The 56,340-nt window shown below is 69.5% G+C and carries 49 protein-coding genes and 1 pseudogene (1 of these 50 only partly in view); 22 read left to right on the top strand and 28 right to left on the bottom strand.

Annotation, left to right across the window (positions count from 1 at the left end):
* Positions 1–591, top strand: the 3' portion of a protein-coding gene (locus P7A99_RS20810; protein WP_277795662.1) for a helix-turn-helix transcriptional regulator. 30 nt of this gene lie to the left of the window's left edge; the window shows 591 of its 621 coding nt (coding positions 31–621); the start codon falls outside the window, past its left edge; it ends in the stop codon at positions 589–591.
* A 74-nt stretch (positions 592–665) separates the two neighbouring features.
* Positions 666–1,415, top strand: coding sequence for an SDR family oxidoreductase (locus tag P7A99_RS20805; RefSeq protein ID WP_277795661.1), 750 nt, complete (start codon positions 666–668; stop codon positions 1,413–1,415).
* 63 nt (positions 1,416–1,478) lie between these two features.
* On the opposite strand, the gene P7A99_RS20800 is transcribed toward P7A99_RS20805, so the two are convergent.
* Both P7A99_RS20800 and P7A99_RS20795 read right to left on the bottom strand, forming a co-directional pair.
* Positions 1,479–3,881 carry a TonB-dependent receptor gene (locus P7A99_RS20800; protein ID WP_277795660.1) on the bottom strand — a complete coding sequence of 801 codons (2,403 nt, stop codon included), beginning with the start codon at positions 3,879–3,881 and terminating at the stop codon, positions 1,479–1,481.
* 347 nt (positions 3,882–4,228) lie between these two features.
* A complete protein-coding gene (locus P7A99_RS20795) occupies positions 4,229–5,728 on the bottom strand; it encodes a S10 family peptidase (protein ID WP_277795659.1) in 1,500 nt (499 codons plus the stop codon).
* 372 nt (positions 5,729–6,100) lie between these two features.
* On the opposite strand from P7A99_RS20795, the gene lpdA reads away from it, so the two are divergent.
* On the top strand, positions 6,101–7,504 hold the full coding sequence (gene lpdA / locus P7A99_RS20790; RefSeq protein WP_277795658.1) for a dihydrolipoyl dehydrogenase: 1,404 nt from the start codon (positions 6,101–6,103) through the stop codon (positions 7,502–7,504).
* A gap of 82 nt (positions 7,505–7,586) precedes the next feature.
* Complete coding sequence (locus P7A99_RS20785; RefSeq protein WP_277795657.1) at positions 7,587–7,907, top strand: hypothetical protein; 321 nt, start codon at positions 7,587–7,589, stop codon at positions 7,905–7,907.
* On the opposite strand, the gene P7A99_RS20780 is transcribed toward P7A99_RS20785, so the two are convergent.
* Positions 7,891–8,499, bottom strand: coding sequence for a class I SAM-dependent methyltransferase (locus tag P7A99_RS20780; RefSeq protein WP_277795656.1), 609 nt, complete (start codon positions 8,497–8,499; stop codon positions 7,891–7,893). The two genes, P7A99_RS20785 and P7A99_RS20780, sit on opposite strands and share 17 nt — an antisense overlap.
* The gene (locus P7A99_RS20775; protein WP_277795655.1) at positions 8,496–8,930 is read right to left on the bottom strand and encodes a DUF488 domain-containing protein; all 435 of its coding nucleotides are present in this window, start codon (positions 8,928–8,930) and stop codon (positions 8,496–8,498) included. The genes P7A99_RS20780 and P7A99_RS20775 overlap by 4 nt, the downstream gene beginning before the upstream one ends.
* 76 nt (positions 8,931–9,006) lie before the next feature.
* On the opposite strand from P7A99_RS20775, the gene P7A99_RS20770 reads away from it, so the two are divergent.
* A complete protein-coding gene (locus P7A99_RS20770) occupies positions 9,007–9,912 on the top strand; it encodes an alpha/beta fold hydrolase (protein ID WP_277795654.1) in 906 nt (301 codons plus the stop codon).
* 184 nt (positions 9,913–10,096) lie between these two features.
* Here the strand turns inward: P7A99_RS20770 and P7A99_RS20765 are convergent, their stop codons facing one another.
* Positions 10,097–12,211: a M13 family metallopeptidase gene (locus P7A99_RS20765; protein WP_277795653.1), complete on the bottom strand. Its 2,115-nt coding sequence runs from the start codon at positions 12,209–12,211 to the stop codon at positions 10,097–10,099.
* A gap of 131 nt (positions 12,212–12,342) precedes the next feature.
* A complete protein-coding gene (locus tag P7A99_RS20760; RefSeq protein ID WP_277795652.1) occupies positions 12,343–12,828 on the bottom strand; it encodes a copper chaperone PCu(A)C in 486 nt (161 codons plus the stop codon).
* 304 nt (positions 12,829–13,132) lie between these two features.
* On the opposite strand from P7A99_RS20760, the gene P7A99_RS20755 reads away from it, so the two are divergent.
* The gene (locus P7A99_RS20755; protein ID WP_277795651.1) at positions 13,133–14,701 is read left to right on the top strand and encodes an MDR family MFS transporter; all 1,569 of its coding nucleotides are present in this window, start codon (positions 13,133–13,135) and stop codon (positions 14,699–14,701) included.
* 263 nt (positions 14,702–14,964) lie between these two features.
* Here the strand turns inward: P7A99_RS20755 and P7A99_RS20750 are convergent, their stop codons facing one another.
* The gene (locus P7A99_RS20750) at positions 14,965–17,127 is read right to left on the bottom strand and encodes a primosomal protein N' (protein ID WP_277795650.1); all 2,163 of its coding nucleotides are present in this window, start codon (positions 17,125–17,127) and stop codon (positions 14,965–14,967) included.
* Positions 17,128–17,263: 136 nt separating this feature from the next.
* Here P7A99_RS20750 and P7A99_RS20745 point away from each other — a divergent pair, with 136 nt between their 5' ends.
* Both P7A99_RS20745 and P7A99_RS20740 read left to right on the top strand, forming a co-directional pair.
* Positions 17,264–17,944 carry a DUF484 family protein gene (locus P7A99_RS20745; protein WP_277795649.1) on the top strand — a complete coding sequence of 227 codons (681 nt, stop codon included), beginning with the start codon at positions 17,264–17,266 and terminating at the stop codon, positions 17,942–17,944.
* A 142-nt stretch (positions 17,945–18,086) separates the two neighbouring features.
* On the top strand, positions 18,087–19,001 hold the full coding sequence (locus P7A99_RS20740) for a tyrosine recombinase XerC (RefSeq protein ID WP_277795648.1): 915 nt from the start codon (positions 18,087–18,089) through the stop codon (positions 18,999–19,001).
* A 194-nt stretch (positions 19,002–19,195) separates the two neighbouring features.
* Here the strand turns inward: P7A99_RS20740 and P7A99_RS20735 are convergent, their stop codons facing one another.
* Positions 19,196–21,151 (bottom strand): sulfatase-like hydrolase/transferase, encoded by a 1,956-nt coding sequence (locus P7A99_RS20735; RefSeq protein ID WP_277795647.1) that lies wholly within the window; start codon positions 21,149–21,151, stop codon positions 19,196–19,198.
* A 277-nt stretch (positions 21,152–21,428) separates the two neighbouring features.
* Here P7A99_RS20735 and P7A99_RS20730 point away from each other — a divergent pair, with 277 nt between their 5' ends.
* The gene (locus P7A99_RS20730; RefSeq protein ID WP_277795646.1) at positions 21,429–23,435 is read left to right on the top strand and encodes a methyl-accepting chemotaxis protein; all 2,007 of its coding nucleotides are present in this window, start codon (positions 21,429–21,431) and stop codon (positions 23,433–23,435) included.
* A gap of 113 nt (positions 23,436–23,548) precedes the next feature.
* Here the strand turns inward: P7A99_RS20730 and P7A99_RS20725 are convergent, their stop codons facing one another.
* On the bottom strand, positions 23,549–24,337 hold the full coding sequence (locus P7A99_RS20725; protein ID WP_277795645.1) for an SH3 domain-containing protein: 789 nt from the start codon (positions 24,335–24,337) through the stop codon (positions 23,549–23,551).
* Positions 24,338–24,418: 81 nt separating this feature from the next.
* On the opposite strand from P7A99_RS20725, the gene P7A99_RS20720 reads away from it, so the two are divergent.
* On the top strand, positions 24,419–25,276 hold the full coding sequence (locus tag P7A99_RS20720; RefSeq protein WP_277795644.1) for an enoyl-CoA hydratase-related protein: 858 nt from the start codon (positions 24,419–24,421) through the stop codon (positions 25,274–25,276).
* A 143-nt stretch (positions 25,277–25,419) separates the two neighbouring features.
* Here the strand turns inward: P7A99_RS20720 and P7A99_RS20715 are convergent, their stop codons facing one another.
* The 6 genes and pseudogenes from P7A99_RS20715 to P7A99_RS20695 form a co-directional block, all read right to left on the bottom strand.
* The gene (locus P7A99_RS20715; protein ID WP_277795643.1) at positions 25,420–26,520 is read right to left on the bottom strand and encodes an SGNH/GDSL hydrolase family protein; all 1,101 of its coding nucleotides are present in this window, start codon (positions 26,518–26,520) and stop codon (positions 25,420–25,422) included.
* A 119-nt stretch (positions 26,521–26,639) separates the two neighbouring features.
* Positions 26,640–26,726: pseudogene (locus P7A99_RS25265) on the bottom strand (hypothetical protein); the annotation flags it as partial.
* A 72-nt stretch (positions 26,727–26,798) separates the two neighbouring features.
* Positions 26,799–28,046, bottom strand: a complete 1,248-nt coding sequence (locus P7A99_RS20710) for a pentapeptide repeat-containing protein (protein ID WP_277795642.1) — start codon at positions 28,044–28,046, stop codon at positions 26,799–26,801.
* An 80-nt stretch (positions 28,047–28,126) separates the two neighbouring features.
* Positions 28,127–29,086 (bottom strand): magnesium transporter CorA family protein, encoded by a 960-nt coding sequence (locus P7A99_RS20705; protein WP_277795641.1) that lies wholly within the window; start codon positions 29,084–29,086, stop codon positions 28,127–28,129.
* Between the two features lie 83 nt (positions 29,087–29,169).
* Positions 29,170–29,856 (bottom strand): CHAP domain-containing protein, encoded by a 687-nt coding sequence (locus P7A99_RS20700; RefSeq protein ID WP_277795640.1) that lies wholly within the window; start codon positions 29,854–29,856, stop codon positions 29,170–29,172.
* A 69-nt stretch (positions 29,857–29,925) separates the two neighbouring features.
* Positions 29,926–31,023, bottom strand: a complete 1,098-nt coding sequence (locus tag P7A99_RS20695) for an acyltransferase family protein (RefSeq protein ID WP_277795639.1) — start codon at positions 31,021–31,023, stop codon at positions 29,926–29,928.
* 117 nt (positions 31,024–31,140) lie between these two features.
* Here P7A99_RS20695 and P7A99_RS20690 point away from each other — a divergent pair, with 117 nt between their 5' ends.
* Positions 31,141–31,932: a TerC family protein gene (locus P7A99_RS20690; RefSeq protein WP_277795638.1), complete on the top strand. Its 792-nt coding sequence runs from the start codon at positions 31,141–31,143 to the stop codon at positions 31,930–31,932.
* A gap of 174 nt (positions 31,933–32,106) precedes the next feature.
* Here P7A99_RS20690 and ybaL read toward each other — a convergent pair whose 3' ends face one another.
* Positions 32,107–33,753, bottom strand: coding sequence for a YbaL family putative K(+) efflux transporter (gene ybaL, locus P7A99_RS20685; protein WP_277795637.1), 1,647 nt, complete (start codon positions 33,751–33,753; stop codon positions 32,107–32,109).
* 71 nt (positions 33,754–33,824) lie between these two features.
* On the opposite strand from ybaL, the gene P7A99_RS20680 reads away from it, so the two are divergent.
* The 6 genes from P7A99_RS20680 to P7A99_RS20655 all read left to right on the top strand — a co-directional run bounded on the left by P7A99_RS20680 (position 33,825) and on the right by P7A99_RS20655 (position 41,549).
* The gene (locus P7A99_RS20680) at positions 33,825–34,085 is read left to right on the top strand and encodes a helix-turn-helix domain-containing protein (RefSeq protein WP_277795636.1); all 261 of its coding nucleotides are present in this window, start codon (positions 33,825–33,827) and stop codon (positions 34,083–34,085) included.
* 32 nt (positions 34,086–34,117) lie between these two features.
* A complete protein-coding gene (locus P7A99_RS20675) occupies positions 34,118–35,896 on the top strand; it encodes a cation:proton antiporter (RefSeq protein WP_277795635.1) in 1,779 nt (592 codons plus the stop codon).
* 349 nt (positions 35,897–36,245) lie between these two features.
* The gene (locus P7A99_RS20670; protein WP_277795634.1) at positions 36,246–37,457 is read left to right on the top strand and encodes an OmpA family protein; all 1,212 of its coding nucleotides are present in this window, start codon (positions 36,246–36,248) and stop codon (positions 37,455–37,457) included.
* 645 nt (positions 37,458–38,102) lie between these two features.
* On the top strand, positions 38,103–39,977 hold the full coding sequence (locus P7A99_RS20665; protein ID WP_277795682.1) for a ribonucleoside-diphosphate reductase subunit alpha: 1,875 nt from the start codon (positions 38,103–38,105) through the stop codon (positions 39,975–39,977).
* Between the two features lie 171 nt (positions 39,978–40,148).
* Entirely contained in the window at positions 40,149–41,126 is a 978-nt protein-coding gene (locus P7A99_RS20660; protein WP_277795633.1) for a lipid A-modifier LpxR family protein, read from the top strand.
* A gap of 96 nt (positions 41,127–41,222) precedes the next feature.
* A complete protein-coding gene (locus P7A99_RS20655; protein ID WP_277795632.1) occupies positions 41,223–41,549 on the top strand; it encodes a hypothetical protein in 327 nt (108 codons plus the stop codon).
* A gap of 212 nt (positions 41,550–41,761) precedes the next feature.
* Here P7A99_RS20655 and P7A99_RS20650 read toward each other — a convergent pair whose 3' ends face one another.
* Positions 41,762–42,163 (bottom strand): winged helix-turn-helix transcriptional regulator, encoded by a 402-nt coding sequence (locus tag P7A99_RS20650; RefSeq protein WP_277795631.1) that lies wholly within the window; start codon positions 42,161–42,163, stop codon positions 41,762–41,764.
* 104 nt (positions 42,164–42,267) lie between these two features.
* Between P7A99_RS20650 and P7A99_RS20645 the strand changes: the two genes are divergently transcribed.
* Positions 42,268–43,002 (top strand): SDR family NAD(P)-dependent oxidoreductase, encoded by a 735-nt coding sequence (locus tag P7A99_RS20645; protein WP_277795630.1) that lies wholly within the window; start codon positions 42,268–42,270, stop codon positions 43,000–43,002.
* A gap of 6 nt (positions 43,003–43,008) precedes the next feature.
* Here P7A99_RS20645 and P7A99_RS20640 read toward each other — a convergent pair whose 3' ends face one another.
* Positions 43,009–43,464 (bottom strand): copper-binding protein, encoded by a 456-nt coding sequence (locus P7A99_RS20640; RefSeq protein WP_277795629.1) that lies wholly within the window; start codon positions 43,462–43,464, stop codon positions 43,009–43,011.
* 153 nt (positions 43,465–43,617) lie between these two features.
* Here P7A99_RS20640 and P7A99_RS20635 point away from each other — a divergent pair, with 153 nt between their 5' ends.
* Positions 43,618–44,232: a hypothetical protein gene (locus P7A99_RS20635; protein ID WP_277795628.1), complete on the top strand. Its 615-nt coding sequence runs from the start codon at positions 43,618–43,620 to the stop codon at positions 44,230–44,232.
* Here P7A99_RS20635 and P7A99_RS20630 read toward each other — a convergent pair.
* The 4 genes from P7A99_RS20630 to P7A99_RS20615 form a co-directional block, all read right to left on the bottom strand.
* A complete protein-coding gene (locus tag P7A99_RS20630; protein WP_277795627.1) occupies positions 44,204–45,463 on the bottom strand; it encodes a patatin-like phospholipase family protein in 1,260 nt (419 codons plus the stop codon). The genes P7A99_RS20635 and P7A99_RS20630 overlap by 29 nt on opposite strands.
* A gap of 8 nt (positions 45,464–45,471) precedes the next feature.
* A complete protein-coding gene (gene trhA, locus P7A99_RS20625) occupies positions 45,472–46,137 on the bottom strand; it encodes a PAQR family membrane homeostasis protein TrhA (protein ID WP_277795626.1) in 666 nt (221 codons plus the stop codon).
* 86 nt (positions 46,138–46,223) lie between these two features.
* Positions 46,224–46,991: a sulfite exporter TauE/SafE family protein gene (locus P7A99_RS20620; RefSeq protein WP_277795625.1), complete on the bottom strand. Its 768-nt coding sequence runs from the start codon at positions 46,989–46,991 to the stop codon at positions 46,224–46,226.
* Positions 46,992–47,195: 204 nt separating this feature from the next.
* Positions 47,196–48,362, bottom strand: coding sequence for an MFS transporter (locus P7A99_RS20615; protein WP_277795624.1), 1,167 nt, complete (start codon positions 48,360–48,362; stop codon positions 47,196–47,198).
* Between the two features lie 99 nt (positions 48,363–48,461).
* Between P7A99_RS20615 and P7A99_RS20610 the strand changes: the two genes are divergently transcribed.
* On the top strand, positions 48,462–49,412 hold the full coding sequence (locus P7A99_RS20610) for a LysR family transcriptional regulator (RefSeq protein WP_277795623.1): 951 nt from the start codon (positions 48,462–48,464) through the stop codon (positions 49,410–49,412).
* Positions 49,413–49,699: 287 nt separating this feature from the next.
* On the opposite strand, the gene P7A99_RS20605 is transcribed toward P7A99_RS20610, so the two are convergent.
* The 3 genes from P7A99_RS20605 to P7A99_RS20595 form a co-directional block, all read right to left on the bottom strand.
* A complete protein-coding gene (locus P7A99_RS20605) occupies positions 49,700–50,308 on the bottom strand; it encodes a hypothetical protein (protein WP_277795622.1) in 609 nt (202 codons plus the stop codon).
* Between the two features lie 220 nt (positions 50,309–50,528).
* Entirely contained in the window at positions 50,529–51,575 is a 1,047-nt protein-coding gene (locus tag P7A99_RS20600; RefSeq protein ID WP_277795621.1) for an aspartate-semialdehyde dehydrogenase, read from the bottom strand.
* 384 nt (positions 51,576–51,959) lie between these two features.
* A complete protein-coding gene (locus P7A99_RS20595; protein ID WP_277795620.1) occupies positions 51,960–52,631 on the bottom strand; it encodes a glutathione S-transferase family protein in 672 nt (223 codons plus the stop codon).
* Between the two features lie 132 nt (positions 52,632–52,763).
* On the opposite strand from P7A99_RS20595, the gene P7A99_RS20590 reads away from it, so the two are divergent.
* Together P7A99_RS20590 and P7A99_RS20585 are read left to right on the top strand one after the other, a co-directional pair.
* Entirely contained in the window at positions 52,764–53,801 is a 1,038-nt protein-coding gene (locus tag P7A99_RS20590) for a ribonucleotide-diphosphate reductase subunit beta (protein WP_277795619.1), read from the top strand.
* A gap of 74 nt (positions 53,802–53,875) precedes the next feature.
* Positions 53,876–54,742: a 2-dehydropantoate 2-reductase gene (locus tag P7A99_RS20585; RefSeq protein WP_277795618.1), complete on the top strand. Its 867-nt coding sequence runs from the start codon at positions 53,876–53,878 to the stop codon at positions 54,740–54,742.
* 190 nt (positions 54,743–54,932) lie between these two features.
* On the opposite strand, the gene P7A99_RS20580 is transcribed toward P7A99_RS20585, so the two are convergent.
* The 3 genes from P7A99_RS20580 to P7A99_RS20570 form a co-directional block, all read right to left on the bottom strand.
* Positions 54,933–55,313, bottom strand: coding sequence for a YidB family protein (locus tag P7A99_RS20580; RefSeq protein WP_116569170.1), 381 nt, complete (start codon positions 55,311–55,313; stop codon positions 54,933–54,935).
* A gap of 153 nt (positions 55,314–55,466) precedes the next feature.
* Positions 55,467–55,871 (bottom strand): DUF6491 family protein, encoded by a 405-nt coding sequence (locus P7A99_RS20575; protein WP_277795617.1) that lies wholly within the window; start codon positions 55,869–55,871, stop codon positions 55,467–55,469.
* Positions 55,872–56,221: 350 nt separating this feature from the next.
* Positions 56,222–56,340: hypothetical protein (locus P7A99_RS20570; RefSeq protein ID WP_277795681.1), on the bottom strand; the 119-nt coding region annotated here is incomplete at its 5' end.

The raw sequence follows: 56,340 nt of genomic DNA, 5'->3' as shown, positions 1-56,340 counted from the left end.
GCCGCCCAGATCGGTGAAACCTCGCGCAGCTTCGCCCCCCGCGAGCCCGAAGACATCCAGGCCAGCGCCCTGCCCAAGCGCATCGCCGACCTGCTGCGAGACGCCCAGCGCACTGCCCGCGAGGATCGCGGCGAAGCCGAGCGCCGGATCCAGGAAGCCATGGCCCTGGTCCAGCGCGAGGGCCTGCGCCTCTTGGAAGCCGCCGCCCCAGGCGAGCTGGACCGCGGGGGGCTGGCCCCCTGGCAGATGCGCCGCATCGACGCCCACCTCTCGGCCAATCTCGACGGTTCGGTGCGGGTGACCGACCTAGCGGCGATCGCCAAGCTCAGCGTCAGCCACTTCTCGCGCGCCTTCGCCGCCAGCTACGGCATGGCCCCGCGCGACCACATCCTCAATCTGCGCCTGGAGCAGGCCCGGGCCATGATGCTGGACTCGGCCGAGCCGCTGGGCCGCATCGCCATTGCCTGCGGCTTTTCTGACCAGGCCCATCTGTCGAACCGCTTCCGCCGCGCCTTCGACATCAGCCCCAACGCCTGGCGCCGCCAGAACCTGCGCGGCGCGGCCGCCTCGGCCGATCCGGCCTACGCCTGAGCCGACAGCAGGATCCGGGTGGCCGCGTCCGGCCGCCGGCTCCTAGACCTTGGCCTCCCAATCAGGAGGCAAGCATGTCGATGTTGAACAGCAAGGTCGCGATCGTCACCGGCGCGTCGTCGGGGATCGGCCGGGCCACCGCCCTGCGGCTGGCCGCCGAGGGGGCGGCGGTGGTGATCAACGCCCGGGGCGGCCACGCCCTGGAGGTCGTCGCCGAGGAGATCCGCAGTCACGGCGGGCAGGTGCATGCGGTCACGGGCGACGTCGTCGACCCCGCCACCCATGAGGCTCTGGTCGCCGCCGCCGTCGAGCGGTTCGGCGGGCTGGACATCGCCATAAACAACGCCGGCGCCGTGGGCCCCTATGCCCCGCTCGCCGACATCGCGCTCGACGACTGGAACGCCGTGCTGGCCGCCAACCTGACCTCGGCCTTCCTCGGCGCGCGCGCCCAGGTTCCCGTCATGCTGGCGCGCGGCGGCGGCAGCCTCGTCTTCGTCTCGACCTTCGTGGGCACCAGCGTCGGCATCCCCGGCATGGCCGCCTACGGCGCCTCCAAGGCCGGGCTGATGGGGCTAGTGAAGGGGCTGACCGCCGACTACGCCGCGCGGGGGATCCGCGCCAACGCCCTGCTGCCCGGCGGAACCGACACGCCGATGGGCGGCGACGCGGCGCAGAAGGAATGGGCCGCGGGCCTGCATGCCCTCAAGCGCATCGCCGATCCCGACGAGATCGCCAGCGCCGCCCTGTTCCTGGCGAGCCCCATGGCCAGCTTCGTCGCCGGCTCGGCCCTCTATGCCGACGGCGGCAACGCGGCGGTGAAGTAGGCGCCAAAGAAATGGGGCGGCCCCGCGAGAGGCCGCCCCCGATCTTCGCTTCGAGCCTGGCGCCTAGTAGCTGGCGCGCAGGGTGAAGGCGACCGCGCGGGCGTCGCCCGGGGTGCCGACCACGAGGCCCGAATTGCCCGAGACCACGGTGATGTTCTGCAGGTACTCGGCGTCGAAGGCGTTGCGCACCGACACGAAGGCCTCCCAGCCCGCTTCCGACTGGAAGCCGGCGCGCAGGTTGACGATCTCGTAGGCCTTGATGCGCGTGTACTGCGAGTCCGAGCTGTCGGCGTAGTAGGCCGAGCGGAAGCTGGCGTCGACGCCGGCATAGGCCTCGCCGGTCAGGCGGCCGAGGCTCGTCTTGGTGCGGTACTCGGCGCCGGCCGAACCGGCCCACTTCGACAGGCCCGGCAGTTCCTTGCCCGACAGGTCGCAGGCGGCGGTGGAGGTGCCGATCTTCTCCAGCGGGCAGGGGCCGTTCTTGAAGCTGGCGTACTTGCCGTCGGTGTAGGCCAGGTTGCCGTAGAACTTGAAGCCGCCGATCGAGCGGGTCGAGGCGTCCAGCTCGACGCCGCGCACTTCCACCTTCTCCACATTGGCCAGGTAGCCGCGCAGGGCGCCGGGGCCGCTGTCGACGACGTTGGCCTGGAAGTCCTTCACGTCGGTGGCGAAGGCGGCGACGTTGGCGGTGACCAGACGGTCGAACCACTGGGTCTTGAGGCCGACGTCGACGGTGGTGACCTTTTCGGGACGGATCACCGCGGCGGCCAGCGACGGCGTGCCGGCGCTGGTCAGCGGCAGGGCCGTCATGTTGATGCCGCCCGACTTGTTGCCGCTTGAGACAGTGGCGTAGGCGTTGACGTCCTTGGTCAGCGCATAGACCACGGCGATCTGGCCCGACCAGGCGCCGTCGTCGGTCTTGGCGGTGAAGTTCTGCGGTCGGGCGATGCCCAGGCGACGGTTGATCAGGGTGGTGTCGGTGGTCACCGAGCCGCCCGTCGTGGTCTGGACGTAGGTCCCGTCCTTCTTTTCCTGGGTGTAGCGCACGCCGGGCGTGACGCTCAGGCGATCATTGACCTTCCAGGTCAACTGGCCGAAGGCGGCGTAGCTGGTGGTGTCGATCGTACTGTCGTTGAACACCGTGTAGCCCTCGAGCAGCGAGGCCGGGGTGTTGGTGGCGGGCAGCAGCCAGTACGACGCGTCCGAGCCGTACTCGGTGACGCCGTGGGTCGTGACGTTCTGGTCGAAGTAATAGAGGCCGGCCGTCCAGTCGATCGGGCCGCCGCCGTTGTTGGACAGGCGGAATTCCTGGCTGAACTGCTTCTGGTGCGAGGGGTTGTTGGAGCGGCGGGTGACGTCCAGCGCGGTGTAGTCGCGGTCGTTGCGCGGTTCCCAGTCCCACTCGCGGTGGGCGGTGACCGAGGTCAGGGTGACCGGGCCGAAGTCGTAGTCGGCGACCGCCGACAGGCCGTTGACCCACTGGTCGGCCTGGATCGGGTCGTCGATGTCGGAGATGCGGTCGTAGGGGTTCTTGCTGGCGACGGTGTAGTTCTTGCCGGCGGCCAGGGCCGCGTACTGCTGAGCGGCGGGCTTCAGGGTCGTGCCGACCGTGACATAGACCTGGGTGCAGCACTCGGGCTGCTGGACGGCGTAGTCGCCGTAGAGCCTGACCGTCAGCTGCTCGTTCGGGGTGAACTTCAGCTGGCCGCGGTAACCCGTGCTTGAGCGGGCGTTCTGGTAGCTGTTGCTCTTGGGATTGTAGAGGTCGCCGTCGCGCCAGGTGCCCACGAACGACAGGCGGGCGGCCAGCTTGTCCTTGATGATCGGGCCTGCGGCCGTGGCCTTGAACTGGCGGAAGTTGAGGCTGCCGTAGCTGGCTTCCAGGTCGGCCTCGAACTCCTGCGTCGCGTCGCGGGTGGTGATGTTCAGCGCGCCGGCGGTGGTGTTCTTGCCAAACAGCGTGCCCTGCGGGCCGCGCAGCACCTCGATCTGCTGGATGTCGATGAAGTCGAGCGTCGCCGCGCCTGGGCGCGAATTGTAGACCTGGTCCACATAGATGCCGACGCCCTGCTCAAGGCCGTCATTGGCCAGGCCGTAGCTGGCGCCCAGGCCCCGGATGGTCAGGGCGGTGTTGCGCGGGTTGGGCGACAGCACCTGCAGCGTCGGGACCAGCTGGGTCAGGGCGACGATGCTGTTGACGCCGGTCTGGGTCAGGGTCTCGGCCGAGGTCACCGTCAGAGCGATCGGCACTTCCTGGGCGCTTTCCTCGCGGCGGCGGGCGGTGACGAAGACCTGTCCGACCAGGCTGGCGTCGTCGTTGGCGGCGGGGGCGGCCGGATCCGCCGGGGCGGTCGCGACCGGCGCGACGTCGGCCTCGGCGGCCAGGGCCAGGCCCGCGGTGGTGGAAAGAAGCGCGCCCAGCAGGGCGGCGCGGCCGAGCCGCTGGGCCGAAAGTCCGATCGTCACGTAGTGCCCCCTCGAATTCGAGATAACGCCATTCGGCGATTTGTGTTGGCGTGATATCTACCTATTCCTATCGGTGAAATGGAGAATGGCTCCGCGACCGGCCAGTTTTTCTGGGGCGCGCGTGGCGGGCGCCCTGAGAGCGGACATGCGAAAGGCCGCCCCGGTCTCCCGGGACGGCCTCTGGGTTTGGTCGGTGCTCAGCGAAAACCTCGTCCCCTCGGGTCGGGGCGCTAGTGCGGCCCGCCCAAGGACATGCTTCGACAGGCAGGATGAGGTTTTCTACTGCGAAGCTTCAGCCTTGGTCCTCACCCTGAGCTTGTCGAAGGGCGAGGACCACGCAGGGCCCGTCAGTTGGCGCCGTAGAGCTTCTTGACGTCGGCGCGGAAGGCCGCCCCGCTGTCGGGGCGGCTGTAGAACATGTGGCCGCCGGGATAGTTGGCCAGGGTCACGCGGCCGTTGGCCGTGGCCGGCATGGCGTCGACCACCAGGCGCGAGGCGAAGAACGGGCACGACAGGTCGTTGTAGCCGTGGACGATCAGCACCTTCAGCTTGGGATCGACCGAGACCGACTTGCGCAGGTCGGTGACCGACTCGGTGTCGGGGCCGCGGCCGCGATCCCAGGCCTGGTTCACCTCGCCCGACAGGGCGTCGTAGCGACCCTCGACCTTCCAGCCGACGGTGCGGGTGGTGAAGTCGACGATGGCGCTGGTGGTCGGGGCGATGATCGAGTCGAGGATCGGATCGTTGATCTCCTGCTCGGGGGCGAACGGGAAGGGATCCAGCGAGGTGACGTTGCTGTCGTAGCGGCTGCCCAGGCGTCCGGTCTGACGGAACACCTCGCGCAGGAACGACTGGGTCTCCAGCCGGCCGCCGGCGCGACGCACATAGGTCGGATCAAGGCCGGTCATGGCCGAGACCTTGGTGGTCAGGCGATCGAGGGCCGCCGGGTCCGAACCCTTCATCAGGTCGACCATGTATTCGCCGCGGGTGTAGTCCTCGACCTCCTTGATGGCGGCCGGGGTCAGCTTGCCGTCGCGCTCGAGCTTGGCGGCGGCGATCGACGGCAGGGTCCACATGGCCGGCAGGGGCGAGATCTCCTGGGCGGTGCGGCCGGCGCTCGACAGCAGCGGCGACACGAGAACCAGGCCGTTGATCCCGACGCCGTAGTCGGTCTGCAGGGTGTAGGTCAGGCGCGGGCCGCGGAAGCCGCCGTAGCTTTCGCCGACGATGTACTTGGGCGATTGCAGGCGCTCGTTCTTGACCAGCCAGTCGAAGACGGTGCGCGACAGGTAGTCGATGTCCTGCTTGACGCCGTAGAAGCGCTTCTTGGTCTCTTCGGGCGTGGTCAGGCTGCGCGAGAAGCCGGTGCCGACGGCGTCGATGAACACCAGATCGGTGAAGTCCATCCAGCTGGCGGGGTTGTCCTGAAGGCGCGTCGGGGCCGACGGGCTGTCGCCCTCGGCGCCGAACTGCACGCGCTTGGGACCGAGCGCAAAGTTCAGATAGACCGAGGCCGCGCCCGGGCCGCCGTTGAAGGCGAAGGTCACGGGGCGGTTGGGATCGCGGGCGGCGCCGTCCAGCGTGTAGGCGGTGAACACCACCTCGGCGATCTTCTTGCCCTTCTCGTCGCGCACCGGCAGCGAGCCGACGGTGGCGGTGTAGGTCAGGGTCTTGCCGGCCAGGACCATGGTCTGCTTGACCGACTTGTCGGCCGGGAAGGCGGGCAGTTCCGCGGCCGGGGCCTTTTCCGGTGCGGGCTTGGCGTCCTGGGCCATGACGTTTCCGCCGGCCATCATGCCGATCGCGAGGGCCGCCCCCGCGGTCCACGACTTCCAAGTGCTGAGCATGTCGCCTCCCGAACGCCCGCCTGCCGGCTGGGCGCCTTGCCGTCCTGAATTTGGAGCGCCCGCGGCGTGGCGGGCTCCGGTGATGGGCGAAATGGCTAGAGCATGGCCAAGCTGTCGGCAAGGACGACGCGGAAAAGTGGGCGGGCGGCAAGAACGTGCCCATGGGCCGGGCAGGGCCCGCTTGTTCAAGACGCGGGCGGCGCGGCCGAATTTCCCTTTCCGGAGCGCGCATAAGGGCGAAAAACGGGTTCCGTTTTGTCCCCCGCCGCACTAGGAGTAGCCCCGCCTCGGCAAGGCCTGCCAAAGCGTCTTGCCGACACCATATTTCTGTCCGGCGCCGTTCCTGGCGCGTTGCTGCAAGGCGAAGATCCCATGGCCCAATACGACGTCGTCATCATCGGGGGCGGCCCCGGCGGCTACAACGCGGCGACCCGCGCCGGCCAGCTGGGCCTGAAGACGGCCATTGTCGAAGGTCGCGGCAAGCTGGGCGGCACCTGCCTGAACGTCGGCTGCATGCCGTCGAAGGCCCTGCTGCACGCCTCGGAATATTATGAAGCCGCCGCCGGCGGCGAGTTCGCCAAGCTCGGCATCGAAGTGAAGCCGAAGCTGAACCTCGACCAGATGATGGCCCAGAAGGCCGAGAGCGTCGAAGCCCTGACCAAGGGCGTCGAGTTCATCATGAAGAAGAACAAGGTCGAGTACGTGAAGGGCTGGGGCCGCATCGACGGACCCGGCAAGGTCGTCGTGAAGGCCGAAGACGGCAGCGAACGCGTCCTCGAGACCAAGAACATCGTCATCGCCACGGGTTCGGAACCGACCCCGCTGCCGGGCGTGACCATCGACAACGCCAGCCGCATCGTCGACTCCACCGGCGCTCTGTCGCTGCCGTCGGTTCCGAAGAGCCTGATCGTCGTCGGCGCCGGCGTCATCGGCCTGGAGCTGGGTTCGGTGTGGCGCCGCCTGGGCGCTGAAGTCACCGTCGTCGAGTACCTGGACCGCATCGTCCCGGGCACCGACACCGAAGTGGCCACCGCCTTCCAGAAGATCCTCACCAAGCAGGGCTTCAAGTTCAAGCTGGGCGCCAAGGTCACCGGCGCCGCCGACAAGGGCAAGCAGGCCGAACTGACGCTGGAGCCGGTCGCCGGCGGTCCGGCCGAGACCCTGCAGGCCGACTACGTGCTGGTGGCCATCGGCCGTCGCCCGTTCACCCAAGGCCTGGGCCTGGAAACCGTGGGCATCACGCCAGACAAGCGCGGGATCATCGCCAACGACCACTACAAGACCGGCGTCGACGGCATTTGGGTCATTGGGGACGTGACCTCGGGGCCCATGCTGGCCCACAAGGCCGAGGACGAGGCCGTGGCCTGCATCGAGCTGATCGCGGGCAAGGCGGGCCACGTGAACTACGACATCATCCCGGGCGTCATCTACACCAAGCCGGAAGTCGCCACCGTCGGTAAGACGGAAGACGAGCTGAAGGCCGCGGGCGTCGCCTACAAGGTCGGCAAGTTCCCGTTCCTGGCCAACAGCCGCGCCAAGATCAACCACGAGACCGACGGCTTCGTGAAGGTGCTGGCCGACGCCAAGACCGACCGCATCCTGGGCGCCCACGCCGTGGGTCCGAACGTCGGCGACATGATCGCCGAGATCTGCGTGGCCATGGAGTTCGGCGGCTCGTCGGAAGACGTCGCCCGCACCTGCCACCCGCACCCCACCCGCTCGGAAGCTCTCCGTCAGGCGGCCATGGGCGTCGAAGGCTGGACGATGCAGGCCTAAGGCCCGCGTCTGTCCACTAATTAAGAAGCGCGTCCGTTCCATCGGACGTAAGGTGGCGGGGTTTCGGCAACGGAGCCCCGCCATGCTTTTGTCCGCTCTCCTGCTCGCCGCCGCCGTGCAGGCCGCTCCGGCCGACCGCGTCCATGTTCTGCCGGAGGCGCCGGGCCCCGCGCTGCTGGCCGACGCCCCGCCGCCGCCCGCCCGCATCGAGGACGGACGCATCATCCGTCCGGCCAGGAAGAACTGCCCGCTGGCCAAGGTCACGCCCGCCGACGAGGCGAAAAAGGGCGGTCACGCCCATCCCCTGGCCAAGGAGCCCAAGTCGGGCCTGCGCTACGCCGTCATGCGCAGCATCGACGGCTGCCCGGTGGACGCGCCCATGGCGGTCAGCCGGGCGCGCTGACCTTCGCCAGGCACAGCCACGTCCAGGTGACGCCGGCCGCCTGGTTGCCGCTCTGCACCGAGGCCGCCGCGACGCGGTGGACGAGCCGCAGCCCCGCCGCCTCGGCCAGGGCGATCGTGGCCTCGACGTCCACCGGCCAGACCGGCCGGGACAGCGCGCCGGGGCCATGGCGCAGCGACATCACCAGCACCCCGCCCTCCGCCAGCAGGCCCGCCAGCGCCGGCATGGCCACCGACCGGCCAGGATCGTCCAGATGCTGCCAGACGCCGCTCAGCAGCACCCGGTCGAACACCCGCCCCCGCAGGCGGGAAAGCTCCGGCAGCCGGTCGTCGATCCATTCCAGCCCCGGCCGCAGCGCCCGCCCGGCCTCGCGCAGGCTGGCGGCCGGCTCGACCGCGACCACGGCGTGGCCCAGGCCCGCCAGCCAGGCGGCGTCCCGGCCCGTGCCGGCCCCGATGTCGGCGATCCTGGCCGGCGCGGCGGACATGAAATCGGCCACCGGCGCGTAGAGCCCGGCGGAGTCGATGGCTTCGAAACGGTCGACGAGGTCGGCCCCGTCGGCCTCGTAGCCGGCAAGCACAGCCGCGTTCACAGGTCCACGACCTCGCACTTCAGCGCCTGGCGGATGTGGTCGGCGAGGATGCGGCGGTGGCAGCAGGCCGGATCGTCCTCGTAGCAGAGCAGGGCGATCCGCTTGTCGCGGGCGAGTTCCGTGGCCTGGGCCAGGGCCAGCTGGGCGTCCGGCTCCTGCAGGTGGTCGGCGAAGATCGCCCGCATCTCGTCGGTGCGCCCGGCGCGGGCGGCGTCGCGGCCGGCCTTGGGCGTGCCCAGCGGCCGCAGGTGCAGGTAGCCGATGCCCCGCTCCTGAAGGCTGTTTCCCAGCAGCGTCTTGGAGAAACCGGCCTTGCGCGACGAGGCCACGGCCCGCACGTCGACCACCAGTTCCACCCCCGCCGCCTTGAGGCGATCGATCATCCCGCCTTGCGTGTCGGTCTCGTAGCCGATGGTGGCGAGCGGATTCATCGTCGGCTCCATTGGACGGCGGCGCTATCGGCGCCTACCTTAAGGCCCAAGTCGACGAAGAAGGAACCACGGGCTTATGGACGCCGCCGTCTTCCGCGAACCCAAGCGGCGTTTCATCGCCATCGACAGCCCGGCCGGCGGCGGCGAGATGGCGGCGCTGGACTTCGGCCCGGCCGGCCGCGCCGTCGACGTCGTCTTCGTTCACGCCAACGGCTTCAACGCCCAGACCTACCGCGCCCTGCTGGCTCCGCTGTCAGCCGGCCTGCGGGTGCTGGCGGTCGACCAGCGCGGCCACGGCGACAGCCGCCTGGCCGCCGATCCCGACGGTCGCCGCTCGTGGCTCGACCTGCGCGACGACCTGCTGGCCCTGCTTCAGGCGCTGGACCAGGCCCCGGTGGTGCTGGCCGGACACTCGATGGGGGCCACGGTCAGCCTGCTGACCGCCGCCCAGGCCCCGGGCAAGGTCTCGAGCCTGGTCCTGCTCGACCCGGTGATCATGCCTCGCCTGGTGGCGCTGTACGCCAAGGCGCCGTGGACATCGGGGCGGCTGTGGAAGCGCATGCCGATCGCCCAGGCCGCCGGCCGCCGGCGCGAAGTGTTCGACAGCCGCGAGGCCGCCTTCGCCGCCTATCGCGGCCGCGGCGCCTTCAAGACCTGGCCCGAGACCATGCTGGCCGACTATGTCGGCGGCGGCTTCAGGGATCGCCCCGACGGCAAGGTCGAGCTGGCCTGCTCGCCGGCCTGGGAGGCCTCCAACTACGCCGCCCAGGGCCACGATCCGTGGCGGGCGGTCAGCCAGTTCCGGGGTCCGGTGCGGATCCTGGCGGCCGAGACCGGCTCGACCTGCCGCATCGGCGACGGCGCCGCCTTCGCCCGCCGCGGCAAGGCCGTGCGGATCGAGACCGTGGCGGGAACCAGCCACTTCCTGCCGATGGAGCGCCCCGACCTGGTGCGCGAGGCCATCCTCGACGCGGCGACGTGAGGTGCGCCCTTCTCCCCTTGCGGGAGAAGGTGTCATCCGCAGGATGACGGATGAGGGGTCCCACAGACGAAAAACGCCGCGACGGCTGATCGGCCGTCGCGGCGTCTTGCGTTCGGGAGACCCCTCACCCGATCCCCGCCTTCGCGGGGACCACCCTCTCCCGCAAGGGGAGAGGGATCAAGGATCACCAGATCTTCACGCGATCTTCCGGCGCGATGTAGAGCTTGTCGCCCGGCTGGACGTCGTAGGCCTTGTACCAGCCCGGCTGGTTCCGGATCGTGCCGTTGACGCGGTAGTAGGCCGGCGAGTGCGGGTCGGCGGCGATCTGCTGCTTGAGCGCGTCGTCACGGCTCTTCTGACGCCACACCTGGGCCCAGCCGAGATAGACGCGCTGGTCGCCGGTGAAGCCGTCCAGCACCGGGGCCGGCTTGCCCTTCAGCGAGGCGTGGTAGGCGTCGAGGCCGAAGGACAGGCCGCCCATGTCGCCGATGTTCTCGCCCATGGTCAGCTTGCCGTTGACGTGCACGCCCGGGAACGGCTCGAAGGCCGAGTACTGCTTGCCCAGCTTGTCGGCCTGGGCCTCGAAGCGGGCGGCGTCTTCGGCGGTCCACCAGTCGCGCAGCACGCCGTCGCCGTCGGACTTGCGGCCCTGGTCGTCGAAGCCGTGGCCGATCTCGTGGCCGATCACGCCGCCGATGCCGCCGTAGTTGACGGCCGGGTCGGCGTCCGGATGGAAGAACGGCGCCTGCAGGATGGCGGCCGGGAACACGATCTCGTTGTTGACCGAGTTGTAGTAGGCGTTGACCGTCTGCGGGGTCATGCCCCACTCGCTCTTGTCGACCGGCTGGTTCAGGCGCTCGACGTCATGGCGCCATTCGAAGGCGCCGGCCCGCAGGGCGTTGCCGTAGGCGTCGTCGGCGCGGATTTCCAGCTTGGAGTAGTCGCGCCACTTGTCGGGATAGCCGATCTTGACGGTGAACTTGGCCAGCTTGTCGAGGGCCTTGTCCTTGGTCTCCGGACCCATCCAGTCGAGGGTCTCGATACGGGCCTTCAGCGCGGTGCGCAGGTTGGCCACCAGGTCGACCATCTTGGCCTTGGAATCCGGCGGGAAGTACTCGGCCACATAGACCTTGCCGACGCTCTCGCCGAGCATGCCGTTGACCTGGGCGACGCCGCGCTTCCAGCGCGGGCGCTGCTCGGGCTGGCCCGACAGGGTCTTGCCGCGGAACTCGAAGCTGGCGTCGGCGAAGCGCTTGGACAGCATGGGGGCCGCGCCGTCGACGACCTTGAAGGCCTGCCAGGCCTTGAGGGTGTCGAGCGAGGTGTCGCCATAGATCTTGGCGAACTTCGGGAAGGCCGTGTCGGTGGTCACCACCACGCGGTCGAGCTTGGGCAGCTCGGTGCCGACCAGATAGCGGTTCCAGTCATAGCCCGGGGTCAGGGCCTGCAGTTCGGCCCAGGTCTTGGGATTGTAGGTCTTGTCGCGGTTGCGGCGCTCGACGCGGGTCCAGCTGGCTTCGGCCAGTTGGGTCTCGAAGGCGACCACGGCCTTGGCGCTCTCGGCCGGGTTGGCCCAGCCGACGAAGCCCAGCATCTTGGCGACATACAGCTCGTAGGCGGCCTTCTTGTCGGCGAACTTGGCGTCGAGATAGTAGTCGCGGTCGGGCAGCGAGATGCCGCCGGCGCCGGCATAGACCGCGTAGCGGGTCGGGTTCTTGGCGTCGGTCGAGACATAGAGGCTGAGGATCGAGGCGAAGGCCGTGGTCGGGCTCTTGCCCATCAGGGCGGTGAACTCGTCCTTGGTCTTGATCGCCTGGACCTGCTTCAGCTCGGCGGCGATCGGGGCTGCGTCCAGCTTCTCGATGTGGGCCTCGTCCATGAAGGCCTTGTAGGCCGCGCCGACCTTGACGCTGTCGGCGTCGGTGGTCTTGCCGGCGGCGGCGCCCTCGATGATGGCGCGGGTGCGGGCTTCCGACAGCTCCGAGAGCTTGTCGAAGTTGCCGTAGCGGGTGCGGTCCGACGGGATCTGGGTGGTCTCGTCCCACTTGCCGTTGGCGTACTTGTAGAAGTCGTCGCCCGGCTTGACCGAGGTGTTCATGCCCGTGAGGTCGAAGCCCCAGGCGCCGTAGCGCGGCGACTCCAGCGAGACGGCCGTGCCGCCGCCTTCGGCGCCCTGGACGAACAGCGACTGCACGGTGCAGGCGTCGTCGACGCAGGCGTGTTCCTCATGCGCCTGGGCGCCGTAGGCCGAGATCGAGAGGGCGACCGCCGCGGCGGCGCCGAACCAAGCTTTTTTCATCGAAAGGCAGATCCGTTGGAAAACCCGCGGCAATCTGCGCCGGACAACGGAATTTCCTGCCTTAAAATTCTGTCATGTTTCCACAGGGCGGGGCGATGACCGCTGGAGGGTCATCAAAGCGCCACCTTGGGTCAGTGCCGGTGTGGCGGAACGGGCGCGACCGCAGCCGCCGGTTGCGGCGGGCCCGTGCGGACGGCCAGCAGGGCCTCGACCTTGCGGCCGCCGTCGAAGGTCAGGACCAGCGGCAGGCGCTCGCCGGGCTTCAGGGGGCGCTTGAGGCCCATGACCATGAAGTGGTTCCCGCCCGGGGCGAAGGCGACCTGGCCGCCCGGCGGAATGACCAGGCCCTGGGTCATGGCCCGCATCGACGAGACGCCGTTCGCTTCCGTGGTGCGGTGGACCATCACCTCGCGGGCGAGGGGGCTGGCGGCGCCGGTCAGGGTGATCGGCGCGCGGCCGCGATTGGCCAGCACCATATAGCCGGCGCTGTTCATCCCCGCGGCCGCCACCGGCCGGGCCCAGGCCTGGCGCACGTCGACCTCCACCGTCTTCGGCGCGGCGGCGGCCAGCACTGGAACCAGGGCCAGGGTGGCGATCAACGGAGTGAAACGACGCATGCGGGAACTCTCGACGAAGCGTTGGAAAGACGCCTTACGCCGGTTGGGCGCGGGCGGCGAGCGACTACAAGTTGCCTTCTCCCCTTGCGGGAGAAGGTGGCGGTCGAAGACCGACGGATGAGGGGGCGAACGCCCCGACCGCGAAGTTCTGAGAGACCCCTCACCCGACCTCCCTTCGGGAGGCCACCCTCTCCCGCAGGGGGAGAGGGACGGCTTCACCGCTCTTCGATCTCTCGCGCATCGCTTCTGCCCCGCATCCGGCGAACCGTGCTAGGCGAGGCGTCCACGCTGCATGGACCATCGCATGACCGGCCAATTCACCGACGCCGAACGCCGCACTACCCTGGCCGGCCTGATGATCGTCTTCCTGCTCAGCGCGCTGGACCAGACCATCGTCTCCACCGCCATGCCGCGGATCATCTCCGAACTGCACGGCCTGACGCTCTATAGCTGGGTGACGACCGCCTACCTGTTGAGCTCGACCGTCATGGTGCCGATCTGGGGCAAGCTGGGCGACATCTATGGCCGCAAGCCCGTGCTGGTGGTCGGCATCTCGATCTTCATGGTCGGCTCGTGGCTGTCGGGCCTGTCGGGCGAGTTCGGCACGATCGCCGGCATGAACGGCATGGTGCAGCTGATCGTCTTCCGCGCCCTGCAGGGGATCGGCGGCGGGGCGCTGTTCACCACGGCCTTCGCGATCATCGCCGACCTTTATCCGCCGCGCGAGCGGGGCAAGTTCGCCGGCATCTTCGGCTCGGTGTTCGGCCTGTCCAGCGTGCTGGGTCCGCTGATCGGCGGCTATTTCACCGACCACGGCACGGTCACCCTGGCCGGCCACGTGGTCGCCGGCTGGCGCTGGGTGTTCTACGTCAACCTGCCGCTCAGCCTGCTGTCGCTGTTCATGATCCTGGTGAAGATGCCGGCCCTGCCGCACCAGCGCTCGGGCTCGATCGACTTCCTGGGCGCGGCCCTCTTGATCGCCGCCTTCGTGCCGCTGCTGCTGGCGCTGAGCCTGGGCGGCCACGACATCGCCTGGGCCTCGCCCCAGAGCATCGGCCTGTTCGCCGGGGCGGCCGTGGCGCTCGCCCTGTTCGTCTATGTCGAGAGCAGGGTCTCCAACCCGATCCTGCCGCTGCGATTGTTCGTCAACCGCACCTTCGTCACCGCCAACCTCGCCGCCTTCCTGATTTCCATGGCCTTCATGGGGGTGGCGGTGTTCCTGCCGCTCTACATGCAGCTGGGCCTGGGCGTCGACGCCACCACCTCGGGCCTGGCCATGCTGCCGCTGATGGGCGGGATGATCGTCGGCTCGTCGGTCTCGGGCGTGCTGGTCACCCGCACCGGCAAGTACAAGCCGTTCATGCTGGGCGGGGCGGTGCTGCTGCTGATCGGCGTGCTGCCGATGACCCATCTGGCGAGCCTGAGCCTTGGACTGCTGTGCGGCCTGCTGCTGGTGGTCGGGATCGGCCTTGGCCCCAACCACAGCCTGTTCAACCTGGCCTCCCAGAACGCGGTGACCCCGCGCGACATCGGCGTTGCCACCAGCTCCAACCAGTTCTTCCGCCAGATCGGCTCGACGGTGGGCGTGGCCGTGGCCGGCGCCCTCTTGACCACCCAGCTGGCCAATTACGGCGGCGGCAAGCTCGATCTGGGCGCCCTGCAGGGCATGGCCCTGGAGACCGGCGTCGCCGGCGGCCATCGCGACCCGGCCCTGGGCCAGGCCCTGTCGTTTGCGGTGAGCGGCGTGATGCAGGCGGCCCTGGCGGTGATCGTGCTGGGGGTGCTCGTGATCTTCTTCGTCCCCGCCCTGCCGTTGCGCTCGCGCATGCCGACGCAGGAGCCGGTGCTGGAGAAGGAAGAAGTGGCGGGGTGAAGCCCGATTTCTCCTCCCCCGCCTGCGGGGGAGGGGGACCACGAAGTGGTGGAGGGGGCGAGACTGGGCTCAGTAGCGGCGGGGGGGCCCCCCCCCCCCCGCCCGGACCCCCCCCCCCCCCCCCCCCCCCCCCCCCGAGACTGGGCTCAGTAGCGGCGGTCGCCCCCTCCGTCACGCTGCGTATCCGCAGCGCGCCACCTCCCCCGCTTCGCGAGGGAGGAGTGGGGAGCTGTCGCGCAGGGACTGAGCGGGCCTTCCCGGACCTACAGAAAGCTGTACGGGTCGATGTCGATCGTCACCCGCACGGAGTTTGGAACCTTGGCCCGCGCCCGCCACGCCGCCATGAAGCCAGGCAGGTCGACATTGCGGCCCGCCCGCACCAGGAACCGCTTCCTCCGCCGCCCGCGCACCAAACCGAGCGGCGCATCGGCGGGACCATAGACCTCCACCCCTTCGGCATTGGGCGTCGCGGCGGCCAGGGCCTGGACGTAGGCCTCCAGCGCCTCGGCGTCGGGGCCCGAGGCGATCACGGCCGCCAGGCGTCCGAACGGCGGCAGGCCGGCTTCCTCGCGCATGGCCATCTCGGCCTCGACGAAGGCGTCGCGGTCCTGGGCCTTCAGGGCCTGCAACACGGCGTGCTCGGGCGAATAGGTCTGCAGATAGGCGCGGCCGGGCTTTTCGTGGCGGCCGGCCCGGCCCGTCGCCTGGGCCAGCAGCTGGAAGGTCCGCTCGCCGGCCCGCAGGTCGCCGCCCCGCAAGGAGAGGTCGGCGTCGATAACCCCCACCAGGGTCAGGTTTGGGAAGTTGTGGCCCTTGGCCGCCGCCTGGGTGGCCACGAGAATGTCGATCTCGCCGGCCGCCATCGCGTCGACCAGGGCCCGCGCGCCTGCCGGATCGAACACCGTGTCCGAAGAGAAGACGGCGATGCGGGCGTCGGGGAACAGGTAGCGGGCCTCTTCCTCCACCCGCTCCACGCCGGGGCCGATCGACACCAGGCTGTCCTTGGCCCCGCAGTGCGGGCAGGCCTCGGGCTTCTTCATCGAAAAGCCCGTCAGGTGACAGACCAGGCGGCCGGTATAGCGGTGCTCGACCAGCCAGCTGTCGCTGTCGGGCGACTTCAGCTTCTCGCCGCAGGCCCGGCACAAAACGAGTGGCGCATAGCCCCGGCGGTTGAGGAACAGCAGGGACTGTTCGCCCTTCTGCAAGGTCAGGGACACGGCCTTGACCAGGGTCGGCGACAGCCAGCGGCCGGGCTCGGGCGGGGTGGCCCGCATGTCGATCAGGTGCACGTCGGGCAGCTGCGCCGTCCCGTGGCGCGCGCCCAGCCGCAGCCAGCGATAGCGGCCCTGGTGGGCGTTCCACAGGCTTTCCAGCGACGGCGTGGCCGACGCCAGCACCACCAGCGCGCCCTCGATCTTGGCGCGCGCCACCGCCAGGTCGCGGGCCTGATAGATGAAGCCCTCTTCCTGCTTGAACGAGCCGTCGTGCTCTTCGTCGACGACGATCAGCTTGAGGTTCGAGAACGGCAGGAACAGCGCCGAGCGGGCCCCGACCACGATGCGGGCCCGGCCGTCGGCCACGGCCTCCCAGGCGCGGCGGCGGCGCGGCGGCGAGACGCCCGAGTGCCACTCTATCGGCGCGGCCCCGAACCGCTGCTCGAAGCGGCCCATCACGGCCTGGGTCAGGGCGATCTCGGGCAGCAGCACCAGCACCTGGGCGGCCGGATCGGCCTCCAGCGCCGCGGCGGCGACCTCGAGATAGACTTCGGTCTTGCCCGAGCCGGTGACGCCGTCTAGCAGCGCGGCCTGGAAGCCGCCGGCCGCCAGCATGTCGGCCATCTCGTCGGCCGCGGCCTTTTGACTCGGGTTCAGGGTCTGGGCGGGCAAGGAGAGGTCGGGCTGGGCGACGCTGTCGTCGGCGGCGACCAGGACGGGCTCCAGCGCCCCCTCGTCGACCAGCCCCTTGACCACCCCGGCCGAGACCCCGGCCTGGCGGGCCAGTTCGGCGGCGCTCAGCGGACCATGTTCGGCGGCGGCCAGCACCTTCAGGCGGGCCGGCGTCATGCGGGCGGGCTGGACGCCGGTCAGGGCCACGGCCTTCTCGGGCTTGGCCGGCGGATGACGCAGGCCGCGCAGGGCCATGGCCAGCGGCCAGCCGGGCACGTCGACGCTGTAGCGCGCCGCCCACTCGACGAAGGTAATGACATTGGCCGGCAGGCGCGGATCGTCCACCCGGGCCAGGACCGGCTTGAGGCGACGGTTGCCGCCGACCCCGTCGCGCAGGGCGGTGACCACGCCGCGTACGGTGCGGGGGCCCAGGGGCACCGACACGTGGTCGCCGACGGCCAGCTCCAGGCCCTCCGGCTCGGCGTAGTCGAAGGCCTCGGGCAGCGGCATGGGCAGCAGGACGGAGGCGATGCGCGGCATGAGACCCGCCTTCTGCAACGGAAACGTCGCCGCGTCGAGATGGGGTTGCAGGCGTTGTCATCAAGCCGGCGTTAACCGAAACAGGGCTTCATCGGCCTCGCCTGACGCGTGCAGGTGATCACGACAGTGAGGGGTCATGAGCGAATCCAGCCAGGCGATGGTCCAGCCGCAGATCGATCCCGATCTGGTCCGCGACTTTCTTCGTGAACAGCCCGACGTGCTGCGCGAGGACACCGACCTGCTGAGCGACCTGGGCCTGAAGCTCGACACCGGCAATGTCGTCGAGTTCGGCCACGTGGCCATCGCCCGCGCCGCCGCCGCCCGCGAGCGCGAAGCTCAGGTGCGCAAGACCATCGAGGCCACCGCGGAGGCCAACATGTCGGCCCAGGCCCAGGTGCACGCCGCGGTCATCGACCTGCTCGACGCCCGCAACCACTCCGATCTGGCCCGTCGCGTCGACGAAATGGCCGCCCTGCGCTTCAGCCTCGCCGCCGGCACGGTGGCCCTGGAAGGCCCCGCCCGGGTTCCGGCCGGTTGGCATGTTCTGGTCGACGGCCAGGTCGACATGCTGATGGGCGACCACGGCGTGGCCCGCATGGGCTTCTTCGCGCCCGCGCTGGGCCTGTTCGGCGACAAGCTCGACACCATCCGCAGCATGGCCCTGGTCCGCATGGCCCTGTGGGAGCCCTCGCGCCAGGGCGTCCTGGCCTTCGGCTCCACCGACCCCGAAGCCTTCACCCCCGACATGGGCTCCGACCTGGTGGCCTTCCTGGCCCGCGTCGTCGAGCGCACGGCCGAACGTTGGCCGGTTCCCTAAACAAGATCCTCCCCCTGTGGGGGAGGTGGCCCGGAGGGCCGGAGGGGGGGCGTTTTCAGCTATCTGATAGCTGGACGAGCATCCCCCACTCCCCCCTCCGTCGCCTTCGGCGACACCTCCCCCAGAGGGGGAGGATCTTTCCATGACCGCCCGCGAAGCCCTGGCCGCCTGGCTGACCCACCTCGCCGACGAGCGCCGCGCCTCGCCGCGCACGGTGCGGGCCTATGGCGACAACGTGCTGGCCTATCTGAACTTCATCGAGGGCCATAACGGCGGCGCCCTGTCGCTGAAGGACCTCGGCGCGGTCTCGGCCGCCGACCTCAGGGCCTATCTGGCCTTCCGACGTTCGGGCGATCATCCGCTGTCGCCGCGCTCGGTCAGCCAGAGCCTGTCGTCGATCCGGGCCTTCCACCGCTTTCTCGACGCGCGCCTTTCCACGCCCAACGCCGCCATCGGCCTGGTGCGCGGCCCGCGCATCAAGGTCGGCGCGCCGCGCCCCGTGTCCGAAGACCAGGCCCGGGGCCTGCTGGCCGAGATCGCACTGGATCCCGACCGCGAGGAATGGGAGGCCGCCCGCGACGAGGCGGTGCTGACCTTGCTGTGGGGTTGCGGCCTGCGGATTTCCGAAGGCCTGTCCCTGACCCGCGCCGACGCGCCGCTCGCCGAAACGCTGCGTATCACCGGCAAGGGCGGCAAGACCCGGATCGTGCCGGTGCTCGACGCCGTGCGCGCGGCGGTCGACGCCTATGTCGCGGCCCTGCCGTTCGTGCTGGCGCCGAACGAGCCGCTGTTCCGGGCCAAGCGCGGCGGGCCGCTGTCGCCGCGCCACGTGCAGGCGGCCATGCAAGTGCTGCGCGGGCGCCTGGGCCTTTCGGATCGCGCCACGCCCCACGCCCTGCGCCACAGCTTCGCCACCCACCTCCTGGGCGCCGGCGCCGACCTGCGCTCGATCCAGGACCTTCTGGGCCACGCCTCGCTGTCGACGACCCAGCGCTACACCCAGGTCGACGCCGAGGGCCTGCTGGCGGCGTATGGCAAGGCGCATCCGCGGGCTTGAGGGCCCTCATTCTCTTGCTCCCCTTAATCGTCATCCCGGCCGAAGCGCAGCGAAGAGCCGGGACCTAGGGGCCGACGCAATGCGTGGGCCAACGCTGGGGCGCGAACCAGACCACGGAGCCCAGTCCCCCGGGGTCCCGGATAAGCCCTTCGGGCTTTCCGGGATGACGAGTGTTATGGGCGTGGGAGCCGGTATCAGCTCAAATCCCGCTCCTCCAGCGCCGCCAGCAGCGCCGCCAGCCGGTCGACCTCCGGCTGCAACGCCGGATCCAGCCGTGCCTTGGGAGGATCCGCCTGGACGTAGACGAGGTTCACCGTCTCGTTGGGGTCGGCGACCAGGTCGTACATCTCCCACTCCTGGCCGACGCGGCCCGACGGGTCGAAATAGCGGGTCAGCTTGTGGGTCAGGGTGCGCACCGAGCGCACGTGGTTGGGCTGGCGCACCGAGCCGGGGGCGATGTCGACCGGCGCCCGCAGGGGATTGCCCTTGCGCACCTTCTCCACCGCCGCGTCGAACACAGCGTATTCCTTTTCGCACTTGGCGTTGTGCGGATTGTTCAGCGGGGCCAGGGGCGCGGTGATCTCGTCGTCGGTGATGAAGAGCACGCCCTTGCGCTCGCTGCCGTCCGGCTCGATCACCCGGTCGGTTTCGCCCCGGATCAGCGGCGCGAGGTTGGCGCCCGGCAGCGGCGGGACGGGCCGGGTCTTGGCCAGCACGCCGGCGATGGCGTCGCGCTCGGCCTCGGCGACGCCGGCCAGGCCCAGGATGGTCGGCACGATGTCGGCGTGGCTGGTCAGGGCCTGCTTGGCCAGCGGGACGCCTTCCGGAAGTCCTTCGGGCGCCAGGCCCGGCGGGAAGCGCACGACCACCGGCACGTGCAGCACCTCCTGATAGGCGGTGTGCCACTTCTCCAGCATCATGCCGTGGGCGCCGGCCATCTCGCCGTGGTCGGTGAGGAAGACGACGATGGTGTTGTCGGCCTGGCCGGTAGCCTCCAGCGTCTCGAGCACGGCGGCGATGTGCACGTCGACCACGCTGTGCAGCCAGCCATAGAGCTGGACGAAGGCCTTGACCCCGCCGCGCGGGTCGCTGGTCAGCTGGAACGGGATCGGCCCCTGCAGGGCGATGTCGGCCGCCGCCTCCAGGGCCTTGTCGGTCTCGGTGATCCCCATGCCGCGCGCGACGTTGAAGCCGGTCTTGGAATTGAGCGCCAGGCCCATCTTCCAGGCGTAGTCGTGCTGGGCCGAGGGCTTGGTCGACAGGTCCTCGTCCCAGGTGGGCGGCACGTGCCCGCACTCCTGGTCGAAACCGCCGGGATTGAGCGGGACGGTCGCCGTGCCCGCCGTCGGCGGCGGGCTGCGCTGGCCTTGCAGCGGCACGGTCAGCGGCTGGAAGATGCCCTGCACGCCGCTGTCGTCGGGCTTGGGCAGGGCCTGGCCGATCACCGCCGGATAGGTGGCGATGTCGTGGGGGTTGGTGAACGAGGCCACCGCGAACCACGGTTTGAGGTTTTCCGGATCGGGACCCGAGGCATAAGGGTCATGCGACTGGGCGGTGGCGCTGGCGCGGTCGTAGTTCACCGCCAGGGCCTGGCGGCGGATGAAGGCGCAGGCGGTGTCCGAAAAGCCGGCGTCGCGATAGAGGCCCAGATTGTTGATCGCCGCCCCGTGCGGCTCGGGCCAGCTCTCTTCCCAGTCGTCGAAGCCGTAGTCCTCCAGCGTGTGGCGGACCGGATCGCTGACGTGCCACTTGCCGAAATAGTGGGTGGTGTAGCCGGCCTCGCGCATCCAGTTGCCCAGGGTCGGGATGCCGCCCTGCGCCAGCCACGGGAAGTTGGGCGAATCCCCGCTCTTGAACAGGCCGTCGGTCTGGGTGACGCCGGTGCGCGTGCCGTACTGGCCGGTATAGATCACCGTGCGGCTGGGCGTGCAGGCGCTGGCGGCGATGGTGTGGTTGGCCAGCAGCACGGCGTTGTCGCGCAGGGCCGCCAGCCCCGGGAAGTGCTGGATGTAGTCGTTGTCCGGCTTCAGCGGCTGGAAGCCCAGCACGTCCTTCAGGCCCTCGGCCAGGCCGTGGGCGGCTCCGTAGGAGAAGCGCGGAAAGCGATACTGGTCGCAGGTGATCAAGAGGATGTTGGGTCGCTTGGTCATGTCGGCCTCCCCACGGGCGATTGTCGGCCCCGAATGTCGGGAAGCTGACGCCGAAGTTGTGACGCGACTGTGCTCGCCTTCACATAACGGCGGCTTTCGGGTCGCTCCGTCGAAGGCGAAAACCGCCGTTCGCCCTGCGACAAGGAGTCGCGCGGGTCTGCGAAAACACTGCGCTTAACCACGCTTTTACCGCGCGCCCTGCTTTGTGGATCCAAAGATGAAACACCTCCGCGAAGCCGAGTGCGCGCGAGAGGACGCTGAAAGCGGGACAGTCCTGATGAAGCTCGACGATCTGAAGATCGCCACCAAGGTGATGCTGCCGGCCATCGTGCTGGCGCTTGTCGCCGTCGCCTGCGTTGGCCTGGGCGTGTGGCAGCAGAAAAAGCTGGAAGCCGCCGCATCCAACATCGTGCAGCAGCGCGCTCCGGCCGAGCTGGAGATGGCCCGCTTCAACCGCCGCGTCGCCACCATCGGCTACGCCGCCTACCGCACCGTGGCCAACGAGGGCGCGTCCGACGCGGCCAAGCAGGCCTCGCAGGAAATCGACGACGCCCTGAAGAGCGGCAACGAGCGCCTCGACGCGGTGGCCAAGGCCGATCCGTCGACCGCCAAGGACGTGGCCGGCTTCCGCGCCCGCTTCAAGAAGGTCTACGACAGCGGCCGCCAGGGCGCCGACCTTGGCCTGCAGGACGCCAACGAGGCCGGCATCATGGTCATGGCCGTGATCGATCCGGACATCACCGCCCTGACCAAGGACGTCTCGGACTGGACCGACAAGCACACCAACGACACCAAGGCGATCATCGGCAAGGCCCAGAAGGACGCCCAGGCCGGCATCGTCATCACCCTGCTGTTCGGCCTGATCTCGGCCGCCGCCGCCCTGGCCTACGCCGTGTGGATCGGTCGCGCCAAGATCTCGCGCCCGCTGGTTCAGCTGTCCAAGACCATGGAGGTCCTGGCCCAGGGCTCGGTCGACGTCGAGGTCGCCGGCGCCCAGCGTCGTGACGAGGTCGGCGCCATGGCCCGCTCGGTCCAGGTGTTCAAGGACAACGCCCTGGCCCTGCGCACCGCCGAGGCCGCCCAGCAGCGCGCCGCCGCCGAGACCGAGGCCGAGCGCCGCCGCAACGAACAGGTTCGCGAAGCCGCCGCCAAGGAGCAGGCCTTCGTCATGGAAGAGATCGCCACGGGCCTCACCCGCCTGGCCGAGGGCGACCTGACCTATCGCGTCGACGCCGACTTCCCGGCCGACTACAAGCGCCTGCAGTCCGACTTCAACGGCGCCATCGCCCAGATGGAAGACGCCATGCGCACCATCGTCCATGCCGCCAACGGCATCGGCGCGGGCAGTGACGAGATCGCCTCGGCCGCCGACGACCTGTCGCGCCGCAGCGAGCAGCAGGCCGCCAGCCTGGAAGAGACCGCCGCGGCCCTGGACGAGATCACCGCCACCGTCCGCCGCTCGTCGGCCGGCGCCCAGGAGGCCTCGCGCGTGGTCGGCTCGACCCGCGCCGACGCCGAACGCTCCAGCGTCGTCGTCAAGGGCGCCGTCGACGCCATGCAGCAGATCGAGAAGTCCTCGACCGAGATCAGCCAGATTATCGGCGTGATCGACGAGATCGCCTTCCAGACCAACCTTCTGGCCCTGAACGCGGGCGTCGAGGCGGCTCGCGCCGGCGACGCCGGCAAGGGCTTCGCGGTCGTCGCCCAGGAAGTGCGGGCCCTGGCCCAGCGCTCGGCCGAGGCCGCCAAGGAGATCAAGACCCTCATCTCGACCTCGAGCCAGCAGGTCAATCAGGGCGTGTCGATGGTCGGCCAGACCGGCGAGGCCCTGCAGGCCATCGTCAGCAAGGTCGGCGAGATCGACGCCCTGGTCGGCGAGATCGCGGCCTCGGGCCAGGAGCAGGCCACCGGCCTCAATCAGGTCAACGCCGCCGTCAACCAGATGGACCAGACCGTCCAGCAGAACGCCGCCATGGTCGAGCAGTCGACCGCGGCCAGCCACAGCCTGAAGGGCGAGGCCAACGGCCTGATGCAGATGATCTCGCGCTTCCAGGTCTCGGGCGCCGAAGCTCGCCGCGCCTCGGCCGGCGGTGGTTCGACCCGCCGCGTCGCCGCGCCGCCCCCGGTGTCGCGTCCGGCGCCCGCCGCCGCCAAGCCGGCCGTGTCGCTGGCCGGCGCCGACAGCCGCCCGGGCGTCAATCCGGTCCGCTCGGCCCAGGCCAAGCTCGCCGCCTTCGCCTCGTCGGCCCCGGCCGCCAGCAGCGACGACTGGGAAGAATTCTGATCGCGTAAGACGCCCCGCGTATCGGGGGCGTATCCTCCCTGAACTGAAAAACCCCGCCGGCGCCGCCGGCGGGGTTTCTTGTATCCGCTCCCGAACGGGGAGGAGGGGGCAGGCTAGACCTGGGTCAGCTGCCACTCGCCGCGGCCGTCCTTGCAAGCGTTGTAGCGCTCGGTGGTCGGGCGCTGGCCGCGGGTCGAGATCGAGGCGGCGATGGTGCGGCACGACGGTTCGGGGCCGTAGCCGCCGGCGGTCAGCAGGCTGCTCGAGACATAGCCCGTGCCGTAGCCGCCACGGCCGACCAGCAGCCAGTTGGAGCCGGGCACGCCGCCCAGCACCTCGACGCGCTCGCCGGCCGTCAGCTTGCCGACCACGCTCTCGCTGGTCGACGGACCGGCGCGCAGGTTGGCGGTCGAGCGGACGGTGTAGTCGGCGCCGACGGCGTCGTAGCTGGCCAGCTGACGGATGTTGCGCTCGAAGCGCAGCTGGTCGCCGGCGATCGGCGGTCCGTAGGTCGAGGCCACCACGTCGACGCGGCCCGAGGCGCCGGTGCGCGGGTTGCTCCAGGCCTGCGACTGGCCGGTTTCCAGGGCCTTCTTGGTGGCGGCCTGGGCGCGGGCGGTGTCGGTCGACTGCATGCGGCAGCCGATATAGGAGCCCGCCGCCGCGCCGGCGGCCGCGCCGACCAGGGCGCCCAGGCCCTTCTCGTTCTTGGCCACCTGGGTGCCCAAGAGGGCGCCGACGCCGGCCCCGATCAGGGCGCCGCCCTCCTGCTTGCCGCCGCCAGCGTCGCAGGAGAACAGGCCGCCCAGCGGCTTGCCCTGGGCCAGGGCGGGGAGGGGCGCGGCCAGGCCGGTCGCCAGCACGGCGGCGATCGACAGGGCGGTGGGGATGGACTTGCTCATGACGCGATCCTCCAAGGGGGTTTGACGTCGCCGCCGCCGCCCGTGCTATCGTTCAGGTGAACAATGATAAGGGAGGCGACGATGGGTAATACTGCACCGTCCGACTATAGCTGTTTCACGGTAGAGGTCGAAGCGGGCGTCGCTCACCTGAAGCTGATAAGGGCGGAAAGCTTCAACAGCATGACGCGTTCGTTCTGGCGGGAGCTGCCGGCGATCGTGAATGACCTGGATCAGCGGGGCGGGGTGAGGGCGATCGTCATCTCTTCCACCGGCAAGCACTTCAGCGCCGGCATGGATCTTTCGGTGTTCGCCGACGAGGGGATCACCGGTGGCGAGCCGGTCGACCGCCACGTGGCCGCCGAGGCCTTCCGCCACAAGGTCAAGGGCCTGCAGGAGACCTTCTCGTGCCTGGAGCGGGCGCGGATGCCGGTGATCATGGCCATCCAGGGCGGCTGCATCGGCGGGGCGGTCGACTTCGCCACCGCCTGCGACATCCGCTACGCGACGTCGGACGCCTATTTCGTGATCCAGGAGATCAATATCGGCATGACCGCCGACGTCGGCACCTTCCCGCGGCTGTGCAAGCTCATCCCCGAGGGCTGGGTCAAGGAACTGGCCTATACCGGCCGCAAGCTGCCTGCGGCCAAGGCGCTGGAGCTGGGTTTGGTCAACGCCGTGTTCGACAGCCACGAGGCGGTGGTCGCCCACGCCCTGGAGACGGCCCGCGAGATCGCTTCCAAGACCCCGCTGGCGGTGACCGGCAGCAAGGTGATCATCAACTACGCCCGCGACCACTCGACGGCCGACACCCTCGACTACCTGGCCGTCTGGCAGTCGGGGATGCTGGCCGGCCCGCACATGGCCGAGGCCTTCGCCGCCAAGGCCGGCAAGCGCGAGCCGGTCTATCCGGACCTGGCGCCGATCAAGGCGGGGATCTGAAGCGCAGATCCTCCCCCTCTGGGGGAGGTGGCCCGCAGGGCCGAAGGGGGGAGGTTTTCAGCTTCCGCTGAGCGTCTCGCCCTCGTAGCCACACCCCCTCCGTCGCCTTTGGCGACACCTCCCCCAGAGGGGGAGGACCTATTTCACCGCCCCTGCCAGATCTCCGGCCGCTGGGCGAGGAAGGCCGACAGCTTGTCGGAGATGCCCTGCTGGTCGCGGGCCGAGGGGTGCCAGTCGCAGCCGGTCAGTTCCATCTCGCCCACCGGGATGACGGCCAGGCGGGTCTCGCCGCCGGCCGTCAGGGTCTCGGCGACGCGGTCGACCTGGGCGGCGATCTCGCTGTCGGCGCTGGGCGGGGCCAGCAAGATGACGAAGGCCTGGGGCTGGCGGGCGCGGATGTCGCGCACGAAGCGGGCGTAGGTCGCCACGTAGTCGTCGCGCAGGGCCTGGCGGTCCTTCCACGGCTCGCCGGGCTTCAGCGGGGTGGAGAAGTCGTTGGTGCCCAGGTTGATCACCACCACCTGCGGACGCCAGTCGTCGTTGGCGTAGGCGGGCGCGGCGCCCAGCAGGGCCTTGGGCCAGGCGAGCGGCAGGGTGTCGCCGGCCATGCCGTCGAAATTGCGCACGATCCCGCGGCCCGAGATGGCGTTGACCTGGCGCTCGGCGCCGAAGCGCTGGGCGGTCAGCGGGCCAAACGCGATGGAGTTGTCGGTGGTCATCCACACCCCGTCGCCGGGGCAGGCCCGGACCTCGGAGGCGTCGCCGTAGCCGACGCTGTGGGAGTCGCCGATGAACTCGATCTGGCGGCGGGGCGCGGCCAGCGGCAGGGGGCGGCCGCCGTCGAGGAAGAAGCCGCCGAACCGGGCGGGCGCGGCCTGCATCTCGTTGACGACGCTGGCGGCCACCAGGTGGCGGCCGTTGGCCAGGCCCTCGATGCGGTAGAGGCCGGGGGCGGGCTTGATCAGCCGGCCGACCGGCGAGCCGTCGATGGACAGGTGCAGGATCTGGTCGCCGGCCCCGACCTTGAACAGCACCGCCTCGCCGGCGAAGGCGGCCTCGAAGCGGGCGCTGGGCCACTGGTAGGTCCAGCCCTCGGGCCCGGCCACGACGCGGCCGCCGGCCAGGGCGGGCAGGGGCGTCCGGGCGGCGGTTTCAGGGGCGGGGGCCAGGCGCGGCTGGGCCAGCCCAAGGGCGGGAACCAGGGCGGCCAGAGCCGCGGCCGTCAGAAGCCCTCGAAGTCCCATCGCGCCCTCCCGTCGTGTGCGAGGGCTTCGTGTAGCGGGTGGGGGCAATAAGGAAAGACGGAAAAGGTATTCCTCGTCGCAGCTTTCCCTCCTTCGTCATCCCGGAAAGCCCGCAGGGCTTATCCGGGACCCAGGGGGGCTGGGCGTTGAGGTGAGGTTCGCGGCTGAAGCGCCGTGCCGGCCGCCCCTGGGTCCCGGCTCTCCGCTTCGCGGAGCCTGTCCTCGGGCGCGCTTCGCGCGACCCGGGGGGCCGGGATGACGACGCTTGGGAGCGGGGTTCAGCCCTTGGGCGGAACGAAGCCCTCGGGCAGCTCCGCGCCGCGCAGGTCGCAGCCGGCGAGGTTGGCGCGCGACAGGTCTGCACCGATCAGGCGGGCGCGGGCGGCGCTGGCGCCCGACAGGTTGGCGCTACGCAGGGTGGCGCGGGTGAGGTCGGCGCGCAGGGCGCGGCCTTCGCCGATGACCAGCGGCCCGAGCTTGGCGCCCGACAGGTCGGCGCGGGCCAGGTCGGCGTCGGTCAGGCGCGCGCCGCGCAGGTCGGCCTTGCGCAGGTTGGCGCCGCGCAAGTCGGCGCCGATCAGGTTGGCGCCCTGCAGCTCGACGCCTTCCAGGTCCATGCCGAACAGGATGGCCCCAGGGGCGGCGAGGCCGCTGAGCTTGCGGCCCTTAAGGCGGCGCAGCGGCCGGAAATCGACCTGCGGGATGTTGATCGCCCGGCCCTCGGCCCCGCTGGTGGCGCAGAAGCGCTCGTGCGTCTCCAGCAGTTCGTGCAGCGGCTGGTCGTCGACATAGATCAGCGGCGGCGGGGCGCGCAGCACCTCGGCCAGGTCGGCGTCCTCGAGATTGGCGCCCGAGGTGTCGACCCCGGTCATCACCGCCCGCCGCAGCAGGGCGCCCGACAGGTCGGCCCCGAAGATCTCGGCGCCCGACAGGTCGACCCGGTTCATGGTGGCGTTGTTCAGCCGCGCGCCCGACAGGGTGGCGCCCGAGAGGTCGGCGTCGGTCAGGTCGGCGGCGCGGGCGAAGGCGCCCGACATCTGGGCCCCGCTCATCTTGGCGCCCTTCAGCAGGGCGTAGTCGAGGCCGGCCCCGTCCTCGGCGTGGCGCAGCAGGCGGAAACCCTCGGCGCCGTCCTGCACGGCGGTCAGGCCCTCGCGCAGGTCGCAGCCGGAGAGGTCGGCCCCCGACAGGTTGGCGCCGCGCAGATAGGCCCCGCGCATGTCGACGCGGGTCAGGCGCGCGCCGCGCAGGTCGGCGTCGCGCAGGTCTGCGCCGTAGAGCACCGCCCGGTCAAGGATCGCGCCGCGCAGCGAAACCCCGGCCAGGAGCGCGCCGGTCAGGTCGGCCTCGGAAAGATCCGCGCCGTCGAGCTCGAAGTGCGACAGGTCCAGATAGGCCAGGGTCGCGCGCCGCCCGCCGGGCAGGCCCTTCATGTAGCGGCCATGCGCCTCCACCGCGGCCTTGACGGCGGCGGCGGGAGCCTTGCGGATCAGGCTCTGCGGAGATGCGGCGGGAAGGGGCGACATTGGCTTTTTTATCAAGCGGTTCGGCCGGTTATGCCTTTGCTCCGCTTAAGGAACGGTTTGTTTTGCGGCTGTGAAACAAGTCACAGCCAGCCCTTGCGACGGAACCACAGCAGCGGAATCACCGCCGCGGCCAGCATCAGGCCGAGCGCCCAGGGATAGCCCTCGGCCCAGCGCAGCTCGGGCATGTGCTCGAAGTTCATGCCGTAGATCCCGGCGATCAGGGTGGGCGGCAGCAGCACCGCCGAGAACACCGAGAAGATCTTGAAGATCTGGTTCTGCTCGATGTTGATGAAGCCCAGCGCTGCGTCGAGCAGGAAGGTGATGTTGCCCGACAGGTAGCTGGAATGGTCGGTGATCGACTGCACGTCGCGCTGCAGCGATTTCAGGTGGTCGCGCAGGTCCTTGTCGCCCTCGAACTGCTCGGCGAGGCTGGCGAAGGACAAAAGGCGCGCCAGGCTGACCAGGCTGTCGCGGGCCTTGGCGTTGACGTTCTGGGCCCGGCCCAGGCGGTCGAGAATCTTTTCGAAGGCCGCGCCGCGCGGGCGGCCGAAGATGGTGCGCGACTGGGTCTCGACCTCGCCGGCGGTGCGCTCGAGGATGTCGGCGGTGCGGTCGACGATGGCGTCGAGCAGGCCCAGGAAGGTCTGGGGGCCGTGCGGGCACAGGCTGGGCTGGCGCTCGGCCTGGGCGGCGAACACCGAGAAGGCGCGCGGCTCGACGTAGCGGATGGTCACCAGCTTGTCGCCGGCCAGCACGAAGGTCACCGGGGCCGCCGTGGGCAGCTCGCCCTCGGCGTTGACCAGGATGGTGGCGGTCATGAAGGTGCCGCCGTCCTCCTGGTAGAGGCGCGAGGAGGCCTCGATCTCGGCCATCTCCTCGCGGGTGGGCAGCAGGAGGCCGATCGACTGTTCGACGGCCACTTCCTCGGCGCGGGTGGGGTCGACCAGCTCGATCCAGACGGCGTCGGTCGGCAGCCGCCAGTCGGGCGTCTGGCCGCCCGGCTCGAAGCCCGGGGCGCCTTGTCGGAGAACTCTCAGCATGGATCGACCCGGACCTTCACCTCACGGGTGTGGCAGGGGCTTTGGGTCGCGTCAACGCACCTGGGCGTCGATCGATGTGGAGATCAGCGCGGCGGCTGGGCCGGCTTGTCTTCGCCCTGGGCGGCGGCGATCAGGGCGGCGATGCGGTCGGTAGAGTCGGCGGCCTGGTTGATCATGTCCAGCGGGTTGGCGCGGACCGACGAGGCGACCTGGTTGGCGGCTTGCTTGGCCAGCGACACGGCGGCGTTCTGGGCGAGCGCCAGCTTGCTGGTCGCCGCGGCGATCGTGACCGCCTGCTGGTTCTGATAGATGAAGCCGTGGGTCGGATAGACCGTGGTGCCGAGATCGCGGATCGGGTCGTACCAGACCTTGACCTGGCTCCAGTCGCCGTTGGGCGAGACGTCGACGACGGTGACGTCCTTTTCGACCTGGCCGCGGGCGCCGTTCATGACGGACCAGTTGGCGTGGGTGACCTGGATCACCCGGTCGGTAAGGACTTGCGAAACGAAGGCCACGTGGCCGAGGTTCATGCGGCCGGTGGGCTTGAAGCAGAGAACGGCGCCGGCCTTGGGCGTGAAACCGGTCTCGTACTTGCCGGTGGCCTGGCCCCACCAGGTGCGGGCGTCGCCGAAGATCTGGATGCCCGACATCAGGCGGGCGAAGGGCACGCACTGCCAGTACCCGTCGGCCACGGCGCTCGAGATCGGCGCGAGGCTGATCATGGCCGCAGCGGCCAGGGAACCCCAAAGGGCTCTCTTCCGTTTCGTCATGCTTGGGTACTCCCCCGCGTCACTGGGTAGGGGGATAACCCTGACGGAAAAATATGAAAAGAGTGTTTATTAGGCCACAGTGGCGGTTGCCGCCGCGCTACGGCGCCGTTTGGCCATAGACTTCATCAAGTCCCGGGCCGGCTTTTCCACCAGGTGGTAAGAGGCCGCCGACAGTGGAATCAAGGCTGCAACGATTAACGCCCAGGCGGCCAGCGGCAGTTTGTCGCCCTCTATGTTCAAGAGCTTTGCCGCACCGTTGATCGCCAGGATCTTCCACGGAATACAGATCATGTAGGTCGAATAGCTGATTTCGCCAAAATACACGAACGCGCCTTGAGTGGCGAAGGTAGAGCCGGCCTTGGCCAGGCGCGCCAGCGATAGAATAAATCCGCCCAAAATGGTCACGATCAACGCATCGGGCGCCTGAAGCTGCACCGTAAGGAGCAGAAGAAGGCCCGCGCAAGCGGCGCCGATTCCCGCGCCGCGCAGGCTGACCTCCTGGCTCTTCCACAGGGTGTAGAGCGCGCAGCCATAGAAGAAGCACGGCACGATGCGCAGGGCGCCCCAGCGGATCGTGGCCTCGGTCAGCGGGAAGCCGGCCAGCCTTTCGAAGGCGGGATAGAGCATGCCGATCACCACCAGGGCCGCGCCCGTCAGCACCAGCGGACGGCTGCGCAGCTTCCAGGCGACGAAGGCGAAGGCGGGGAAGGAAAGATAGGCGAACCACTCGGCCGAGATCGACCACGAGGGGTGGTTCCAGCCCGACACGGGAGCGAAGCCCCAGGCCTGGACCAGCAGCAGGTTGGCCGGCAGGGCGTCCCAGGCCAGCATGTTCTTGTCGACGGCGATGCCGGCGATCCCGGCGGCGATCGCCATCAGGCCCACGCCCGCCAGGGTGAAGAGGTGCAGCGGATAGACCCGCGCCAGCCGGTTCCACAGGAAGCCGCCATAGCCGAACCGCCCCTCGCCGAAAGCCGTCAGATAGACGTGGCAAAGGATGAAGCCCGACAGGATGAAGAAGGCCTCGACGCCCAGATAGCCCTTGGCCACGACGCCGGGAACCGCACCAGCCGCAGCGAGGTTTGGCCAGTAGTGGTACATCACCACCCAGAAGGCGGCGAAAAACCGCAAGGCGGTTAGGGGCTTGATATGGGCGGCGTCAGGCATATCTGCTTCTTCCGTGTCCGAGTTTCGCCGCAATTCGCCGACCGCCGTTTGGCGGCCGCGGCGGGCTCAGCGGCGGGCTGGGACCTGCTCAATTCTCACCCAGCCTAGTCAGGACCCATGAACGAACTCCTTCAACTCGCCACCGACCCGGGCGCCTGGGCCGCCCTCGTCACCCTGGTGACGATGGAAATCGTGCTTGGGATCGACAATCTGGTGTTCATCTCGATCCTGTCGAACCGGCTGCCGCCCGAACATCGCCAACGCGTGCGCCGCATCGGCATCTCGCTGGCGCTGATCATGCGCCTTGCTTTGCTGTCGACCATCGCCTTCATCGTCGGCCTGACCGCCCCGGTCTTCAACCTGGGCATCGTCGGCCCCCTGGGCAGCCACGGCGAGCCGGCCTTCGAGACCGCCTTCTCCTGGCGCGACCTGATCCTGATCGCCGGCGGCCTGTTCCTGATCTGGAAGGCCACCAAGGAGATCCACCACACGGTCGACCCCAAGCACGAGAGCCACGACGTGCTCGACAAGACCGGCGCGGTGATCTCCAACGTCGGCGCGGCGATCTTCCAGATCATCCTCTTGGACCTGGTGTTCTCGATCGACTCGATCCTGACCGCCGTGGGCATGACCGACCACCTGCCGATCATGGTCATCGCCGTGATCGCCGCCGTGACCGTGATGCTGCTGGCCGCCGACCCGCTGGGCAACTTCATCAACGCCAACCCGACCGTGGTCATGCTGGCCTTGGGCTTCCTCTTGATGATCGGCACCGTGCTGATCGCCGAGGGCTTCGGGGTGCACGTGCCCAAGGGCTACATCTACACCGCCATGGCCTTCTCGGCCGGCGTGGAGGGCCTGAACATGCTCTCGCGCCGCGCGGCGGATCGGAAGCACAAGAAGGAGTGACCCTGATCCTTCTCCCCTTGCGGGAGAAGGTGTCGGCGAAAGCCGACGGATGAGGGGGGCTCAGGCATGAAGCGCCGCGAAAGCTGATCAGCTTTCGCGGCGTTTCTGTTTCGAATAACCCCTCACCCGACCTCCCTTCGGGAGGCCACCCTCTCCCGCAAGGGGAGAGGGATCTCAGTGCGCCGCCGGCGGCGGCTGGCGTCTGGGGGCGCGCTGCAGCATTCCCCGGGCGATCTCCTGCTCGCCGATCAGGGCCTCGGTGGCGCCCATCTGGCTCAGCAGCTCGACGTCGGCGTCGGTGTAGGCGCGGGCGATGATGCGGGCGTCGGGGTTGGCCGCGCGGGCCTGCTCGATGATCCGCGCCGCCTCGAACGGACTGGGCACCGCCACGAAGACGTGGGTGGCCTTGTCCAGGCCCGCCTTCATCAGCACCTCGGGCCGCACGGCGTTGCCTTGCACCACCTCGTAGCCCGCCTCGCGCAGTTCGGCGGCGCGCTCGACCTCGTCCTCGATCACCACCAGCGGCGTGCGGTTCTTCAGGCCCTCGGCCACCGTGCGGCCCACCCGGCCGTAGCCCACCAGCACCGCGTGCGGCTGGGCGGCGGCGGCCACCGGCGCGGGGGCTTCCCGGGCCGAGACCTTGACCATGGCCTTGTCGAGCCAGGCGAACAGCAGCGGGTTGATCAGGATCGACAGGATGGCGCCGGCCAGGATCAGGTCGCGGCCCTCGGGCGGCAGCAGCTTCAGCGACACGCCCAGGCCCGCCAGGATGAACGAGAACTCGCCGATCTGGGCCAGGCTGACCGAGATGGTCAGGGCCACGCTGCGCGGGCGCTTGAAGGCCACGACGATGAAATAGGCGGCCACCGACTTGCCCAGCACGATGATCGCCACGGTGGCCAGCACCGCCAGCGGCTCGCGCAGCAGCACCATGGGATCGAACAGCATTCCGATCGAGACGAAGAACAGCACCGCGAAGGCGTCACGCAGCGGCAGGGTCTCGTTGGCGGCCTGATGCGACAGCTCGCTCTCGGCCATGATCATGCCGGCGAAGAAGGCGCCCAGGGCGAAGGACACGCCGAACAGGGCGGCCGAGCCGAACGCCACGCCCAGCGCGATGGCCAGCACCGCCAGGCGGAACAGCTCGCGCGAGCCGGTGTGGGCGATGCGGTGCAGGATCCAGGGAATGACCCGCCGGCCGACGATCAGCATGAAGGCGACGAAGGCGGCGACCTTGCCGATGGTCAGGGCGAAGGCCCCGAGAATGCCGCCCGAGGCGCTGGTCGTGGCGACCCCGCCCAGCGCGCCCGACAGCGCCGGCAGCAGGACGAGCGCCAGAACCATGGCCAGGTCCTCGACGATCAGCCAGCCGACGGCGATGCGGCCGCGGTCGGTCTCGATCAGCCGGCGCTCCTGCAGGGCGCGCAGCAGCACCACGGTCGAGGCCACCGACAAGGCCAGGCCGAACACCACGCCCGGACCCCAGCCCCAACCCAGCGCCACCGCCAGGCCCACGCCCATCAGGGTGGCGGCGGTGATTTGGGCCACCGCGCCCGGAATGGCGATCTTGCGCACCGCCATCAGGTCCTTGACCGAGAAGTGCAGGCCCACGCCGAACATCAGCAGGATGACGCCGATCTCGGCCAGCTGCGGGGCCAGCTCCTGGTCGGCGACATAGCCCGGCGTAAAGGGGCCGACGATGACGCCCGCCAGCAGGTAGCCGACCAGCACCGGCAGCTTCAACCGATTGGCGAGCGCGCCGAAGATGAAGGCCAGGCCCAGGCCCGCGACGATGGTGGCGATCAGCGAGGTGTGGTGCAAAGGGCCTCCTTGACGGTCATCTTTTTCGGGCGTACTCAACCATTATGGGTGACGAACCCGTGGGACACCAGATGCCACACGCAAAAATTCTCCTTCCTGCCCAGTGTCGGGGCGCCCGCGGGCTGCTCAACTGGTCGCAAGGCGAGCTCGCGGACAAGGCGGGGGTGTCGCGCAGCACGGTCAAGGACTTCGAGACCGAGCGCCACGCCTTGCACCATAGCACCGAACGGCTGCTCATCGAGGCGCTGGAAGAGGGCGGGGCGATGCTGATCCCGGCGGCGGAGACCGGCGAGCCCGGCCCGGGCGTACGGCTGAAGAAGGTCGTAGACTAGAGACAGGAACCTATCGAGGAGGGGCGGGGGCGTTGAACCACGAGGTTTCACCGGCGGACTACAAGGATCTGGTCCTGTTCCTGGCCACGGCCGGGATCGTTGCGCCGCTGTTCAAGCGCCTTCGCATCAATCCGATCCTCGGCTTCCTGCTGGCCGGGGTGATCCTTGGACCTTTCGGACTTGGCCGGCTGATCGGCGTCGCGCCGTGGCTCGACTACGTCACCGTCGACAATCCCGACGAGATCGGCCAGCTGGCCGAGTTCGGCGTCGTCTTCCTGCTGTTCATGATCGGGCTGGAGCTGTCGTGGGAGCGCCTGCGGCTGCTGCGCAAGTACGTGTTCGGCCTGGGCGCGGCCCAGGTGATCGGCTGCTCGCTGGCCCTGGGCGCGGTGGCGATGATGCTGGGCCAGACGCCGGTGGCGGCCCTGGCCATCGGCTCGGCGCTCACCTTGTCGTCCACCGCCATCGCCGTGCCGGTGCTGGCCGAGCGCAAGCGCCTGCATGCCGAAGGCGGGCGCGCGACCTTCTCGGTGCTGCTGTTCCAGGACCTGGCGGTGGCGCCGATCCTGATCACCCTGGCCATACTGGGTCGCGGTCACGGCGAGTTCGACGCCCGCGGCCTGCTGGCCCTGCTGCCGGCCGCCGTGGGCCTGGGCGTCATCGTGCTGGTCGGGCGCCTGGCGCTGCGGCCGATGATGCGCTCGGTCGCCAAGGCCAAGAGCGAAGAGATGTTCATGGCCGCCTGCCTGCTGGTGATCATCAGCGCCGGCCTGGTCAGCTCGCTGTCGGGCCTGTCGATGGCGCTGGGGGCCTTCGTGGCCGGCGTGCTGCTGGCCGAGACCGAGTACCGCCACGAGGTCGAGGTCAAGATCGAGCCGTTCAAGGGCCTTCTGCTGTCGCTGTTCTTCGTGTCGCTGGGCATTCGGCTGGACCTGTCGCTGCTGGTGGCCTCGCCGGTGCTGGTGCTGGGCACGGCGGTGGGGCTGGTGGTGATCAAGGCCGCCATGGTGTTCGGCCTTGGCCGGCTGTTCGGCCTTTCGAACCGCGCCTCGGGCGAGGCGGCCCTGGCCCTGGCGGCCGGTGGCGAGTTCGCCTTCGTGCTGCTGGCCAACGCCATGGACGCCGAGGTGGTCGAGCCGGCCATCGGCCAGGCGGTGCTGGTGGCCGCCACCCTGACCATGTTCCTGATCCCGGTTCTGACCGGCGTGGGCGCGCGCCTGGGCCGCAAGGCGCCGGCCGAGACCACCGAGGCGCCCGACGGCGTCGACCTGTCGGTGGAGGAGCCCAAGGGCCGGGTGCTGGTCGTCGGCTTCGGGCGCGTGGGCCGGCTGGTTGGCGAGATGCTCGACCGCCACGAGCTGCCGTGGATCGCCATCGACCGCGACCCGCGCCTGGTCGAGCAGGGCCGCCGCGCCGGCCACCGGGTCTATTTCGGCGACGCCGCGCGGGTGGAGCTCCTGGAACGCTGCGGTCTGGACTACGCCCGCGCCGTGGTCGTCACCATGGACGGCCCCGAGGCGGCCGAGGCGGTGGTCGAGGCCGCCCGCGGGCACCGCCCCGACCTGACCATCGTCGCCCGCGCCCGCGACGCCCGCCACGCCGCGCGGCTCTATGAACTGGGCGCCACCGACGCCGTGCCCGAGACCATCGAGGCCTCGCTTCAGCTCTCGGAGGCTGTTCTGGTCGACATCGGCGTGCCGATGGGCCTGGTCATCGCCTCGATCCATGAGCGTCGCGACGAGTATCGCAAGGTGCTCAACCGGCCGGACGCCCTGGGCGGGCGCCGCCGGCGCCTGCGCGACGCCGGCTGAGGCGACGGGGCCGGGGAGGGCGTTCCGCCGGGCAGGTATCCCGACACCGTGCGCGAAACTTGGCTGTTTGCGTTGTTTTTCAGCCCTCAAGGCGGCCTGGACGCTACGGAAGGCCTTGCGCGGAAACGCTTTGCGTGCGAACCGGAAGGCGCGGGCGCCTTCGAGGAGACCATCTTGCCGAATTCGGCGGGTGGGAATTCGCAAGGCGTGTCCGCGGGGTGTCGCGGGGGACTTCCGTCTTCAGTGAAACTTTGGGCGGTGTTGCCGAGCCGACACTTTCGCGGGGCGTGCGCCTTGGTATAACGATGCTCGGCCGTTGGGCCGTGCAGGGCAATAGAGGGCTCTTGATATGAAACTCAAACTCCTGGCGGGAGCCGCCCTGGCCGCGGTGTTCGCCGCGTCGGGCGCTTCGGCCCAAGAGACCGGCTGGTACGGCGCGGTCGACCTCGGCTATCACTGGCCGACGGGCATCAACAGCGAGTCGGACGCGAACGCGCCGGACGGCCAGCACTACCACTGGACCTGGAAGTCGGAGTCCGATTGGGCCGGCTTCGTGCGTCTGGGCTACCAGTTCACCCCGAACTGGCGCGCTGAACTCGAAGGCGGCTACCGTCCGGGCGACCTGGAAGGCGTCCGCGGCAACCCGGTCCGTCAACAGCCGATCGCTCTCTGCACGCCTGGCGTGACCCGCACGGCCGCCGCGCCGAAGTGCGGTTCGCCGGACGGTTCGGTCGAGTCGTGGTCGCTGATGTTCAACGTCCTGTACGACTTCGCGCCGGACGCCAAGATCAACCCGTTCGTCGGCGCCGGCCTCGGCGTCAACCGCCTGGACGTCCAGACCCTGGGCCAGTTCAGCGGCGTTCGCGCTCCGATCACCGCGACCAACCCGGCCATCCAGAACCTGACCGTCGACGACGACGATATCGCCATCGCCTGGCAGGGCATCGCCGGCCTGGCCTGGAAGGCGACCGACAAGCTGAAGCTCGACGTCACCTACCGTTACTTCGCCACCGACGACCACAGCTGGAAGTCGACCGGCTCGCACTCGCTGCAGCCCGGCACCTTCGAAGGCCAGTACAAGGACCAGTCGCTGACGGTCGGCCTGCGGTACTCGTTCGCGGCTCCGCCGCCTCCGCCGCCGCCCCCGCCGCCGCCGCCGCCCCCGCCGCCTCCGCCCCCGCCGCCTCCCCCGCCGCCGCCGCCTCCGCCGGCTCCGGCGCCGTTCGAGGCCAAGGAATTCATCGTCTACTTCCCGTTCGATCAGTACGTGCTGACGCCGGAAGCCCAGTCGGTGGTTTCGGAAGCCGCCAAGTACGCCAACGACGGCAAGGCCACCCGCATCGTGGTCGTCGGTCACACCGACACCTCGGGCTCGCCGAAGTACAACGTCCGCCTGTCGGAACGTCGTGCGAAGGCCGTGGCCGACGCTCTGGTCGGTCTGGGCGTCGCCCAGCAGACCCTGGCCGTCGACTGGAAGGGTGAAACCGCCCCGGCCGTCGCCACCGGCGACGGCGTGAAGGAACCGCTGAACCGTCGTTCGACCATCTCGATCAACTTCTAAGATCGAGGTCGGACGGAAGTTCAGTCTTCCCGACGAATGCGAAGGCCCCGGAGGAAACTCCGGGGCCTTTTGCTTTTGATCCTCCCCCGTGAAACGGGGGAGGGGGACCACGAAGTGGTGGAGGGGGCGTGACTGGCTCGGCGCTCTGTCCCTCGCCCCTCCGTCACGCTGCGTATCCGCAGCGCGCCACCTCCCCCGCTTCGCGAGGGAGGAGCGGGGTGAGCGGTAGACGCAAACGTCCCCCTCCGACCCGCTGCGCGGGCCACCCTCTCCCGCAGGGGGAGAGGGGGTGCTCTAGCCGCAACCGCTCCATCTATCCCCGCTCTTTTTTGCTCCGAACCCTTCCGAAGAATCCGGAATCGTCGGGTGTCCGAGCCCTCCGGTCGCGGAGTTTCGTTAACGCTGGTGCGGCGCGTTGACGCGGCGAAAAATTATCGTGTGGGCAAACCCTTGATCCACACGGAGAACCTCGACGCGTTCACAGCTTGTTAACGAAAAACTCGCGTCGGAGGCGCTCCGACCCGTTGACGAAGCGGCGGCGTCTGTGGCCCCATATATGGGTTCAGGGGGCACGAAGCCCACTATATGTAGCGGCTTACGGAGAGGCGGACGGCTTCTCGCAAGCGCATGGTAAATGGACGGGTTCTGCTCATGACCGCTGGTGAAGCGACCAAGATTCAACCTGCCGCGCGCCCTGCGTCGGCCTTCAAGGAGCGCCCGGCCCTGGCGCTGGTGCGCAAGGTCCAGGTGGACCGCTCGCGCGACGCGCTCCTGACCGATTTCGGCAAGACCACGCTGGAAGACCGCTATCTGCTGCCGGGCGAGTCCTACCAGGACATGTTCGCGCGCGTGTCGACGGCCTTCGCCGACGACGCCGACCACGCCCAGCGCGTCTACGACTACATGAGCCGCCTGTGGTTCATGCCGGCCACCCCGGTGCTCAGCAACGGCGGCGCCGACCGCGGCCTGCCGATCAGCTGCTTCCTCAACGCCGTCAACGACAGCCTCGACGGCATCCTGGGCGTCTGGAACGAGAACGTCTGGCTGGCGGCCAACGGCGGCGGCATCGGCACCTACTGGGGCGGCGTGCGCTCGATCGGCGAGAAGGTGAAGGGCCAGGGCCAGACCTCGGGCATCATCCCGTTCATCCGCGTGATGGACAGCCTGACGCTGGCGATCTCGCAAGGGTCCCTGCGTCGCGGCTCGGCCGCCGTCTATCTCGACATCCACCACCCGGAAATCGAAGAATTCCTCGAGATCCGCAAGGCCTCGGGCGACTTCAACCGCAAGTCGCTGAACCTGCACCACGGCATCTCGATCACCGACGAGTTCATGCACGCCGTGCGTGACGGCCAGAAGTTCGGCCTGCGCTCGCCCAAGACCAACGAAGTGCTGCGCGAAGTCGACGCCCGCGGCCTGTGGCAGAAGATCCTCGAGCTGCGCCTGCAGACCGGCGAGCCCTACCTGATCTTCTCTGACAGCGTGAACCGCGCCATGCCGGCGTTCCAGCGCGAGCTGGGCCTGAAGGTGCGCCAGTCGAACCTGTGCAGCGAGATCATGCTGCACACCGGCACCGACCACCTGGGCCAGGAACGCACCGCGGTGTGCTGCCTGTCGTCGGTGAACGCCGAGACCTATCTGGAGTGGCGCGACCACCCGACCTTCATCGAGGACGTCATGCGCTTCCTCGACAACGTCCTGCAGGACTTCATCGATCGCGCGCCGGACGCGGCCTCGACCGCCGCCTACGCCGCCATGCGCGAGCGTTCGGTGGGCCTGGGCCTGATGGGTTTCCACTCGTTCCTGCAAAGCCAGAACGTGCCGTTCGAAAGCGCCCTGGCCAAGAGCTGGAACATGCGGATGTTCAAGCATCTGCGCCGCGAGGCCGACAAGGCCTCGATCGCGCTGGGCCAGGAAAAGGGTCCGTGCCCCGACGCCGCCGACCGCGGCTCGATGGAGCGCTTCTCGCACAAGCTGGCCATCGCCCCGACCGCCTCGATCTCGATCATCTGCGGCGGCACCTCGGCGGGCATCGAGCCGATCCCGGCCAACATCTACACCCACAAGACCCTGTCGGGCTCGTTCGCGGTGAAGAACCCCTACCTGGAGAAGCTGCTCGAGGAGAAGGGCCAGAACACCGACGTGGTCTGGGGCTCGATCCTGGAGAACGAGGGCTCGGTCCAGCACCTGGAATTCCTGAGCCAGGACGAGAAGGACGTCTACAAGACCGCCTTCGAACTGGATCAGCGCTGGGTGGTCGAACTGGCCGCCGACCGCACGCCGGAAATCTGCCAGAGCCAGTCGGTCAACGTCTTCTTGCCGGGCGACGTCGACAAGTGGGACCTCCACATGCTGCACTGGATGGCCTGGGAACGCGGCGTCAAAAGCCTCTACTACCTGCGCTCCAAGTCGGTGCAGCGCGCGGCCTACGCCGGCGCCGACGGCAAGGACGAATCGGTCGCCGGCGGCTTCGACGCTCCGGCCAAGACCGACTACGAGGAATGCCTCGCCTGCCAGTAATGCGGGCGTACTAGAGCGACGATTAACCACAGCGGCGCGACACATCGCGCCGCTGTTTTTCTGTGCGGAACCAATACAGTCATCGACTGTTCACCGAACGCCGGCGTTTTCCTGGTGGACGTATCCGAATAGCCGGATACGGTGGGCGTGATTGGGATTGGGGAATCCGCAATGCGTATCGTTTGCGTGACGATCGCGACGTGCTGCGGCGCCGCATTGGCGCTTTCCGCAGCATCGTCGGAAGCTGCTGGCCGCAAGGGCAAGCGCAAGGCGTCGGCCAGGCCGGCCGCCGCTGCGCCGACGCTCGCGCCTGTTCTGCAGAAACTGGATCTGACCCGCCGCGGCGAGGCCGAAGCGCCCGCGCCGTCGGCCGCCGCCTTCACCGCCCGTCCGGTCGCTTCGCGCGCCGCCGAAGCGCAGGGCGAGCTGTTCGCCGTTTCGCCGGCCGGTCTGTACGGCGACGCCAACCTGCTGGACGCCGACCGCTATTATGACGCGCGCGGGCCGGTCAGCTGGCGTTCGGGCAACTATGTCGTCGGCGACAACGGCCATCGCGTGGATTCCGTGCGCGTATCGGTCGCCAGCTCCTCGCGCCTAGCCCAGAGCGCGCCGCTCAGCCTGGTGCGTCCGGGCGCGGCCAATTTCGAAACCGACAGCGTCGATGTCAGCGTCTCGCGCGGCTGGCCCGCGGCGGTCAAGTTCGGGGCCGGCAAGCTGGCGGTCGACTTCACGCCGCACGCGGGCGTGGGCTTCGGCGGGGCTGGCGGTTCGGCCGAGGCCGGCGGCATGGTCCGCATCGGCAAGAGCGTCGAGGATCGGGTGATCAGCGGCCTGGGCGTGCGCGACGGCCGCGAGACCTTCGGCGACCGTGGTCGCTGGTACCTGTTCGCCGGCGCCAGCGGTCAGCTGGTCGGCATGAACCTGCTGCGCGGTCAGGAGGGCGACTGGACGCGGGCCGGCGTCACCTCCGACACCGGCAGCCGCCTAGTCGGCGACGCCCAGGCGGGCCTGGGCTGGCGGCGTGGTCCGATGCAGGCCTCGGTCGGCTATATCCGCCGCGAGATCAAGGCCAAGGACCAGATCATGGGCATGGCGACCCAGGAAGACTCGGTCGTGGCCCTGTCGTTCAGCCTGAAACCGCATTGGTGACCGGCGTTTGATTTGACCCCGCGACCTCGCGGCGCTTGAGTTTCCGGCCGTGATCATGCAGCTAGCGTCGATCCGTCCGCAAAATCGTCGAGCGTCATGAGCGAGAGCGAGCCCCCGCGCCGCAAGATCCTGAGCCTGAAGAGCGGCGTCGCCGCGCCTGGCGGCCCGCCGCCGCTTGAGCGGCTGCAGAAGGCCGTCAAGGTCGTGACCCCCGAGCCTGCCCCGCCGCCGCCGCCCCCGGCCGTCGGCGACTGGAAGTGCAAGCCCTGCGGCACCCGCTTCGATCCGCCGGTCGAACTGGCCGACAGCGACCACGTACGCTGCCCCTCGTGCAACGCCCGCCTGGGCCTGGCGTCCGACTTCCGCGCCGATCCGCCGAACCTCGCCAAGCTGCGCGCGCGCCACCTGAAGAAGGCCGGCTGAGCGCAGGCTTGCGTCCGTATCCGATGGGGCGGGCGCGCAAGATTGAAACACCCAAGCTCATCATCCCGGAAAGCGCGTAGCGCTTATCCGGGACCCAGGCGACCGGGCGCGGAGCCTGGGTTCGCCGCAAGAAGGCGGCCGATGTATTGCCGGTCGCCCCTGGGTCCCGGCGCGCCCGCCCGCTTCGCGGACGCACGGCCGGGATGACGATCTCAAGAGGCTGAAGGCGAGTTTGTCGTCCCCGCGCGCCCCGGCCAGCTCTGGCGCTGGGCCAGCACCCGGGCCACCTCGGCCATGTTCTCCATGCCCCAGGCGCTGAGCGGCTCCAGCGCCTTGGTCAGGCTCAGGCCCAGCGGGGTCAGGCTGTAGTCGACCCTGGGCGGAACCTCCTTGTAGTCGGTGCGCACGATCAGGTCGTCGCCCTCCAGCTCCTTCAGCTGCTGGATCAGCACCTTGTCGCTGACGCCGCGCACGGCCCGGCGCAACTCGCCGTAGCGGGTGGGCCCCTGCAGCAGGAAATAGAGGATCAGCGGCTTCCACTTGCCGGAAACCACGCGAAGCGTCGCGTCCAGCCCGCAGCTGAAGCCGGTGGTGCAGAGGGGAGCGTCGCTCATCTTCCCGGGTCCTGAACTTTCTGGGTGCTTACCAAAAGGTGCATACTTGTCGATAGGTATGTAGGTCGCCAATTCCCTTGCCGCCATACTGAAGGAGGCAAGACATGAGCAGACTTGAAGGCAAGACCGCGGTGATCACCGGCGGCGCAAGCGGCATCGGCCTGGGCGCGGCCAAGCGCTTTGTCGAGGAAGGCGCGTTCGTCTACATCTTCGGCCGCCGGCAGGCGGCGCTGGACGCAGCCCTGAAGGAGCTGGGCCCCAACGCCCGCGCCGTGCGCGGCTCGGTGACCGACCTGGCCGACCTGGACCGTCTGTACGAGGCGGTGAAGGCCGAGCGCGGCGGTCTCGACATCCTGCTGGCCAACGCCGGCACGGGATCGTTCGCGCCGCTGGGCGAGATCACGGTCGAGCACTACGACCAAATCTTCGACCTCAATGTGAAGGGCCTGGTGTTCACCGTGCAGAAGGCCCTGCCGCTGATGGGGCAGGGCGGCTCGATCATCCTGACCGGGTCGAGCACCGGGGTGATGGGCACGCCGGCCTTCAGCATCTACAGCGCCACCAAGGCCGCCGTGCGCAACCTGGCGCGCAGCTGGGCGCTGGACCTGCGCGGCACGGGCGTGCGGGTCAACGTGATGTCGCCTGGTCCGATCACCACCGAACTGGCCCAGGAGGTGCTGGGGGACGAGGGCGTGGCCGCCATGGGCGCCTCTACGGTGCTTGGCCGCATGGGCGATCCGGCCGAGACCGGCGCGGTGGCCGCGTTCCTGGCCTCGTCGGACTCCAGCTTCATGACCGGCGGCGAGGTGTTCGTCGACGGCGGCCTGGCCCAGGTCTGAGCCCGGCTAGCGCGGGGGCGGCGGGGGCCGGTCGTCTCCGCCGCCGGGGCCTTCGCCGCCGGGCAGCGGAGGCGCGCCCGCGCCGCCTTCCGGCAGGAAGGCGGCGATGCGATGGTTTGACAGGGTGAAGCGCACCGCCTGGCCGACCACGACGCCGCCCAGCATGCCTGGCCTGGCGGTGGCGAACGGCATGGCGCCCGCCGGCCAGTTCAGCGCCTCGTTGGCCTGGTAGGCGATGGTCACCCGGTCGGCGGCCGGGTCCACGGCCTGGACGACGCCGACGATCATGACCTTTTCCAGGTCGGTCTGCTTGCCGCCGCCCGGTCCCGGGCCCTGTCCCGGCCCGCCGGCGCCGCCCGGCGGCGGACCCCCGCCCGGACCCCGACCGCCGCCGGGCGGCTGGGCGTGGGCGGTCGTGGCGAGGAGGGCGACGGCGAGGGCGGGAAGGATGAGCTTGCGCATGACCGGTTCGAGCGTGGCTGAGGGCCCGCCCTGCCTAGCGGCCGAGTGCTGCGCGATGACTGCGCTCGGTTTCGGGCCTGCAATCTGGAGATCGGGCTCGACCGGCCGCGTCCGGGCGCCCTAGAACCGCGCGGCGAGGCGGGGGCGTCATTGATGAGCGGCACGAAGAAGAGGGGCGACCGCATCGGCGTCGTCTGGACGGTGATCTGCCTGGTCTTCGCCGCGGGCCTGTCCTGGCCGGCCCTGGCCGCGCTGTTCGGTCCCGATCCGGTGCGGCTGCCCGACTACATTCGCGCCGCCGAGGGCGAGGTGATGGTCCCCGCCGACGCCCGGCCGGGCGCGCCTTACGAGCTTCGGCTGCGCGACGGCCGGGTCCTGACCCTGCATTGCGCGCCGCTGGCGGCGACCAGGCCACGGCCCTGTCTCGAGGAGGGGCTGGGGCGGCTGGGCCTGGCGGCGGGGCGGCCCTACCGCCTGACGGTGTCCTACGGCGCCGAGCACACCAAGGGTGGCCGGATGCGCAATGTGCTGGTCCATGCGTTGCTGGGCGACAGCGTGCTGTTCTCACCCGACGAGCAGCTGTGGTCGTGGCGGCGGCGAAACGCGATGCTCGACCAGATGAGCGATCCCGATTTCCTGATCCTTCCCGGCCTGCTGGCCATGGTCGGGTTCTGGGGCCTGTTCCAGCTTATCGAGGAGGCCGAGACCAAGGCCCGCAGGCGCCGCCGCGCCGAGGCGCTCAGCCGTCGGTCGCCGGGTCCAGGCTGATGGCGCCGGGCTCGGGCTTGGGGCGATTGCCGGCCCGCTTGAACAGGCCGCGCCAGCCGGTCGGTTCGAGGGTCGGGCTGGCCCAGACCTTGTCGTCCATGGCCAGCTTCTCGGCGGCGTCGTAGATCTTCCGCATGGTCGGCGTCTCGAACCGCAGCATGTTGATGCCGTCGAAGTCGCCCGGGATCGAGGCCACGCTGAGCGGCAGGTTGTGGCGCGTGCAGAAGCCCTCGGCCAGGCTGAGCGCCTGGCGATAGGAAAAGCGCAGCATGGTCTCGAAGCTGCGGCCCATGATCGAGGCCACGCCCGGCGGGGTCGAGCGCGGCGAGGGATCCAGCACCGTGTTGACGATGACATAGACCCGCCCGCGGCGCAGGCGCTGGCCCAGGTTGCGCCAGTGCAGCAGCGCGTCGGGCATCAGGAACAGCGGCGCGGCCACCCCGCCGTCGACATGCATCTCCTGGTGACGCCGGCCATCGGCCTCGACCTCGATCATCTTGGGCGGGAACAGGCCCGGCACCGTGGCCGAGGCCACCAGCACCTCGCGGAACAGCTTCACCGCCCGCGGGCCGCCATGGGTGGCGATGGCCCCCATGTCCCAGATCGAGGCCCGCTGGTTGTCGAGATTGGTGGTGGCGATCAGCAGGCGCCGGCCCCTGGCGTGCTCGGCCGCGACGGCGTCGATCATGGTCTCGTCGACGAAGGGCTCGACCAGGGCGTCCAGGCTTTCGCCCTTGAAGATGCTGGGGCCAAGCGCAGGGGCGAGGCGCCGCAGGCTGAGCAGCTCGGCGGCGTGGCCGCCCAGATAGGCCTCGGTCAGGCGATCGTCCCAGGCCGGGCCCAGGAAGGCCAGCGGCGCGATCAGGGCGCCGGTCGAGACGCCGGTGACGATGGCGAAGTCGGGCCGGCGGCCGGCCTTGGTCAGGCCCGTCAGCACGCCCGCGCCATAGGCGCCGCCGGCCGCGCCGCCGGAGAGGGCGAGAATGTTGAACTCGTCGAGGCCGATCAGCGAGCGCACCGGCGCCAGGCGGTCGGCGGCGGCCTTGAGCGCATCCTCGGCCTGCTCGATCGACAGGCGCACGCCGGGGAAGTCGACCGCCTCGACATGGTGGGCGTCGGCCGGGGGGGCGGGCAGGCGCTTGCCGCGCAGCGGATCGGGTCCCTTCCAGTCGCGGAAGAAGCCCTGGATCGTGATCTTGTTGTCGCCCCCGCGGTCCCCTCCGCGCTCCATCGGCGGACCTAGGCCCGGGCGCCGGACAGCACCACCCCGACCAGTACGGCCGCGTAGTGCAGGCCCGCCCCGCCGATCACGTGGCCGTGCCAGATGGCGCGGCGGAACTTCAGGCGGCGCATCAGGTAGAAGACGGTGCCGGTGGAGTAGACGAGGCCGCCGATGGCCAGCAGCAGCAGCGCCACCCACGACAGGCCCTCGATCATCGGCTTGATGGCGACCAGCACCAGCCAGCCCATGGCCATGTAGAGGCCGACCCAGAAACGCTTGTCGAGGCCGGGCAGGAACAGCTTGGCCGCCACGCCCAGGGCCGCCACGCTCCACACCGCCGTGGTCATGCCGATCGCCCACCAGCCCTCGAGGTTCTGGGTGGTGAAGGGCGTGTAGGAGGCGGCGATCATGATGAAGATGCCGGCGTGGTCGAAGCGGCGCAGCAGCGGCTGCCAGCGCGCCTTGGAGAAATTGTAGGCCGTCGACAGCGACAGCATGGTCACCAGGCCCAGGGTGTAGACCCCGATGGCGGCCATCTGGCCCAGCGAGCCCAGGCCGAAGGCCAGGCCCAGCAGGATGCCGCCGCCCAGCAGGGCGCAGGCCAGGCCGGCCAGGTGCACGATCAGGTCGGCCAGCTTGGCGCCCGTCGTCGGGTAGTGCTTGGTGAAGTCGGAGATCGTCATGGCCCGCCCAGCCTAGTCAAATTCGATGACGTATAAACGGCGATCATCATGGCGCCGAAAGGGCGGCGCGCAAGCGTGACCAATCGTCATGTCAGTCCGAAAAAGCCGTCCCAGGCCAGCTTGGTTCCGACCAGGATCAGAAGCACGTAGATCACCTTGTAGAAACCTTCGGCCGGCACCTTGCGCACCAGCAGCACGCCGGCCCAGGTCGAGGCGATCGCCACGGGCAGCAGCACCGCCACGGTGGCCAGCACCTGCGGCGTGAACTGGCCAAGCGCGATATAGGCCGGCAGCTTCATCCAGTTGACCACGGCGAAGAAGATGGCGCTGGTGCCGACGAAGACGTCGCGCGGCAGACGGCGGGGCAGCACGTAGATCTGGAACGGCGGGCCGCCGGCGTGGGCGATCTGGCTGGTGAAGCCCGAGGCCATGCCGCACAGCGCGCCCAGCCACGGCCGCGCCGGGCCGGTCTCGATGGTGGCGGCCGCCTTGACCGCTCGCTCCGCCCACAGGCGCTGGGCGGCGAACAGGATCGAGACCAGGCCCACGGCCAGCTCCACCGCCGCCGACGAGACCAGCGCCGCCAGGGCCCAGCCGAGAAAGATGCCGAACGCCGCCGGCGGGGTCATCAGGATCAGCAGGCCCTTGTCCCAGGTCTTGCGATAGGCCCAGACCCCGACGACGTCCTGCACGATCAGTAGCGGCAAGAGGATCGCGGCGGCCTTCACCGGTCCGACCGCCAGGGCCATCAGGGGGGTGGCCACCACCCCGATCCCCGAGAACCCGCCCTTGGCCAGCCCCACCAGGATCACGGCGGGAATGGCGACGGCGTAGAAGAAGGGGTCGGTCAGCATGGCGGGGGCTTTAGCAGGGGTGGAAGGGCGGAGCCATGCCCTCTCCCCTTGCGGGAGAGGGTGGCCTCGCGGAGCGAGGTCGGGTGAGGGGTCTCTCAAAAGCAGGACGCAGCGACAGCCGATCAGCTGTCGCTGCGCCTTTCGTGGGGCGACCCCTCATCCGTCGGCTCCGCCGACACCTTCTCCCGCAAGGGGAGAAGGAAACTATGCCGTCGCCAGCCGCGCCTTGCGCTCGAGGCCGAGGCTCACCCCGGCCAGGAGCAGGGCGCCCAGGGGCACCAGGGCCGCGATCGGGGCGATGGCCGCGAGGCCCAGGCCGTGGGCGATGACCGCGCCGCCCAGGGCCGCGCCGATGGCGTTGCCGAGGTTGAAGGCGGCGATGTTCAGGCTGGAGGCCAGGCCCTGGCCCGCGCCGCCGGCCTGGCTCAGCACCCGCATCTGCAGCGGGGCGACGGTGGCGAAGGCGGCCGCGCCCAGCAGGAAGGCGGCCAGCACCGCGCCGACCTTGTCGTGGAACGCCCAGCCGGCGGCCAGCATGATCACGGTGAGGATGGCGATGCTGCCGGCCAGCGCCTTGTTCAGGGCCTTGTCGGCCCAGCGGCCGCCCAAGAGGTTGCCGGCCACCAGGCCCGCGCCGAACACCAGCAGGATCGGCGAGACGGCGGCCTTCGAGAAGCCGGCCAGCTCGGTCAGGATCGGCTGGATGTAGGTGAAGACGGCGAACACCCCGCCAAAGCCCAGCACGGTCATGGCCAGGCCCAGTTGCACCTGCGGACGGGCGAGGACCGCGAACTCCTCCTTGAGGGCGGCGGGCTGCGCAGCCTTCTCGCCCTTGGGCACCAGCAGGGCCAGCACGACCAGGGCGACGGCGCCGATGGCGGTCACGGCCCAGAAGGTCGAGCGCCAGCCGAAGGCCAGGCCCAGCCACGCGCCGAACGGCACGCCCAGCAGGGTGGCCAGGGTCAGGCCGGTGAACATGATGGCGATGGCCGAGGCCTTGCGCTCGGGCGGAACCAGCGACACGGCGACCAGCGAGCCGACGCCGAAGAAGGTGCCGTGGGCCAGTGCGGTGATGATCCGCGCGCCCATCAGTATGCCGAAGGTCGGCGCCAGGGCCGCGACCAGGTTGCCCAGGGTGAAGATGGCCATCAGGGCCAGCAGGGTGGTCTTGGGCGGCAGGCGGCGCGTGGCCAGGGTGAGGATCGGCGCACCGACGAAGACCCCCAGCGCATAGCCGGTCATCAGCCAGCCGGCCGTGGGGATCGAGACGCCGAGATCGGCGGAGACCTGCATCAGCAGGCCCATGATGACGAATTCCGTGACGCCGATCCCGAAGGCGCCGACGGTCAGGGCGTAGAGGGCGAGAGGCATGGCTGCCGGCTCCGATGATTGTTCGAGCCGTCAGATAGCGCCGTAGCCTTCGATGAATTAGATTGCCGGAAAGACTATCACTTGTGATGTGAAGGCACGATGGCGCGACAGGAGATCAACCGCACGGCCGAGATGGAGGTCTTTGTCCGTGTCGTCGAGCAGGGCGGCTTCTCGGCTGCGGCCCGCTCGCTTCGCATGACCCCGTCGGCGGTCAGCAAGCTGGTGGCCCGGCTGGAGGCCCGGCTCGGTGCGCGGCTGGTCAACCGCTCGACCCGCAAGCTGATCCTCACCGCCGAGGGCCAGACCTTTCACGAGCGCTCGCTGCGGGTGCTGGCCGACCTCGACGAGGCCGAGCGCGCGGTGGCCGCCAGCGCCGCGCCGCGCGGCCGGGTGCGGGTCAATGCCAGCGTGGCGTTCGGTCATCTCTACATGCTGCCCCTGGTCCCCAGGTTCCTGGCCGAGCATCCGGAGGTGCAGCTCGACATCACCGTCACCGACCAGGTCATCGACCTGATGGACGAGCGGGCGGACGTCGCCATCCGGGTGGGGCCGATGCGCGCCTCGCAGCTGATGGCCCGCAAGATCGCCGAGACCCGGATGGTGCTGGTCGCTTCGCCCGGCTACCTGGCCCGGGCCGGAACCCCTGACCATCCCGACGATCTGGGCCGGCACGAACTGGTGACCTTCAACTTTGCCCGCCACTGCGACTCCTGGGGCTTCCAGCTGGACGGCGAGGTCGTCTTCCGTCCCGTCCACGGCCGGGCCGAGGTGGGGGATGGCGAAAGCGCCCGCACGCTCGCCCTGGCGGGACAGGGGATCGCCCGGCTGTCGGTGATCCATGTGGGCGCCGACGTCGCCGCCGGCCGCCTGGTTCCGGTGCTGGAGGCCTTCAATCCCGGCGACATCGAGCAGGTCCACGCCGTCTATGTCGGCCACGGCGGCCGGTTGCCCGCGCGGGTGCGGGTGTTCATCGACTGGCTGGCGGCGGCGATGAGCGTGGGGCGCGGCGAGCCTGCGACGCTGGCGCAGTTTAAGTCCCCTCTCTCTTAGAGAGAGGGAGGCGCCCGCCGCGAAGCGGTGGGAGGGTGAGAGGTGACAAACTTTCCGAACAGGGCGCCGTCGAGGTGGAGCGATATTCAGCAGTTCCGGCCGCTTTTCTCACAGCGTCCTCACCGTCGCGGGGAAGGATCGATTGAGGGGCATCGAGTGGCTGTCGATCCGCCCAAGGCGGTGTCCGCGCCAAAGGATCAGGGGTTTCCGGTGAGTGGTGAAACCTCTCACCCTCCCAGGCTATCGCCTGGGCCCCTCCCTCTCTCGATGAGAGAGGGGCTTGGAACCTAACCCGCCGCCTTGCCGTAGGCGCTGAGGGCGGCCGCCATCTGGGGCGCGGCTTCGACCGTGGGAGCCGCCGGCGCTTCCGGCGCCGCGGCGCCGGCCAGGCGGGCCTGGGCCTCGGGCGACAGGGTGACGGTGTCGCGCGGGGCGGACGCGGCCGGCTGGGCGGCGTCGAGGTCCGATTGCAGGCGGGCGCGGTAGTCGCCGACGGTGGCCGGCCCTCGCGCGCCTGGCACGCCCACCTGCAACGAGGCGACGATAGTCTGGTCGGTTTCCGAAAGGCCGTCGAAAGCCTTCAGCGCCTGGGCCTGCGGGGCCGGCGGCGCGGCGTCCGAGCCCGCCCAGGCGGCCTTGGTGAAGGTGTTCAGCGCCGACTGCACCGTCTTGGCGAACGGGGAGTCGTTGAGCGCTGGCGCGAGGCCGGCGCGCTCGGCGTGACCGGCCCCGGCCCAGCGGCTGGACAGGGCGTGGTAGGCGCTCAGCTTCTGGTCCAGCCCCATCGATCCGCTGGTGTCGTTCAGCGCCGCCGCCGCGCCGGCCGCGCCGCCCGGATAGGCGACGGCGGACGCGTTGGCGCCGGTCTCGGTGGAATAGGGCTGGGCGATCTTCATCTCGCCGCCAGCCTTCGCGCCTGCGCGGTGAAGAGGGTGTGAACGCTGACGTTCGGGCTGCGTGGCATGCTGTCGCAGCCGGGACGCAAGGCCCCGGCCGCGCAACAAGGCCTAGGTCGGATCGCCATTCATCCAACCGCGGCGCCCAAGAAGCCGATTTTCCCCGCCTTCGCGGGGAAAATCGGTGAAAAATGAGGGCAAGCGGTTGGATCGATCCGCCCTACGCCCCCACCAGCACCTCGGCCACCTGCACGGCGTTCAGCGCCGCGCCCTTGCGCAGGTTGTCGCCGACCACGAACAGCGCCAGGCCATGCTCGACCGTCGGGTCGGGACGCACGCGGCCGACGAATACCGGATCCTGGCCGGTGGCGGCGAGCGGGTTGGGCACATCGTCGATGACCACGCCCGGCGCCTTGGCCAGCAAGGCCAGGGCCTCTTCCACCGAGATCGGGCGGTCGAACTCGGCGTTGATCGACAGGGCGTGGCCCGAGAACACCGGCACCCGTACGCAGGTGCCGCTGACCGGCAGGTTCGGCAGGCCAAGGATCTTGCGGCTTTCGTCGCGCAGCTTCAGCTCTTCCTCGGTGTAGCCGTCCTCGCCCAGCACGTAGTTCAGCGGCACGACGTTGTAGGCCAGCGGCACGGCCCACTTCTTGGGTTCCGGCAGCGGGGCGGCGTCCGGGCTCATGGCCAGGCCGTCGAGATCGCCTTCAGCGCCGGCGCGCAGCTGCTCGGACAAGACCTGGATGCCCTCGACTCCGCCTCCGGAGGCGGCCTGGTAGGTGCTGACCGTCAGGCGCTTGAGGCCGGCGTGGTCGTGCAGGGGCTTGAGCACCGGCATGGCGGCCATGGTGGTGCAGTTGGGGTTGGCGACGATGCCCTTGGGATTGTCGTCCAGGGCTTCCGGGTTCACTTCGGCCACCACCAGCGGAACCTCCGGGTCGCTGCGCCAGGCCGAAGAGTTGTCGATGACGATGGCGCCGGCCGCCGCGGCCTTGGGGGCCAGCTCGCGCGACGTGCCGCCGCCGGCCGAGAAGAACACGATGTCCAGGCCCGCGAAGTCGGCGGTGGCGGCGTCCTCGACCGTCACCGAGCCGTCCTTCCACGGCAGGGCCTGGCCGGCCGAGCGGGCCGAGGCGAAGACCCGCAGGGCGCTCAGCGGAAAGTCCCGCTCGGCCAGCAGCTTCAGCATCATGCCGCCGACCAGGCCGGTGGCGCCGACGACGCCGACGGCGGGCGGGTTCGAACGGGAAAACTTGCGGCTCATGGGTAGCGTCTCCTGGTGGTGTGGAGCGCGGGGAGCCTTGAGGTCTCGTGGATTGAGAGCCGCCCCGCGCAGTGCGGGGCTGGTCTGAGGATGCTCGCTTTAGATCGCGCGCATACCCGCCGCCCCGCCGAAGCGGGTCGTTTTGCGGGTAATAATTTTGGTCGCGGCCAATTGCATCGAGCAGGGCTATTAGCGGGCGAGCGGGGCCGCGTAAAGGGATCCCTCTCCCCCTGCGGGAGAGGGTGGCCTGCGTAGCAGGTCGGGTGAGGGGTCTCTCAGACCGATCAGCTTGGATGCGGCCGGGCCGGGTGGGGCGTCAGATATTTGAGAGACCCCTCATCCGCCGGCCTTCGGCCGCCACCTTCTCCCGCAAGGGGAGAAGGGTCAGCTCTGGGCCCCCTTGCTTTCCCAGCCGTCGACGAACGGGAAGCGCTTGGCCCAGAACTCCGCCAGGCGCGGATCGGCGTCCACCCGCCGCACCACGTCGGCCATCTTCGGCGCGCGCTCGTAGAACCGCACGCGGCGCGAGCCCCAGCGGCTGACCACGGCCACATAGAGGTCGAGCACGGAAAGCGTGTCGCCCAGGATGTAGGTCTGCGGCTCGACCTGGGCGTCCATCATCGCCCAGCAATCGGCGATGCGGTCGGCGGTGGCGGCCTTGACGCGGGCCTGCGCCTCCGGATCCGGACCCGCCAGCCGCGAGGGCTCGTCGCGCACCCAGAACAGCGAATAGATCGAGGCCGGGATGAAGGTCATCCAGCGCAGGAACTGGCCCCGGCGCGGATCGCCGATGGCCGGCGCCAGCCTGGCTTCGGGATGGTTGTCGGCCAGCCAGATCAGGATCGCCGCGCTCTCGGTGATCGTCTCGCCTTGGGGGGTGACAAGCGCAGGGATCTGCTTCATCGGATTGACGGGGGCGACCTTGGCCTGCTGCGCCTGGCCCTCCCAGGTGGGCGCCTCGACCACCTTGTAGGCCTGCCCCAATAGGGTCAAAGTCGCTTCGACAGGGACCGAGCCGGAGCCGAGCGCGCCATAGACGGTGTAATCGCTGTTCATCTTTGGTTACCCATTCTGCCCACAACATGTTGTGCCATGGGTCAATTTGACCACTAGATGGGGCGTGTCGCCCTGGGGTACGAAGAGACTACCCGCCCGACCGATTCGTGTCCGACCGCTCTGGAGACCGCCATGTCCGCCTCGTTGATCACCAAGCCCGGCCTCATGATCCCCTCCGGCGGTTACAAGCCCTTCCGCTATCCGTGGGCCTACGACTTCTGGAAGAAGCAGCAGCAGGTCCACTGGATGCCCGAAGAGGTGCCGCTGGGCGAGGACCTCAAGGACTGGGCCGTCAAGCTGAACGACAAGGAGCGCAATCTGCTGACGCAGATCTTCCGCTTCTTCACCCAGTCCGACGTCGAGGTGCAGGACAACTACATGGAGCGCTACGGTCGGGTGTTCAAACCGACCGAGGTGAAGATGATGCTGGCCTCGTTCGCGAACATGGAGACGATCCATATCGCGGCCTACGCCCTGCTGCTCGAGACCATCGGCATGCCCGAGACCGAGTTCTCGGCGTTCATGGAATACGAGGCCATGAAGGACAAGCATGACTACATGCAGACCTTCGGCGTCGAGACCAACGCCGACATCTGCCGCACCCTGGCCATGTTCGGCGGCTTCACCGAAGGCCTTCAGCTGTTCGCCTCGTTCGCGATGCTGATGAACTTCCCGCGCTTCAACAAGATGAAGGGCATGGGCCAGATCGTCTCGTGGTCGATCCGCGACGAGAGCCTGCACTGCGACGGCATCATCAAGCTGTACCACGCCTTCAACAAGGAAACCGGCGCGGTGACCAAGTCGGTGGCCGACGACATCGTCGACTGCTGCAAGCACGTGGTGGGCCTGGAAGACAAGTTCATCGACCTGGCCTTCGAGGCCGGCGACGTGCAGGGCATGGTCCCCGACGACATCAAGCAATACATCCGCTTCGTGGCCGACTGGCGCCTGCGCCAGCTGGACCTGCCGGAAGTCTACGGCGTCCGCGACAATCCGCTGCCGTGGCTGCAGGCCCTGCTGTCGGGCGTCGAGCACGCCAACTTCTTCGAGGCGCGCGCCACCGAATACTCCAAGGCCGCCACCAAGGGCCAATGGCACGGTTCGGACGGCGTGTGGTCGAGCTTCGAGGCCATGCTGCAAAAGCGCGCCGACGTTCCCGCTGAGCACTGAGCCAGCCGAAAGCGTCATGACGCCGAGAACGCCGCCCGCTATGCCGGGCGGCGTTTTTCGTTTGAGGTGATCCCATGCGTGTAGCGGTGATCGGTCCCGGCGCGGTCGGCGGAACCCTGGCGGCGTGGCTGGCCCAGGCCCACGACGTGACCCTGTGCGCCCGCACGGCCTTCGAGCGGCTGGAGGTCGAGACGCCGCAGGGGCCGCTCGTGGCGAGCCCGATGGTGCTGACCGATCCGGCCGCCGCCGCGCCCGTCGACTGGGTGCTGGTGACCACCAAGACCTATGACGCCGCCGGCGCCGCGGCCTGGCTTGCTGGGCTGGTCGGGCCGCAGACCCGCGTGGCCGTGCTGCAGAACGGCGTCGAGCACGTCGAGCGCTTTTCGCCCTACCTGCCGGCCGACCGCATCACGCCTGCGGTGGTGGACATCCCGGCCGAGCGCACGGCGCCGGGCGTCATCCGCCAGCGGCGGATGGGCTGGATCAAGGTTCCGGCCGGGGAGGCTGGCGAGGCTTTCGTCGCCCTCTTCGCCCACACGCCGATCGAGGTGACGACCACCGAGGACTTCGCCACCGTCGCCTGGAGCAAGGTGGCCCTCAACTGCGCGGGCGCGGTCAACGCCCTGACCCTGAAGCCCTCCGGCATCGCCCATCGCGACGACATCGCCGCGATCATGAAGGACCTGGTGGCCGAATGCGTCGCCGTGGGCCGGGCCCAGGGCGCGGATCTTGCGGACGACCTGCCAGAGCAGGTGGTGGCCGGCTATCGCGCCGGGCCCGCCGACGGGATCAACTCGCTGCACGCCGACCGCCTGGCCGGCCGCCCCATGGAGATCGACGCCCGCAACGGCGTCATCGTCCGCAAGGGCGCGGTCCACGGGATCGCCACCCCGGTCAACGCCATGGTCGTGGCGCTGCTGGACGCGGCGGGGGAGGCCTAGAGCGGATCGACATTCACCCGGCGACTTTCCCAAATCCGCTCTTCCCCGCGAAGGCGGGGACCCAAGCGGAGTCAGCGGGCCGCTCTCGGCCGCGCCTCCTCCTGAAACGCGGCTTGGATCCCCGCCTTCGCGGGGAGGCTCGGTGAAAAAGCCAGATCTGCCGACAATTCCAGTTGAGCCTGGAAAAACCTCAGCTCTTCAGGAAGCCGCCCAGCAAGTCGCCGACCGCGCCGCCCAGGCCCTCGTCGGGCAGCTTGCCGCCGGGGGTGAGCTTGTCGACCAGGCCCGGCAGGATCTCCGACAGCTTGGCCGCCGCGGTCTGCGGGTCGACGCCCAGCTTCTCGGCGAACTGGCCGACGACGCCCGAGCCAAGCACGGCCTGGATCTGTTCGGGCGACACGGGCAGGTTCTGGCCGCTCGACACCCACGACTGGGCGACTTCGGAAAGGCCGCCCTTCTGGAAGGCGTCGACCAGGCCGCCGACCCCGCCGGTGACGCCCAGGCTCTTGACGGTTTCGGCAAGGTCGCCCTGGCCGCCCAGCGCGCCCATCAGATTGTCCAGCAGGCTCATGTCTCGCTCCGCTCGATGTCGCAGGCCCGCCGCGGGCCCGCCCGACGTGGCGGGGATTAAGCGCCCATCCCGCGCGCTTGGCGAGTAGGCAAAGGAAAAGGCGCGGATCTCGCGATCCGCGCCCTTCGGGTGCGCAGCCTTGCGGGATCGTCCTTACGGACGGTCCTTCTTGGGCAGGGCGGCCACTTCTTCCGGTGTCAGCTTGGTGATGGCCTTGGCGCGGATCGGCATGGCGAAGCCCGTGCCGTCGGCGACGCGCAGGTCCAGGTCCAGCGGACGGCAGACGGTGTCGATGCCGCGCACGTTCGAGACCAGGAAGCTGCCCGGGGCGGTCAGCGAGTTGGCGCCCCACGACAGGTCCACGCGATAGACGTCGCGGTTGCGGATCTTCATGTAGAGCGTGTTCTTGTCGGGAGCGGTCCAGCCCTGCCAGTCCGACAGCTGGAAGCACTGGCGCTCGGCCTTCTCCGTGGAGCCGGCCTTTTCGGTCGCCAGGGCCGGGCCCGCGAGAAGCGCGCCGGCCAGGCCGGCCAGGGCGATGGTTTTCAACTTGACCATTGCGTTTGTCCTCACAGTCCCTCGCGTGAAAGATTGGGCCTGCAAGCCTCGCCGTCAATGGTCAAGTCGCCCCATTTTTGCGCAGGGAAGGGGCGTTTTAGGTCGTCGGACTTCGATTTGCGCCGGGTTCGGAGGATTTTCCCGCTCGCCGCGCCCCCTTCCTCGCCTTCCTGGGCCTTGTGCCCAGGATCCAGGGTTCAGCCTGCTCAGACCCTTCGAACTTGATCGCGGTCTGAGCAGCCGCCGGCATGGACCCTCGCCACGGGGGCGAGGGAGGCGACGGTGTGGGGGCAAAAGAAAAGGGCGGGACCGTGAGGTCCCGCCCTTTGTGTTTCGCTTGGTGAGGTGGATCAGGCCGAGGCCTTGACCAGTTCCGGATCCACCTCGTCCAGCTCGCCCTCCCACTTGGCGACGACGGCGGCGGCGACGGAGTTGCCGACGACGTTGGTGGCCGAGCGGCCCATGTCGA

The organism is Caulobacter endophyticus (assembly GCF_029543245.1).
Taxonomy (GTDB): Bacteria; Pseudomonadota; Alphaproteobacteria; order Caulobacterales; family Caulobacteraceae; genus Caulobacter; species Caulobacter endophyticus_A.
This window is presented reverse-complemented; position numbering and strand designations above follow the sequence as displayed.

Coding starts and splice junctions, on each gene's coding strand:
- P7A99_RS20805 (WP_277795661.1), top strand. CDS start 666: ATGTCGATGTTGAACAGCAAGGTCGCGATCGTCACCGGCGCGTCGTCG.
- P7A99_RS20795 (WP_277795659.1), bottom strand. CDS start 5,728: ATGCTCAGCACTTGGAAGTCGTGGACCGCGGGGGCGGCCCTCGCGATC.
- lpdA (WP_277795658.1), top strand. CDS start 6,101: ATGGCCCAATACGACGTCGTCATCATCGGGGGCGGCCCCGGCGGCTAC.
- P7A99_RS20785 (WP_277795657.1), top strand. CDS start 7,587: ATGCTTTTGTCCGCTCTCCTGCTCGCCGCCGCCGTGCAGGCCGCTCCG.
- P7A99_RS20775 (WP_277795655.1), bottom strand. CDS start 8,930: ATGAATCCGCTCGCCACCATCGGCTACGAGACCGACACGCAAGGCGGG.
- P7A99_RS20770 (WP_277795654.1), top strand. CDS start 9,007: ATGGACGCCGCCGTCTTCCGCGAACCCAAGCGGCGTTTCATCGCCATC.
- P7A99_RS20765 (WP_277795653.1), bottom strand. CDS start 12,211: ATGAAAAAAGCTTGGTTCGGCGCCGCCGCGGCGGTCGCCCTCTCGATC.
- P7A99_RS20760 (WP_277795652.1), bottom strand. CDS start 12,828: ATGCGTCGTTTCACTCCGTTGATCGCCACCCTGGCCCTGGTTCCAGTG.
- P7A99_RS20755 (WP_277795651.1), top strand. CDS start 13,133: ATGACCGGCCAATTCACCGACGCCGAACGCCGCACTACCCTGGCCGGC.
- P7A99_RS20750 (WP_277795650.1), bottom strand. CDS start 17,127: ATGCCGCGCATCGCCTCCGTCCTGCTGCCCATGCCGCTGCCCGAGGCC.
- P7A99_RS20745 (WP_277795649.1), top strand. CDS start 17,264: ATGAGCGAATCCAGCCAGGCGATGGTCCAGCCGCAGATCGATCCCGAT.
- P7A99_RS20740 (WP_277795648.1), top strand. CDS start 18,087: ATGACCGCCCGCGAAGCCCTGGCCGCCTGGCTGACCCACCTCGCCGAC.
- P7A99_RS20735 (WP_277795647.1), bottom strand. CDS start 21,151: ATGACCAAGCGACCCAACATCCTCTTGATCACCTGCGACCAGTATCGC.
- P7A99_RS20730 (WP_277795646.1), top strand. CDS start 21,429: ATGAAGCTCGACGATCTGAAGATCGCCACCAAGGTGATGCTGCCGGCC.
- P7A99_RS20725 (WP_277795645.1), bottom strand. CDS start 24,337: ATGAGCAAGTCCATCCCCACCGCCCTGTCGATCGCCGCCGTGCTGGCG.
- P7A99_RS20720 (WP_277795644.1), top strand. CDS start 24,419: ATGGGTAATACTGCACCGTCCGACTATAGCTGTTTCACGGTAGAGGTC.
- P7A99_RS20715 (WP_277795643.1), bottom strand. CDS start 26,520: ATGGGACTTCGAGGGCTTCTGACGGCCGCGGCTCTGGCCGCCCTGGTT.
- P7A99_RS20710 (WP_277795642.1), bottom strand. CDS start 28,046: ATGTCGCCCCTTCCCGCCGCATCTCCGCAGAGCCTGATCCGCAAGGCT.
- P7A99_RS20705 (WP_277795641.1), bottom strand. CDS start 29,086: ATGCTGAGAGTTCTCCGACAAGGCGCCCCGGGCTTCGAGCCGGGCGGC.
- P7A99_RS20700 (WP_277795640.1), bottom strand. CDS start 29,856: ATGACGAAACGGAAGAGAGCCCTTTGGGGTTCCCTGGCCGCTGCGGCC.
- P7A99_RS20695 (WP_277795639.1), bottom strand. CDS start 31,023: ATGCCTGACGCCGCCCATATCAAGCCCCTAACCGCCTTGCGGTTTTTC.
- P7A99_RS20690 (WP_277795638.1), top strand. CDS start 31,141: ATGAACGAACTCCTTCAACTCGCCACCGACCCGGGCGCCTGGGCCGCC.
- P7A99_RS20680 (WP_277795636.1), top strand. CDS start 33,825: ATGCCACACGCAAAAATTCTCCTTCCTGCCCAGTGTCGGGGCGCCCGC.
- P7A99_RS20670 (WP_277795634.1), top strand. CDS start 36,246: ATGAAACTCAAACTCCTGGCGGGAGCCGCCCTGGCCGCGGTGTTCGCC.
- P7A99_RS20660 (WP_277795633.1), top strand. CDS start 40,149: ATGCGTATCGTTTGCGTGACGATCGCGACGTGCTGCGGCGCCGCATTG.
- P7A99_RS20655 (WP_277795632.1), top strand. CDS start 41,223: ATGAGCGAGAGCGAGCCCCCGCGCCGCAAGATCCTGAGCCTGAAGAGC.
- P7A99_RS20650 (WP_277795631.1), bottom strand. CDS start 42,163: ATGAGCGACGCTCCCCTCTGCACCACCGGCTTCAGCTGCGGGCTGGAC.
- P7A99_RS20645 (WP_277795630.1), top strand. CDS start 42,268: ATGAGCAGACTTGAAGGCAAGACCGCGGTGATCACCGGCGGCGCAAGC.
- P7A99_RS20640 (WP_277795629.1), bottom strand. CDS start 43,464: ATGCGCAAGCTCATCCTTCCCGCCCTCGCCGTCGCCCTCCTCGCCACG.
- P7A99_RS20635 (WP_277795628.1), top strand. CDS start 43,618: ATGAGCGGCACGAAGAAGAGGGGCGACCGCATCGGCGTCGTCTGGACG.
- P7A99_RS20630 (WP_277795627.1), bottom strand. CDS start 45,463: ATGGAGCGCGGAGGGGACCGCGGGGGCGACAACAAGATCACGATCCAG.
- trhA (WP_277795626.1), bottom strand. CDS start 46,137: ATGACGATCTCCGACTTCACCAAGCACTACCCGACGACGGGCGCCAAG.
- P7A99_RS20620 (WP_277795625.1), bottom strand. CDS start 46,991: ATGCTGACCGACCCCTTCTTCTACGCCGTCGCCATTCCCGCCGTGATC.
- P7A99_RS20615 (WP_277795624.1), bottom strand. CDS start 48,362: ATGCCTCTCGCCCTCTACGCCCTGACCGTCGGCGCCTTCGGGATCGGC.
- P7A99_RS20610 (WP_277795623.1), top strand. CDS start 48,462: ATGGCGCGACAGGAGATCAACCGCACGGCCGAGATGGAGGTCTTTGTC.
- P7A99_RS20605 (WP_277795622.1), bottom strand. CDS start 50,308: ATGAAGATCGCCCAGCCCTATTCCACCGAGACCGGCGCCAACGCGTCC.
- P7A99_RS20600 (WP_277795621.1), bottom strand. CDS start 51,575: ATGAGCCGCAAGTTTTCCCGTTCGAACCCGCCCGCCGTCGGCGTCGTC.
- P7A99_RS20595 (WP_277795620.1), bottom strand. CDS start 52,631: ATGAACAGCGATTACACCGTCTATGGCGCGCTCGGCTCCGGCTCGGTC.
- P7A99_RS20590 (WP_277795619.1), top strand. CDS start 52,764: ATGTCCGCCTCGTTGATCACCAAGCCCGGCCTCATGATCCCCTCCGGC.
- P7A99_RS20585 (WP_277795618.1), top strand. CDS start 53,876: ATGCGTGTAGCGGTGATCGGTCCCGGCGCGGTCGGCGGAACCCTGGCG.
- P7A99_RS20580 (WP_116569170.1), bottom strand. CDS start 55,313: ATGAGCCTGCTGGACAATCTGATGGGCGCGCTGGGCGGCCAGGGCGAC.
- P7A99_RS20575 (WP_277795617.1), bottom strand. CDS start 55,871: ATGGTCAAGTTGAAAACCATCGCCCTGGCCGGCCTGGCCGGCGCGCTT.